Here is a 57,671-nt window from a genome sequence, read left to right on the forward strand (position 1 = left end):
GGGCTCAGAAGGCGCGGCCGGAGTCGCCGCGGCGCCCCCCGTCCTCGTCGCCCTCCATCTCGATGCGCTCCTTGCGGACCTGGCCGGAGACGGTCTCCTGGTCGGTGACCTGCTCCTTGCTCAGCCGGACGCGCTCGACCGGGACGGCGTGCTTGTCCACCACGGGCCGCTCCTCGTGCAGGGTGACCTCGTACTCACCCTCGCTGATGTCGGGCCCGGACAGGGCGGCGTCCCGGTTGGCGCCGGTGATCGGCTCGCGCTCGACGCGCACCTCCTCGCGCGTCACCGGCACGCTGACCTGCTGCTCCTCGGTGACCACGTACTTGCGCAGCCGCGCGCGGCCCACCTGGTGGGTCTCGGTGCCCACCTCCAGCTGCTCCTCGGAGCGGGTCATCGCGTCGTCGGTGCGGCCCAGCCGCTCACGCTCGGCCTGACCGCCGGTGTGCGCCCAACCGGCCGTCCCCTCCTCACCGGACCGGTTGGCCTCCTGCCAGGAGGTCTCCCAGTCGATGTTGTAGTAGCGGTACAGCTCGCGCTCCTCCTCGGCCGACAGATGGCCGCCGGCGTCGACGTCGACGTTGGGAGCGTCCTTGACCAGCTCCTTGTCGTAGGCGACCTCCACGTGGTCGGCGACCACGTCGGCGGCCTGGATGGGCACGAAGGTCTCCCGCATGCCGAACAGACCGGTCTTGACGCACAGCCACTCGGGCCGCCCGGTGGCCTCGTCGAGGTAGACGTGCTTGACCTCGCCGATCTTCTCGCCGTTGGTGTCGTAAACATCCTGGTCGATGACCGTACGGATCTGATCGTGGGTGATCATACGTTTCCTCCCGCATTGGTGCGTTTCTCAGGCTTCGTTCGGTTGATGGCAATAACCGGGGAGGAGCGATGAAAACCTGTGCGACCGAAACGGCTCCCGGCTGCGATGATCACTACGGGTGAGGCGCCGATCGCGCCGGGACGGTCCTCCGCCCCCAGTTCGCGCGGGAAAAACCGGCGCCCGTCCGGGGGCCGTTCCGGCTCGGGAGGGGAGGTGGGGGGTAACGCCCTGACCAGGGGATTCTTTTCCTCTTCTCACCATGAGGTGACAAGAGCCTAACCTCGCCCTGAAGGCGACAGAAGTCTTACCGCGTGTCCCGGGCACCGGAAATCTTCCAGCACGCGCCGGGGTGACAGCGGCCCCATTCGGGGCACGAAGCGCGCATGCGCGTCTCCGCCGAATCCGAGTTCAGATACGAGCCCGGACATGAGCTTCGCCGGACTCCGCGACCGCGAGGGAGGGGAGCCCGGCGAGGCGACGGGGAGCCGGTCAGAGGTCAGTCGCCGGTCTGGTCGTCGACCGGGGCCCCGGCGTTGGCCTTGACGGACTCGATGCCCTTCAGGGCGCCCGCCTTGGTCTTGTAGGACTCGCTGGTCGCGATGATCTCACCGTTGCCGGCCACCAGGTTGAACCGGAACCCGGCCGAGGTCTTCTTGACGACGTATCGGGCTGACATGGAACGCCTCCTTGGCAGTCGATCTACCGAACGGTTGCGTCTGCCAGTTCCCCGATCGGCGTCCTCCATGCCCGTACGGCCTCAGCCGAGACGGGGCTCGACGTGGCGCCAGAGGGTGGCCGTCGCCACGCGGTGGGCGCCCTCCGGCAGATACGACGGGCCGGTGCCGGCCCGGGTGTGGCGCGCCAGCTCTCCGGCGGCCTCCCGTACGGCGGGCCGTACGGTGTCCCAGGCGAGCAGGACGAGGTCGTAGGCCCGTGACGCCGTGGCGGCGGAGTCGGCGTACGCCGCGCCGAGCTGTGAGCCGCGGACCGTCGCGAGCATCTCGGTCATGCGCTCGCGCGGGTCCGGACAGGGGTCGCCGGCGGATCGGTCGGCGTGGTCCTCGTAGGCGGCCCGGGCCCGATCCAGGAGATCGAGGCCGGCCAGGAAGAGCACGGGACCGAGCACCGGGGCGTCGTCGGCCCCGGGCGTCTCGGCGGCCGACAGCGTGATGCGCAGCGCCTTGCCGTCGGCGGCGAACTCCCGCTCGCGCAGGCCGTCGCCCGGCGGGCCCGCCGGCGGATGGGCGTCGAGGTCGCCGTTGAGGAGGTGGGCGTACTCGTGGGCGACGACGAAGGTGACGACGGAGTCCTGCACCACCCGTGCCGCGGCGGCCAGGGGCGGCGGGATCAGGCGGGCGTACGTCCCGTCGCAGGTGCCCATGACGACCTGCGCCGCCACGAGGTCGGAGACCAGCTCCATCGTCGCGCGGCCGGGACGGCCCGTCTCCCGGTGCTCGTGCACCGCCGTGACCCCGAGCTGCGCCAGCATGCGGGCGAAGGCGAAGATCCCGTTGTCGAGCAGGACGACCGGCTCGCCCGAGGGGGCGCGCCGGGTCGTGGCGGAGACCCGCCCGGTGCCGAGCGTGCCGACGGCGGGCGGTTCGGGCAGGGTCCAGCCCTCCTCGTCACCGGCCAGGACCAGGGCCGTGAAGTCCCTGGAGGCGCGCCGTCGCGCCAGGCGCGCGATGGCCGCCTCGATCCTGCCGCAGGTGTCCGCCAGCCGCCAGGCCTCGGGTGGCAGCTCGTACTTCGACCACTGGCCGGGCCGGTCCAGCCGGGCGGCGCGCACGGCCTCGGCGACGCGGGCGTCGAGGTCGTGCCCGGCCTCGGGCGAGGCGAAGTCGGGCATGGAGGCGGCCCACGCGGTGAAGTCGTCGGGCCCCTTGTCCTTGCCGGAGGCGGGCATGCGGTCGTAGGTCCGGGCCCGGGCGAGGGCCGCCTTCAGAGCGCCCGCGTGGTCGGTCTCCACCGGGGACAGGCCGGCGCCGGAGCGCTCCTGCTCCTGCAAGGTCTCGAGCGTCTTGACGGCCGCGCCCGGGCGGGGGGCGAGAGGGAGCATGTCTTCATCTTCATCCGGTTGGGAGGGGGTTTCCAGGTGTTCGGTGTCGTGCGGATGGACATGTCGGCCGGGCGGTCGCCCGGGTCACTTGACGGCTCCGCGCAGGACGCCGGAGATGACCCAGCGCTGGGCGAAGAGATAGACGAGCAGGGCCGGGGCCAGGGCCATCAGGTAGGAGGCGAAGGCGGTGGTGTAGTCGGAGGTGAACTGGTTCTGGAAGACGTACTGCACCAGCGGGAGGGTGCGCGCCGACGGGCTGGACAGGACCACCAGGGGCAGCAGGAAGTCGTTCCAGGCCCACAGGAAGGTGAGGATGCCCACCGTGGCGTTCATGGGGGCGAGCAGCGGGAAGATCACCCTCCAGAACACCGTCCACGTGCCCGCCCCGTCCGTGCGGGCGGCCTCCTCCAGCGCCCGGGGGATCGACTTGATGTACCCGACGTACAGGAAGATGTTGAAGGCCAGGCCGTACACGACGTAGAGGAAGATCAGCCCGGCCTGGTTGTCCAGGCCCAGCATCGAGGTCTGCTTGATGACCGGCAGCATGATGATCGGGAACGGGATGAACAGCGCCGAGACGAAGAAGTAGTACAGGCCCCTGAACAGCCTGCGGTCCATGTTGCGGGCGATGGCGTAGGCCACCATCGAGTTCGTCAGCAACGTCAGCAGGACGGCTCCGACGGTGATCAGGGCGCTGTTCAGCGCCGCCTGGGGATAGTCGGTCAGCCGCCAGGCCTCGGAGAAGTTGCCCCACTGGGGGTCCTGGGGCAGGTCGAAGCCCGCTCCGGCGAGTTCGGCGGGTTTCTTCAGCGCGGTGACGACGGTGAAGTACAGCGGGACGAGCACCGTCAGCGAGCAGGCCGCGAGCAGGGCGGTGAGCCACCAGTTGACGCTCGGCCGGCGACGGGGCCGGGAGGGGGAGCGCGGGGGCGTCCCGGTCGGCTCGGCCGGGGCGGTGGCGGGGGCGGGAGTGTCGGATCGGATGGACATCAGGCGCTCATTTCACGACGCTGCAGCAGGCGCATCTGGAAGACGGAGACCGCGACGATGACGAGGAAGTACACGATGGCGTTGGCCGTCTGGTAGGCGTACTCGCCGCCCTCCAGGCCGCCGCTGTAGATCAGTACGGAGACCGACGTGGTCGCCGTGCCCGGGCCGCCGTTGGTGAGGGCGATGATGTGGTCGAAGACCTGCAGGAAGTTCTTCAGCGACAGCACCATGTTGATCGTGAAGAACGGCGCGATCAGCGGGAAGGTGATCGAGACGAACTGCCGCCACCGGCCCGCGCCGTCGATGGTGGCGGCCTCGACCACGTCGCCCGGGATGGTCTGCAGACCGGCGAGATAGATGATGATGTTGAAGGCCACCGCCTGCCAGGTGGCGACGATGACGATGCCGAGCCAGGCGAGGTCGGGGTTGACCAGGATGTTCGTGCTCAGCGCCTCGATGCCGAGCGCCTCGGCGACGACGGGCAGCGAGTTGGAGAACAGATAGTTGAAGATGTAGCCGACGATGAGGATGGCCAGCACGTTGGGGATGAAGAAGATCCCGCGCAGCGTCGTGCGGAAACGGATCTTCGCGTTCAGTCCCATGGCGATGGCCAGCGCGATGACGTTGGTCAGGATGGTGGCCACGATCGCGAACTGGAAGGTGAACAGGTAGGCGTCCAGGACCCTGTCGTCCTTGAAGAGGTTCGCGTAGTTCTGGAAGCCGATGAACTCGTGGCTGCCGTATCCCGGATAGTCGGTGAGGCTGTAGTAGAAGCCCTGCAGGACCGGGAGCGTGTGGAACAGCACGAACAGCACGAGCGCCGGGATGACCATCCAGTAGAACGTGCGGCCGACCGGTTTGCGGGTCCGCCTGCCGGGCGGGGCGGCTGTCGTCATGGAGATTCCCTTGTGTCAGGATCGGCGGGCGGCTGCCTCTGGATCGGCGGGCGGCTGCGTCAGGATCGGCGGGCGGCGACCTTGTCCCACTCGTTGTCGAGGGTCCGCAGCAGCCGCTCCCGGTCGCCGTCGATCAGGAACTGCTGCAGATACGCGTCGAGCTGGATGGTCAGCGGGATGTGGTGGTCGGTGTATCCGGTCAGCCGGCCCTGCGAGAAGTACGGCATGAGCCCGGCCAGCACGGGGTCCTGCGAGGTGGCGTCCTTGATCGGCGGTACGGCCCGCTGCTCGTCGGCGTAGGCCTTGATCACTTCTGGGCGCATGAGATAGTCGATGAAGGCCATCGCCTCCTTCGGGTGCTCGGGCTCGCGCGGCATGGTCAGGGCCACGTCGACGCCGGACACCAGGCGGGTGGCCGAGGCGTCGTCGGTGGCGGGCAGGGCGAAGGTGCCGATCTCGAAGCCCGGCTCGAACTGGTCGATGGCCGGGATGGCGAAGCTGCCCTGCAGATACATGGCCGCCTTGCCCTGGGCGAAGGCCTGGTTGCCGTCGTCGTAGTCGCGGGAGAACCGGTCCTGCTGCCCGTACCCGGACAGCTCGCTCAGCTTGCCGATGACCTGCGGGTAGGCCGAGGTGAAGGTCGTGCGCCCGGCCTCGCGGGCGGCGAAGAAGTCCTGCGGCGCGAGGTTCGCCGCCAGGGAGTTGAAGGCGGGCAGGGCCGTCCAGGAGTCCTTCAGGGTGAGATAGAACGGGGTGACCCCGGCCGCCTGGAACTTCTTCGCCGCGGCGAGCAGTTCCGTCCAGGTGGTGGGCGGCTCCACCCCGTGCTGCCGGAAGAGGTCCTTGTTGTAGATGACGCCGTTGGCGTTGGAGGCGAACGGCAGGCCGTTGATCTCTCCCTGCCGGTGCACGCCGAGATCGTCGAGGATGCGCTGGATGGGCGGGTTCACGTTCTTGGCGGCGGGGGCGGCGGAGAAGTCGTAGAAGACGCCGGCGGAGGCCAGCTCCCCGAAGACGCCGTTGCCGTTGAGGCTGATGACGTCGGGGATGTCCTCCTTGACCAGCCGGGCCCTGATGGCGCTCTCGGCGGTCGGCGAGTGGTTCTGGACCACGTCGATGCCGGGATGGGCGGCCTCGAAGTCCGCGATGATCTTGTCGAAGGTCTCGATCGCCTCGGGCTTGAACTGGAAGAACTCCAGGGTGACCCGGGATCCGGCGGATTCCTGCGAACCGCAGGCGCCCAGCAGGAGGACCCCGCCGAGAAGGAGGACCGCGTGTCTCGTGGTCGCCGCGCGGCGGGCGGGCAGGCGGTGTCCCGGCCTGGGCGGGACGCGGTCGTCGCTCGTCACGAACGGACACTCCCCTCACTCGACAGTGGAGCCCCCGCGCCGTCCCGCTGCCCCGTGGCGGCCGGCTTATGTGCCCGGGCCGTGACTATTGCCGGGACTCTCCGGGAGGGTCGCCCCGGGGGTGGGAAGGGTGATGGTGAAGGTGGAGCCGCGCTCCGGGGCGCTGGTCGCGGTGAGGGTCCCGCCGTGGGCGTCGACGATGTCCTTGGCGATGGTCAGGCCGAGGCCGATGCCCTGGACGGCGTGGTCGGCGGCCAGGCGCGTGCGGTAGAAGCGGTCGAAGACGTGGGGCAGCTCGTCCTCGGGGATCCCGATCCCGGTGTCGGTGACCGCGATCGACACGGCGTCGCCGGCGGAGGACACGCGGACGGTCACCGGGGCGCCGGGCGCGGAGAACTTGACCGCGTTGGACAGCAGGGCCCGCAGGGCGCGGGAGAACTGGACGGGGTCGGCCTCGATGGGGCCCACGTTCTCGTCGATGTCGACGTCGATGGTGTGGTCGCGGGTCCGGGAGACCATCGCCATGCCCTCCAGGGCCGTCTCCAGGACGTCGCCGACCATGACCAGGACGGGGTCGACGGTCAGGAGACCGGCGTCCGCGGTGTTGACGGCCAGGAGGTCCTCGACCAGGTGCTGCAGCCGTACGGCGTTGTGGTTCATGGCCTGCAGCATCCGGCCCTGCCGGTCGTTCACCGGCCCGGCGTCGCCGTCGATCAGCACTTCCAGATAGCCGATGAGGGTGGTCAGCGGGGTGCGGAGCTCGTGGGAGACGGTGGCGATGAAACCGGTCTTGGCCTCGTCGAGCTCCTTGAGCCGGGCCACGGTGGCCAGCTCCCGCTCGTAGGCGGTGCGCAGCGCCTCCTGGGCCCGGCGGTAGTCGGTGATGTCGTTCATGAAGGCGTTGAACACCCACTGGCCCTCGTCCTGGAAGGCCCAGATCGCCAGCTGGACCGGGAACTCGCTGCCGTCGGGCCGGTAGGCGGGGACCTCGATCCGCTGGCCGAGGATGCGCGCCCGGCCGGTGGTCAGGAAACGCTCCAGGCCCTTGCGGTGACTCTCCCGGTAGACGGGCGGGATGATCGTCTCGGACAGCGGCCGTCCCAGCGCCCGGTCCCGCGGCAGGGAGAACATCCGCTCGGCCGCGGCGTTCCATCCGATGATGCGTCCGGAGGCGTCCATCGCCACGAACGCCTCCACCGACGTCTCGACCATCTCCTCCAGCCGGCGGCGGCCGGCCTCCAGCGCCCGCCTGCTCCGCTCCCGGTCGACCACCCGGCCGAGCTGGTGACCGAGGTTGGCCACCACCCGCAGCAGCGGCGTGTCGGGAGGCGCGGGTTCGGGGCGGAAGAACTCCAGCACGGCCACCACGCCGTGGGCGGCCACGATCGGGAACGCGAGCGCCGCTCCCACCCCGAGGCCGGGTTCCTCCCGGGCGCGGACGAACAGCGGGTCGTGGACGACGTCGTGCGACCACACCGGCTCTCCGGTGGCGACGGCCTCCCCGACGATCCCCCGGCCGGGGGTGAAACGGGTGCGGGCCGTAACCTCCCGCAGCGTCGTGAACCGCTCGACGGCCCCCACCCACACCCCCGAGGAGACGAATCCACCCGAGTCGTCGGGCACGCACAGATGACCCAGCGGCCAGCCGGTCAGCTCGCACACCGCCGCCATCATCGCCCGCGCCGCGGGCTCAAGACTGTCGGCCGTGTTGACGACGCCCGTGACGCTGTCGAGCAACGCCACCAGCGCCTTCTCCTGTTCGGTGTACGGCACCGACCGCCTCCTCGTCCCGGAGATCACCGTCTCGGGATGCTGCCTGGGCACCATCATGCCCCGGCGGCTACGCAGAGCGACCGACATTCAACGGATGGAGACGGTGTGCCTTCTTCCCCGGCGGGTCAGCGGGGCGCCCGCAGGCCCGCGATCACCAGGGAGCAGACGGCCTCGAAGGCGGCCTCGATGTCCGGGGCGGACCATTCGGCGGCGTAGACGGGGTTGTGGAAGCGGCCGGTGGCGTCGAACACCGCCCGTGCGGCGACCGCCGGTTCGGCGGCGGCGAACGTCCCCTCCGCGATCCCGCCGGCGATGATCCGGGTGAGCTGCTCGGCCAGGTGCCCCACGTGTTCGGCGATCACGCCGTCGTCCTCGCCGACGAGGACGGAGTAGGTGGCGAACAGCTCGGGATCGTCCAGCGCCTTGCGGCGCTTGGCCGCGAACAGCGCGGTCAGCCAGTCCCGCAGCCTGGCGGGGGCGGGGGAGTCCCCTGCGGCGATCTCGGCCAGCCCCTCGTGCGTGCGCTCCAGCCAGCGCCGCGTGACCGCGGCGCGCAGCGCCGCCTTGGTCGGGAAGTGCCGGTAGACGCTGCCGTGACTGACGCCGAGGGCCCTGGCCACGTCGACCACGGTGGCCTTGGCCGGGCCGTAGCGGCGCAGCACCTCCTCGGTGGCGGCCAGGATGGCCTCGGCGGTCAGTGTCCCGGCAGACATGGTGTCCTCTCAGCCGCGCTCGCTGTCCATGTGGGCCATCAGCGCCGCGGGGTAGCGCTCACCGGCGACCGCGTCCGCCGGGACGGCCTGCTCGATCGCGGCCAGGTCGGCCGGGTCGAGCGTGACGTCCAGGGCGCCCAGCGCCTCGGCGAGCCGGTCGCGGCGGCGGGCGCCGACCAGGGGGACGACGTCCTCACCGCGGGAGAGCACCCAGGCGATGGCGGCCTGCGCCACCGTAACACCCTTCTGCTCGGCGACCTTCCGCAGGGCGTCGACCAGGTCGAGGTTGCGCTCCAGGTTCTCCCCGGAGAAGCGGGGACTCGCGCCGCGGAAGTCGCCGGCGCCGAGCTCGCGGTCACGGGTCCAGTGCCCGCTGAGCAGGCCGCGGGAGAGCACGCCGTAGGCGGTGACGCCGATGCCCAGCTCCCGGCAGGCCGGCAGGATCTCCTTCTCGATGCCGCGGGAGAACAGGGAGTACTCGATCTGGAGGTCGCAGACAGGCGCCGTGGCGGCCGCCCTGCGGATGGTCTCGGCGCCGACCTCCGACAGGCCGATGTGGCGCACCCGGCCGGCCTGCACCTCCTCGGCGATGGCGCCGACGGTCTCCTCGATCGGGACCTCGGGGTCGAGGCGGGACAGGCGGTAGACGTCGACGTGGTCGGTGCCGAGCCGCTGCAGCGAGTAGGCCAGGAAGTTCTTCACGGCGGCGGGCCGGCCGTCGTAGCCGGACCAGCCGCCCGCCGCGTCGCGCAGGGCGCCGAACTTGACGCTGATGACCGCGTCGTCGCGGGCGCCGGGACCGGCCTCGCGCAGGGCCTCGCCGATGAGCAGCTCGTTGTGGCCCATGCCGTAGAAGTCGCCGGTGTCCAGCAGGGTGACCCCGGCCTCCAGCGCGGCGTGGATCGTGGCGATGGACTCGGTGCGGTCGGCCTGCCCGTACAGGGCCGACATGCCCATGCATCCCAGGCCGAGGGCGGAGACGGTGGGTCCGGTGGTTCCGAGGGTACGGCTGCGCACGGTGTGCTCCTTCGTTGCCGGGTGTCCGTAGTCGGGTGGCGGAACGGGTTCCGCCGACATGGCGACTATGGCATATCGGATGACAGATTTCAATATTTGTCATTCAATGGTGCGTGTCGGCGCGGAAGGGGAGCCGGAGGACTCTCGACGACCGGGGACGGCGGAGGCTCGGGCGGTCCGGGATCCCCGACCGCCCGAGCGGGCTACCTCTCGGTGACCTTCGTCAGAGGTGTGGGCTTGACCAGGTTCGCCGGGGCGTTCCACTTCTGCAGCTCGGAGCCGCTGCAGACCTCCACCTTGACCTTGCTGGTGCCGTCGCTGTGGACGGTTTCGGTGGTGGCCGTCTCCAGGTCCGTCGGCGCCAGGCAGTACCCGTAGGCGTCGATGATCCGGTAGCTGGTGGTGTAGTCGCCGGTGTCGCCGTACAGGGTCCACTGCAGGTCTTTCGCCAGCGTGCCGGTGGCGGCGCAGGAGGTCACCGTGGTGTACTTCCCCGCCGCGGGCGATCCCGGACTGCGCAGGCAGTAGCCGCTCCCGTTGACGGTGCGGATGCGGCCGGTGGCCTTGGCCGCGACGGAGGTGCCGACGGTGGAGGTGGGCACCGCGGGGAAGCTCCACTTCTGGTTCCAGGGGACGTTGCCGTCGGGCGCCTGCTTGCAGAACCAGGCGATCATGTACTTCGACGTGACGTTGAGGTCGGTGACGTCCAGGCACCGGCTGAACTGCTTGAAGTTGACCAACTGCCCGGTGGCGGCGTTCGCCATCCCGGCGCCCACGCCGGGGTCGGACCGGAAGGCGCGCTGGGTGTTGCCGCCGCCGCAGCTGCCCAGGACGACGTAGCTGGAGGCCACGCCCGGGGACTGCATGTTGAAGCAGCGGCCGTTCAGCCCGACGCCGTTGCTGGTCCCCTCGAAGTTCGAGCTGCTGTTGATGCTCCACTGCTGGCGGGGGGTGCGGTTCAGGCACGGCTGGAAGACCACGTAGGCGCCGGACGCCTGCGGGGTGGCACCCGCGTCCAGGCACATGCCCATCGGCGCGGTCGAGGTCTCGGAGCCCACCAGCTTGAGGCTGAGGTCCTCGGTGTAGGCGAACTGCTGCTCGCTGGTGCCGGGCTGGCACTTCTGCATCCGCAGCCGCGTGCCCGCCGGGGGCGACTCGTTGTTCTGGCCGGCGTCCATGCACAGGCCGGTGCCCGAGGCCTGCGCGATGCGGATCGCCCCGCCGAAGATGTTGGCGTTGGTGGTCTTGAAGGAGTAGATCGCCTCGATCGTGCGCGTGCCCGCGGTGCCGACGGTGAAGGCGACGCCGGGCTTCTCGATCCCGGTGGAGACCAGGGCCGCGTAGGCCGGCACCTCCGTCGGGGAGCAGCCCATGTCGTTGCGGTCGACGTCCTGGTAAGTGATCTTCACTCGGTAGCGGGGGGAGCCCAGCGCGCTGTCCGACCCCAGGGTGCCGGTCAGCTCGCACGGGGGCAGCTGCTCCACCAGGCCGTTGCCCTCGCCGTCGACGGCGGCGCGGATCTGCCCGACCGCGGTGTCGACGCCGGCCTCGGCGGCGTGCAGGGTGCGGACGCGCTCCGAGCCGCTGCGGGTGGTGTCCATCTGGCCGAGGACCACCGGCACCAGCAGCGCGCTCAGCGACAGGCCGACCATGGTGAGCAGCAGGGCCATCGGCATGGAGCCCCGGTCGTCCCGCAGGCGCGGGAACCCGCGCGGCCGGTGCGGGGTCGGAGAGGCGGTCACTGCGGTCTCCCTTCGTCGCAGACGTTGTCGGACTTGGTCTCCCTGGAGGTGTTCAGGGCGGTGAACGTGATGTCGGTCTCCACGGGGGCGGCGTCCGACGAGGTGCTCACCCGGGTGGTCAGGTGCAGACGCAGCCGCTGGTAGTCGGGGGCGAAGTCGGCGCCGACGGCGGAGCTGCCCGTGCCGCCGTACGGGAAGGAACCCGCCTCCTGCAGCTCGAACGGCGGGGTCGGCGTGCCGGTCCCCAGACCGGTGGTCACGATCTGGGAGGCCAGCGTCTGTCCCGGCCGGCCCTCCGCGGGCGGTGAGCCGGGCGTCCAGCGGATCAGCTGCATGACGCCCGTGCCGAGGTCCAGGCGCAGCTGCCCGCACTCCGTCGCGTCGTTCTCCGCGCTCGTCCCGGCGAACTCCACGTACCAGCGGTTGCGGACCAGGCCGGGCTCGGCGACCCAGGACGCGTAGCGGATCTCCTTGTCCAGCCGCTGGAACATGATGTTCAGCTGGGACTGGGCGGTCGCCACCGACTCGGTGACGTTGACCGAGCGGTAGACCTGCAGGATGCCGGTCGTGAAGATCGCCATCAGGATGCCCATGATGCCGACGGTCACCATGACCTCGACCAGCGAGATCCCGGCGTCCCCGGACGAGCGGACACCCCGCAGGCGCGCGGCGAGCCGGGAGGAGAACCGCTGCCCGCGCATCACTTCACCGTCCAGGTGAACATCAGCGTCGCCGACTTCTGGGCGCTGTCGGTCACCTTCAGGGCGACGACGTAGGTGCCCGCGGTCGTGGGGGTCCCGGTGACCTGCGCGTTGCGCCCGGAGGCGGTGGTGAGGGTCAGCCCCGGCGGCAGCTCGGCGGCCGTCCAGACGTAGCCGCTGCCGCTGCCGCCCCCCGCCGTGGCGGTGAGCGAGACCGCCGTGCCGACGGTGCCGGTCTGGCTCGTGGCGGTCGGAGCCGTCACGGCCAGGGTGCCCGCAGGCACCGAGACGTTCCACTGGAACCTCCTGGTGACCTCGTCGCCCGCGCTGTCCCGGACGGTGACCTCCGGCAGGTAGCGGGTGCCCGCCGTCACGGTGCCGCGGATCTCGCCCGTCGAGGCGTTGATCTGCAGCCCGGCCGGGAGGTTCTCGGCGCTCCAGGTGTAGGGCGCCCTGCCGCCGGTCGCTGTCAGGTAGACCCCGCTGACGGTGTTGCCGACGGTGTTGGTCCGGGTGCCCGGGTCGGACAGCGCCAGCGTCAGGACCTTCCAGGTGAAGGTGACCGAGTCGCTCTTGCCGGCCTTGTCGGTGGCCTTCACGGTGACGGTCTTCGTCTCGTAGGTCGTCGGGGTGCCGGTGATGACACCCGTGGTGTCGTTGATCGACAGGCCCGCGGGCAGGCCGGTGGCCGTCCAGGTCAGCGGGGCGTGCCCGCCGGCCGAGGCGATCGGCAGCGAGACCGCCGTGCCGGCCCGGGTCGACTGGTCGCCGGGACCGGTCACCTCCAGCGGGTCCGCGACGGCCCAGGTGAAGGTGGCGGTGTCGGTGTCCTTGTCCCGGTCGGTGACGGTGACCGTCACGGTGTAGGTCCCGACCTGCGTCGGGGTGACGTTGTCGACCAGTCCGCCGGACGTCATCGACAGGCCCGGGGGCAGGCCGGTGGCCGACCAGGTCAGCGGCAGCCGCCCGCCGCTCGCCAGGAGCTGGAGGTTCGCCTCCACGGTGCGGTAGCCGTACTGGACGCCCGGGTTGGTCACCATGGGCGCGGGACGCTTGATCTTGAACAGGGCGTCGCCGGCCGCGCTCATCAGGGTGGAGGTGACGTACGCGCACTCACCGCCCTCACAGGCGGCGTCCTTCCACGTCACCGAGGCCACGACGCGGTAGAACGGCACGTCGGCGCTGGCGGGAGCGGGGTCGGGGGCGGCGGGGCTGGTGCAGGCGCGCTCGGGCGCGGTCGTGGGCCGGCCCTGCTGAATGCAGCGGCCGACGTACCAGTTCTGGGTGTACTCCACCCCGTTGACCTTGACGACGTTGGGCGCGGTCGGCAGCGGCGCCGTGTCACCGGCACCGGAGGAGGCGTCCAGCAGCAGGTCCCAGGCCGGCTCCGTCGTCAGAAGGTAGGGGCGCACGGCGGCGGGAGCGCTGTTCCACTGCGCCATCGTCTTGGTCTGGCTGCGCCCGGCGGGCAGGGCGGTTCCCTTGAGGGCGCGGGCCCGCTCGATGGCGTCGCCGGCCAGCTGGATCGCCACCTGCTTGTCGCGCTGCTGGCCGGAGAAGTGCAGCGAGTTGGTGAAGAACACGGCCAGCGCGGCCATGACGGTGCCGATCACCGCCATGGCGATCAGGACCTCGATCAGAGTGAACCCGGAGTCGTCACCGGCGCGCAGGCGGGTGAGCGGCCGGACGAGGGCACGACGGGTACGCGGGCCGGGGTACGGCCGCGCGGAGGCGCAACGGGCGGTTCGGCCGACCGGCATCGCTCCTCCTCGTTCTCGTCATGGGTTCTCGGCAGCTGCTTCACAGCGCACGGCGCACCGCGCGGATGTCATACAGATCGGCGGGTTCCCGCCGTCGTTTAGGGCTTACGGCCCGTCGTCCAGGGCTTACGGAGCGCCCGTACCGCGGGCCGGGGATCGGGTCCGCGCCGGGCGGGTCACTTCACCGCGGGCGGGGCGACGAAGATCTTCAAATTGACGTTGAGGCCCGTCTTCGAATCCGCTTCCTCGCCGCCCTCCTGGACGGTGACATCGTCGATCAGTGCGGCCCGGGGCTGCACCTGCTGGAGCTGGTCCAGGAACTCGTCCAGGGCGACGGTGCCGCCGGTGGCGGTCAGGGCGACGGGCAGGGAGTGCATCTTGACGCCCGCGGCCTCGACCACGGCGGGCGCGCCGACGGCGACCGTGCCGACGTCTACGCCTGTGGCCTCCCCCGCGGTCTGCAGCTGGCGCAGGAACTGCTCCGACTCCGCCGTCGTCGGCAGCGCCTGGCGGGCCGCCTCGAGCTCTGCCCGGTAACGCGGCAGGTCGGCGTTCTCCCGCTTGAGCTGGGAGAGCCTGCTCTGCAGGGTCGCCGCCCGCACGTGGGCGGTCTCGGTCTCCCCCTGCAGGCGGTCGGTCTCGGCGAGCTGCGGGCTGATGAGGAAGAACCAGCCCACGACGAGCAGGATCGCGGCGACGAGGATGCCGCCGAGCGCCCAGATCCGGTCCATACGTCCGGCGAACATCAGCTTCCCTTCTTCACGTCGGCGGAGAACCGGCCGCCGAGCGCGGAGCCGGTGATGTCGGCGCGCACGGTGAAGTCCACGTCGGTGTCCCCGGTGGAGTCCGTGTCGGAGATCATCTCGTGAGCGTCGGTGAGCAGCGGGTTGCCCAGCCCGGTCACCTTGCCGAGCGCGTCGACGTAGGCGGCCACGGTCTTCTTGTCCTCGCCCGTGCCAGTGATGGTCAGTTCGCCGACCAGCTCCTTGCCGGAGGTGTTCGGGAGGGCGTTCTCATCGACGGCGTCACCGGCGGCCGGGTCCTTGATCTGACCGGTGACCCCGGTGACCGACACGCCGTCGGGCGCCGCCTTGCGGGTGGCGGACAGCAGGTCGGCCCACTGCAGGTCGGTGGCCAGCAGCGCGGACAGCTGCCCGTTGATCGTTTCGACCTCCGACTGGGTGGTGACGAGCTCGGAGAACTCGTTCTGGTCGCGCGTCAGGCGCTGCACCTCGGCTTCGGCGGTGACGAGCTCCTCCTCCTTGGCCGCCGTCTGGTAGCCCGCGAAGACGTACCAGCCGGCCAATGCCAGGACGAACACGCCCAGTGCGGACAGGACGACGGCACGGACCCTGCGGCCCCGCCGGGCGGCCACGATCTCCGGGGGGAGCAGGTCGGCGGCGATGGGCAGCGTCCGGAACGGGTCCTGCGCAGGTACGGCGGGCCCGGGCTGCACGGTTGTGGCGGTCATCAGGCTGCCGCTCCCAGGGTGAGGCCGATGGAGATGGCGGCGGCCGTGCGGAACCGGTCGAGGTCGTCGCCGCTGCGGCTGCGGCCGGGCCGGGTGCGCACGGTCGGGTCGGTGAGCATCACGTCGATGCCGAGCTGGGTTCGCAGGGTCTCGGTGAGACCGGGCAGCAGGGCGCCGCCTCCGGACAGGACCATCCGGGTGACCCGGGTCGGCCGGTCGCCGGAGCCGAGGTAGGCGAAGGAGTTGCGGATCTCGGTGACGAGGGGGCGTACGGCGTCGCGGATCGCCTCGGCGCTGTCGGCGTCGGGGTTGTCCAGGACGCCGACGCGGCACTTGAGCTCCTCGGCGGCGGCCACGTCGATGCCGAGCCGGGAGGCGATGGCCTCGGTGATCTCGGCACCGCCCCGGGGGAGCGTGCGGAAGATCAGCGGCGCCCCGTCGTTGTGGACGATGACGGTCGTCGACCGCGCGCCGATGTCGACGATGGCCTCCACCTGCGCGTCCAGCCGGGAGGCCGCGCGCAGCAGGGCGAAGGAGGCGATGTCCACGCGGGCGACGTGCAGGCCGGCCTGCTCGACGGTGTGCACGGCGGACAGGATGACGTCCTTGGGGGCGGCGACGAGCAGCCCGCGCACGGTCTCCTTCTCGCCCGGCTCCTCCAGGGGGAAGAAGTCGAGCAGGGACCGCTCGACCGCCAGCGGCAGCGCGTCGCGCACCTGGAAGGGCAGCGACTGGCGCAGCTCGCGGGCGGGCAGGTTGGTCACCGACATCTCGCGGACCACGATCTGGGGGTTGGTCACACCGAGCACGACCTTGCGGCTGCGGAACTTCCGCGTCGACCACAGGCGCTTCAGCTCGGCGGTGACCACCTTGGCGTCGTTGATGACACCGCCCTGCACGGCGCCCGGCGGCAGGAAGGACATCCCGAAGTTCGTGATCACCGGACCCTCCTTGCCGCGCGTGGTCTCCACCGCGCGGATCGACATCGAACCGATGTCGAGTCCGATCGGGTTGACGCTGGCCATCAGGTACTCCTCGTCGTGGAAGTCGGGTCGGGCGGATCAGGCGGCCGGCAGCAGGAGGCTGCCGTACCAGGCGGTGATGGGTCCCGCGGCGAACAGGGCGAGCAGGGCGCCGGCGAGCATGGCCGGGCCGAAGGGGATGGCGGTCTTGCGACCGGCCCGGCCGGTGGCCAGCAGCACCACGCCGGCCAGCCCGCCGAGCAGGAAGGCGGCGAAGGTGCCGACGACGACGGCGCCCCAGCCCAGCCAGCCGAGATAGAGGCCGAGCAGACCGGCGAGCTTGACGTCGCCGAAGCCCATCCCCGCGGGGTGGATCAGGACGAGCGCGAGGTAGAAGAGGAACAGGACGGCCATCGCGATGAGACAGCGCAGGGCCGCGTTCCAGTCGGCGCCGGCGACCACCGCGGGGATCAGCAGCAGGGCGCCGATGACGTACGACGGCTTGACGATCGCGTCGGGCAGCCGGTGCACATCGAAGTCGATCATGGAGAGGGCCACCGCGACGGCTGCGAGGTAGAGGTAGGCGGGCAGTTCCGGCGTCAGCCCGAACCGGGCGGTCACGGCGGCGAAGAGCAGTGCGGTGGCCAGCTCGACCAGCGGGTAGCGGATGCTGATCGGCTCCCGGCAGGAGGCGCAGCGGCCGCGCAGCGCGAGCCAGCTGACCACCGGCACGTTCTGCCAGGGCCGGACCGGCGCCTGGCAGTGCGGGCAGTGCGAGCCGGGCCGCACCAGCGACTCGGCCCGCGGCACCCGGTGGATGACCACGTTGAGGAAGGAACCGACCACCAGGCCGAGCACGCCGGCCAGAGCCAGAACGATCGTGTCCATCGGGGTCTCTCCTTCCTCTCGGCGGGTCCTTTGGCGGATGGGGCGGGGCGGCGCTACGGGTGTCGCCCCGCCGGTTGCGATTAGGAAACGGCGCAGGTCGAGAAGTTGACGGTGGTGCCAGTGGCGGTCTCGACCGAGCCACCCTTGGTGCTGTCGTACTTGTAGATCGCACCGGAGCCGCCGCTGTTCTTGGCGCAGATGAGGTACGACTTGCCATCGCTGGACTTGACGTAGCTGAGGGTGGTGTTGCCGGAGATGGCAACCCGCTCCTCGTTCGGCTTCGCCGAGTCGAGCGGGAAGCTCGCCGTCTTGCTCGTCGCGCTGGCCGGGTACTGGTTGCCCTTCGTCGTGTAGAAGCTCTCCACGGCGGTGATGGCACCACGCACATCGGCCTGGGCCGACTTGTCGGCCGCGCCCTCGCGGTAGTTCATGTAGACCGGGATCGCGATGGCGACGAGGACGCCGATGATCACGACGACCACCAGCAGTTCGATCAGGGTGAAGCCGCGGTCGCCGTGCGCGCGCTTCTGCAGGCGCTGGAGCGCTGCCTTCATGGTGATACTCCTATGATTCGTTAGGGTGGAGACGGCCTCCGGGCGGTCGCCCGGGTGCCGGTCCGGCCTGACGGCCGGTTCTTCCGTGGCGCGCACGGAAAGCTTGTGGAGGGCCGTACTAGCCCTGGATGTTCTGGTAGATCGTGAACATCGGGAGATAGAGGCACAGGACCATGCCTCCGACCACGACGCCCATGACGATGACCATGAGCGGTTCGATCGCCGCGGTCAGCGAGTCCGCCGCGGTGTCGACCTCTCTGTCATAGAAATCGGCAACCTTGTCGAGCATCTGACTGATTTGGCCAGATTCCTCGCCGACCTCAATCATCTGGGCGACCATGCGGGGGAAGATCGGGTGCTTGCCGAGCTGCGTCGACATGGGAAGGCCGTCGCGCACGGCGAGCTGCAGGTCCTTCATGGCCTCGGTGATGACCGCGTTGCCGGTGGTGGCGCCCACGACGTCGAGGGCCTGCATCACCGGCACGCCGACGCCCAGCAGGGTGCCGAAGTTGCGGGCGAACCGGCTGATCGCGATCTTCGCGAACAGCTTGCCGAAGACCGGCAGGCGCAGTTTGAGCCTGTCGAACCCCAGTCGCAGCGACGGGTTGCGCCGCAGCTGCCGCCGGAACACGACGACGGCGGTGGCGACCACGGCGACGAACAGCGGGCCCGCCCACACCAGGTTGTGGCTGCCGGTGACGAGGATCTGCGTCGGCAGCGGAAGCTCCCCGCCGAACTGTTTGAACATCCCCTCGAAGACCGGGACGATGAAGGCCAGCACGCCCGCGACGAGCACTCCGGTGAAGATCAGGACGATGACCGGGTAGGTCATCGCTCCCTTGATCTTGCTGCGGAGGTTCGCGTCCTTCTCCATGGTGACGGCGATGCGCTCCAGGGCGCCGTCGAGGAAGCCGCCGGTCTCACCGGCCCGCACCATCGCGACCATGAGCGTCGGGAAGACCTTGGGATGCTTGCCCAGGGCCGCCGACAGCGACATGCCCCCCTCGATGTCGGCCCGCACCTCGCTGATCGCCTTCTTCAGCGACGGCTTGGCCGCCTGGTCCTCCAGGACCGAGAGCGAGCGCAGCAGGGTCATGCCGGAGGCCGTCATGGTCGCGAACTGCCGGGCGAAGACCGCCAGGTCCTTGAGCGTGGTGCGGCTGCCGAGGCCGGGGATGGTGATCTCGCGCCGCAGCAGCGAGCCGCCCTCGGTGATGGACACCGGGACGAGGCCCTGCTGGCGCAGCTGCTGGATCGCCGCCGCCTCGTTGGCGGCCTCCAGCATGCCCTTGGTGTGCCTGCCGTCGCGGTCGACGGTCTGGTACTCGAAAGTCTTGGTCGCCGGCATGGTCACGCCCGTCCTGCGAGGCGCCGCAGCTCATCGGCCGAGTGGCAGATGTCGAGCGCCTGCTCGAAGGTGATGATCCCTTCACGGACCCGCTCGGCCAGGTGCTGGTCGAAGGCCAGCATCCCGCTGGTGCCGCCGGACTGCATGAAGGAGGGGATCTGGTGGTTCTTGCCCTCACGGATGAGGTTGCGGATGGCCGGGGTGGCCACCATGATCTCCGCGACGACCGTACGGCCGAAGCCGTCCGCCCGGGGGAGCAGCGCCTGGGTGACGATGCCCTGCAACGCCGAGGACAGCTGTGAGCGGACCTGCTGCTGCTGGTGCGGCGGGAAGATGTCGATGACGCGGTCGACCGTCTGGGCGGCGCTCTGCGTGTGCAGGGTCGCCAGCACGAGGTGACCGGTCTCGGCCGCGGACAGCGCGGTGGCGGTGGTCTCCAGGTCGCGGAGCTCGCCGACGAGGATGATGTCCGGGTCCTGGCGCAGCGCGTGCTTGAGGGCCTCGGAGAAGGACGCGGTGTCCGCGCCCACCTCGCGCTGGTTGACGATGCAGCGCTTGTGCTGGTGCAGGAACTCGATCGGGTCCTCGATGGTGACGATGTGCCCCGAGCGGGTGCGGTTGGCCAGGTCGACCAGCGCGGCGAGCGTGGAGGTCTTGCCCGAGCCGGTCGGCCCGGTCACCAGCACCAGCCCGCGCGGCAGGTGGGCGAAGCGGCCCACCGACTCCGGCAGGCCCAGCTCCTCCAGCGGCTTGATCGTGTGCGGCACGGCGCGGAAGACCGCGCCGTAGGAGCCGCGCTGCCGGTAGAGGTTGGCGCGGAAACGGGAGACGCCCTCGATGCTGTAGCCGACGTCGAACTCCTGGTGCCGCTCGAAGTGGTCCCACTGGACCTCGCTCACCGTGGCGCGCAGCAGCCACTGCGTGTCGCCGGGGCCCAGGCGGTTGTAGCCCGGCAGGGAACGCATCTGCCCGTTCACCCTGATCGTGGGCGGCGCGCCCGCGGTCAGGTGGAGGTCGGAGCCGCCGTCCTGTACCAGGGCCACGAGCATCCCGTCGAGGGCCCTGCGGGCCTCGCCGAGGTCGTCCCTCGGATGGCCGAGGGCCTGCACTGCCTCCATCGGAGATCTCCTTGCCGTCACTTGTCACCGGCCGCGTGTCGGCACGGCCGGTTCTCACTCATGCCGGCCCCTTCGGCCGGCGAAGCCCACATATGAGGGGACGTCCCGCGCGATCCGGATCAGATCGCGACGCGCAGGACCTCCTGGATCGACGTCTGGCCGTCGGCGGCCTTGGCCAGGCCGTCCGTGCGGAGCGAGAGCATGCCCTGGGCCTCGGCGACCCGCTGCACCTCGGTGGCGGAGGCGCGCTGGATGGTCAGGCCCTCGATCTCCGGGGTCATCGGCATGACCTCGTGCAGCGCGATCCGGCCGCGGTAGCCGGTGTTGGAGCAGGAGCGGCAGCCGACGGGCCGCCAGAACCGCTCCGGAACCGGCAGGTCGTTGATGGGCCACCGGGCGCCGATCAGCTCGGCCTCCGTCGGGGCGTACTCCTCCTTGCACCAGTCGCACAGCCGCCGCGCGAGACGCTGGGCCAGCACGCAGTCGACCGACGAGCCGACGAGGAAGGGCTCGATGCCCATCTCGGTCAGTCGCACGACCGCGCTGGGCGCGTCGTTGGTGTGCAGGGTGGACAGCACGAGGTGACCGGTGAGGGCGGCCTCGACGGCGAGCTGCGCGGTGGCGCGGTCGCGGATCTCACCGATCAGCACGACGTCGGGGTCCGAACGCAGGATCGCCGGCAGTACGGCGGCGAAGGTCAGTCCGGCCTTGTGGTCCACCTGCACCTGGTTGATGCCGGGCAGGCGGTACTCGACCGGGTCCTCGACGGTGATGATGTTGACGGTGGGCTTGCTGACCGCCGTGAGCGTGCCGTACAGCGTGGTGGACTTTCCCGAACCGGTCGGCCCGGTGACCAGCACCATGCCGTGCGGCTTGGTGAACGAGGCGGAGAAGCGCCGGTAGTTCTCCTCGGTGAAGCCCAGGTTGCCGATGGCGAAGTTGACGCCGCCGGTGTCGAGGACGCGCAGCACGATCTTCTCGCCCCACACCGTGGGCAGGGTGGCGGTACGCAGGTCGACCTTGCGCCCGTTGACCATGACGGTGATGCGGCCGTTCTGCGGGATCCGGCGCTCGGTGATGTCGACGTTCGACATGATCTTCAGACGGGAGATGAGGGCCGACTGCACGTGCTTGGGCACGGTGTCGACCTCGTGCAGCACGCCGTCGATGCGATAGCGCACCCGCATGTCGTGCTCGGTCGGCTCCAGGTGCAGGTCCGAGGCGCGGTTCTGGATGCCCTGTTCCAGCAGCGAGTTGACGTACCGGACGATCGGCGCGTCCTCCTCGACGGAGTTCAGGTTCGACACCGTCTCGGCGGCGGCCTGCTCGGCGCGCAGCGTCTCGGCGATGCCGGCGAGGTCGTTCTCCTCGCGCTTGAGCCGGTCGATGATGCGGCGCAGCTCGCTGCGGGCCACCACGACGGGGCGGACCGTCAGGCCGGTCGCCGCGCGCACGTCGTCGAGCGCCAGGACGTCGCCCGGGTCGGTGATGCCGACGGTGATCTCGTTCTCGTCCAGGGAGAGGCCCAGGACGCGGTGCCGCAGCATGAGAGCGAACGGGATCTTCGCCACCGCGACCGGGTCGATCGGGTAGCCGACCAGGTCGACGGTCTTGATGCCGAAGGCGTCCGCGGAGGCCTGGGTGAGCTGCTCCTCGGTGACGACGTTGTCGTTGATGAGCACCGCGCGCAGGGATCGCCCGGTGCGCTCGGCCTCTCCGGCCGCCCGCTCGAGCGCCTGCGGGTCGACGCCCAGCTGCTTCAGCGCCTCAAGCAGCGGAGAGAAGGTCTGGTTCATGTCGCCCCTCGATCGGCCCATGTGGCCGGACGTGTTTCTTCCAGGGGTCCCATCGGCCGCCCGGGGCGATATCTGAGGCGCTCGGAGAGTGCACCCGTTATGCAACCGTGACGAACGCGCCGGCCGGGCCGTGGGACGACGCCCGCGGCCCGGCCGGCGCGCCGGTCAGGTCCTGTCCTGGTCGGAGTCGGCCGCGAAGACGATGGCGCCCACGTAGTCCCCGCCCCGCCGGGTGACCTTCATGAGCATGCTCGGCCGGTAGATGTCGTCGCCGTCGTTGAAGGTGTCCCGGCCGGTGCGCCGGGCGTACGGCCGGCTCTCGAACACCTTCGTGTTGAGGTCCTCGTCGAACATCATCTGCGTGATCAGCACCCGGGCGTCGCCGACGTGCACCATGGCGTGGATGTGCACGGTCCGGCCCGGGTACCACCCCGGCCAGATCGTGACGAACTGCACGATCCCATCGGCGCCGGTGACCTGGGCGCCGCGCAGATAGCGCTTGTCGTCGGCCGGTTCGAGGTCGCCCCCGGGGCCCCCGCCGCCCGGTCCGCCCTGTCCCGACGACATCGCCTCGGCGCCGGAGTAGAGGCCCCCGGCGTCGCAGTGCCAGATCTCGACCACCGCGCCGGACAGCGGCTCGCACGTCTCGCCGTCCTGGATCTTGACGGCGACCCGCAGCGGGGTGCCCTCCCGGTCCTCGCGGATGTCGCTGCGGACCTTGTCCGCGTCGAAGTAGTACGGCCCCTGCGTCGTGGTCTCGGTCAGGGTGCACGTGTTCGCCCCGGCGAACAGGTCCTCCAGCCCCGAGGTGCCCGTGCTCCGCGGGGTGATCGTGGCGGTCGACCCCGAGGTGGTGGTGACCGCCGTGGGCGTGCCGGCGTCGCCGCCGCACGCGGCCAGGAGCGCGCCCAGCCCGATCGAGCCGATCCCCGCCAGCGCGGTGCGGCGGCTGACCCGCTGTCCCCCGTGGTCGTCTGCCATGTGATCCGTCCCTTCGGCGCCTGCCCGTACGGTCGCATGACCGCACGGCGGAAAACTACGGAGGGAGCGTGAGAATCAGCTTGAAGTGCTCCGGGAACGGCCTCCGTGACGGTGGCGGGCACCCGGGCGAAGGCGTCCCGCCGGTGACGGCCCGCCGCCTCAGCCCTGGTCGTCGAACCAGTTGCCGTGGAAGCCGGCGGGCACCCGGCGCGGCAGTCGTACCGCCGCCACCCGCTCCAGGGAGCCGGCGTCCAGCACCTGCAGCTCCGAGCCGTCCCCGGCGCCGACGATCGACATCAGCCAGCCGTCGTCCTCGGCCCGCGCGTCCTCGGAGGGCACGAACACGGCCTCCCCGGTCGTGCCGCCGGTCTCCTTGACCTGGCTGGAGCCGGTGGCCGTGTCGTACTTGACGACCGCGTCGCCGGCCACCGCGTAGAGATAGCGGTTGGCCAGCCCGGTGCGGTCCCCGTTGAGGCTGGGGAACTCGATCCCGCGGTCGTCGATCTGCTCCTCCCGGGCGGTCGCGCCGAGGGTCCAGCGGTGCAGCGTCGCCTCGCCGATCACGGCGGCGGAGGCGGCCGGGTCGGAGTTCCCGCTGATCTCATCCCAGATCCGCCGGAACGAGCCGGGGGAGTAGCGGACCGCGTCCAGCACGACCCGCCCCTCGGCGTCCTCGTGGGCGTTGCCGACGTGGAAGACGTAACACGGGTCGATGTCGTACCAGCGCACCTTCCCGCCGTCGCCGCCGTCCCTGCGCATCACGCCGAGCCGCGCGCCGTAGGCGTCGTCCCACCGGTACGGCAGGCCGCGGCCCACCCCCTCCATGTCGAAGGTCACCGGCAGGTCCAGCCAGACCACGTGGTTCTCGGTGATCGCGAAGTCGTGCATCATCGTCGGCCCGGGGACGTCGACCTCCCGGCTCTCGACCAGCTCGCCGTCCGCCGACAGACGGTGGTAGGTGAGGTACGGCGGGGCGAAGCCGTACCCGAAGAAGAGCAGCTCCCCGGTCGCCGGGTCCTCCTTGGGATGGGCGGTCATGGCGGTGGTCAGCCTGCCGCCGAAGTCGCGGGGGCCCAGGGTCTCCAGCTCGGGGCTGATCTCGTACGGCAGGCCGCTCTCGACCAGGGCGAGGATGCGCCCGGAGTGCCGGATGACGTGGGTGTTGGCGGTGACCGCGGCCCGGTCGACGACGCCGGTGTCGCTGACGAGCCGGGCGTCCTCGGTGAAGACGGTGGTCATGGTCCACCGGTTGCGGTACCACTCGGCGCGGCCGTCGCGCAGCCGGACGCCGTGGATCATGCCGTGCCCGGCGAACCAGTGGCCCGGGTTCTGGCCGGGCAGCGGGTTGGGGCCGTTGCGGAAGTAGCGGCCGGCCAGCTCGGCGGGGATCTCGCCGGTCACCGCCAGATCGACGGCGCTGATCTCGTCGGGGACGGGGGCGAGGTGGCCTCGCAGGTAGGCGGGGGTGCTGGGGGATACGGCGGGAGTGGTCACGGCTTCCTCCTCGGCGGGAGCGACGGTGTGACGGACGGGACCGGGCCCGGTTGCTTCTGACGTTCCTGTAGTGACATGTCGAAAGTAGAACTTCCTGTTGTGACATGTCAATCCTGGAATATAGAATTATCGGCATGAGCCTCCGCCACGCACTGCTCGGCTTGTTGTCCCAGGGTTCCGCCAGCGGTTACGACCTGCTGAAAGTCTTCGAGATCTCCCTCGCCAACGTCTGGCCCGCCACCCAGAGTCAGCTCTACGGCGAGCTCGGCCGCCTCGCGGACGCCGGGCTGATCGAGGTCGTCGCCGAGGGGCCCAGGGGCCGCAAGGCCTACGGGCTGACCGAGGCGGGCATGGCCGAGCTGCGCCGCTGGCTGGTCGAGGTCCCGCCGGAGCAGCTGCACCGCAGCGACATGCTGCTGCGGGTGTTCTTCCTCGGCGTGGTCAGCACCGAGCAGGCCCGCGCCTACCTGGAGGAGCAGGGCGCCGTGGCGACCCGCACCCACGAGCACCTCGACACGATCCGCCCGATAGTCGCCGAGGACGATCGCGACCTGTCGGTCTACGGGCGCATCGCCCTGGAGTGGGGGCTGCGCTTCACCCGCATGCAGCAGGAGTGGGCCGAGTGGGCCGCCCGGGAGATCGAGGCGCACACCTCCCGCGCGCCGTCCGAGACCAGCGCGTGAGAAGGGCGCCGGGCGGGACCGGCGTGTGAGCGCGGCGCCGGGCGGGGCCCGCGTGTGAGGACGGGGTCAGGCGGGGCCGCGTGTGAGGACGGGGTCAGGCCAGGACGCGGCCGACCACGCGGGCGTACATCCGGCCGGGGCTGGGCACCGACGGCGGGGTGAGGAAGCCGGGCAGCATGGGCAGGTCGACGGCGAAGGCCTGGAGGCGGTCGTACAGGACGTCGGCGCCGGCCGGTCTCCTGTCGGGGTCCTTCTCCAGCAGCTCGGCCAGGAGCCGGTCCAGCTCCGCGGGGATCCCCGGGACCGGCGGCGGGCGCTCCTTGACCTGGCGCTCGAAGACGGCGTACTCGGTGGGGCCGGTGAACAGCTGCCGGCCCGTCAGCATCTCGTGGATCACGCAGCCTAGGGCGTACAGGTCGCTGCGCGGGCCGGCCAGGCCGCGCTGGATCTGCTCGGGGGCCATGTAGGACGGGGTGCCCAGGATCTGGCCGACCCGGGTGAAGCTGGTGGAGTCGGTCTCCCGGAGCATCGCGAGGCCGAAGTCCAGGACCTTGACGCTGCCGTCGGGGCAGAGCATCAGGTTGGTCGGCTTGAGGTCGCGGTGGTAGATGGACAGCGCGTGGGCGGCCGACAGCACCGCGCAGGCCTGGGCGGCGATCGCGGCGGCCCACGGGACGGGCAGCGGGCCGTGCTCGCTGACCAGGTCGGCCACGGTGACGCCCTCGATGAACTGCATCACCTGGAACAGCCGCTGCTCGAAGGCGCCGAAGTCGTACAGGACGGGGGCGCCGGGATGCTCCAGCCTGGCCAGGATCCTGGCCTCCCGCAGGAAGCGCCGCTCCAGTTCGGCGTCCGGCCCGGGAAGCAGGCGCAGGAACTTGACGGCGACCCTGCGGTCGAGGTGCTTGTCGTGACCGGCGTAGACCGCGCCCATCCCGCCCTGTCCCAGAGGGAGGTCGTCGAGAATGTAGCGGTCGCCGATGACCATCGACCCTCCCATGGACCTGCGGGCACTACACCCCTTGGCCGCACGGCCTCAGATGGCCGTCGACCAGTCCATCAAAGCCTAGCCGGATCAACGTCTCCCCCAGTGCCGCCGTCTCACGCAATCGATCTTCCAGAGCGGCCAGTTCGCGGAAGGCGACGCCGTAGCGCCGCTGCTCGGCCACCGGCAGCACCGGCACCCGGGCCCGGCGCACGTCGAGCCGGCTGGAGCTGGGATGCACGCGGGAGGAGTCGGCCGAGCGCAGGAAGCCCGCCAGGAAGTACGGGTCGAGCCGGGCCGGGTCCACCCGGTAGAGCGTGAGCTGCGGCCCGAGCGCCGTGCCCGGCAGCTCGACCACCCGGACCGCTCCCAGGGCGGTGGTCACCACGTCGCCGGCCTCGACCATGACCAGGCCGGGGTCGAGCACGGTCCCGCCGGAGGGGGCCGTGCCCGCGGCGACGTCGTCGGCGGTCAGCACCGGGACCGGGCCCTCGTCGGCGGTCATCCTGGCGGGGGCCTGCAGGATGGTCACCAGGCCCGCCTTGACCAGCTCGCCGATCGTCGTGGTCGGCAGCTCCTGCCGCTCGGAGAGCATCTCCAGCGCCGGGGGCGCCTCCGGCAGCGGGGCCGAGGCCTCCCTGAAGCGGTGGAGCGCGTCGCTGAAGTCGCGGACGAAGTCGACCCCGCCCTGCGGCGGGCGGTGCCGTCCCGGCGCGAGGTCCACCTCGTCGTCGAGCAGGTCGATGATCCGCACCGTACGGGCCCCGGGCGGCTCGGCCTCGGGGTCGGTCGTGTAGGCGCGCCAGGCGGGCTCCACGATCGACAGGTCCTCGGCGGCGTCCACGATCAGCAGCCGGGAGGGGGGCCGCTCGCCGTTGGGGCGGCGCAGCACCCACAGGTCCGGCCCGCCGGGGGCCAGGGCGATCACGGCCCGCAGCGCCCCCGCCCGCAGCAGGTTGCCGCGGATCCGCTTGCCGGGACGGCGGCTGGCCGCGGCGGAGGGCATCAGGACGGCTGCCAGGCCGCCGGGCCTGACGTGGGACAGGCAGTGCTGAACCCAGGCCAGTTCCGGCTCGCCGCGGGGCGGCAGGCCGTACTCCCAGCGGGGGTCGCCGGCCAGTTCCTCGTAGCCCCAGGCCCGCTCGTTGAACGGCGGGTCGCAGACCACCGCGTCGGCCAGCTCGCCGGCCAGCCCGTCCTCGCGGAGCGAGTCGCCGGCCACCACCCGCGCCCGCGTCCCGCGCAGCAGCAGCCGTACCGCGGTCAGCAGGGCGTTGGTCTCGTTGATCTCCTGGCCGAGCGGGACGCCCGCGTGCAGCAGGAGGGTGCCGACCCCGCAGGCCGGGTCGAGCACGGTGCCCTCGCCGGGATCGACCAGCTTCGCCATGAGGGCGGCGACGTCGTCCCTGGTGACGGAGAGCTGACGGGAGTGCGCCTCGACATAGCGCGCGCACAGGAACTCGAAGGCCGCCAGCGGCCCGTTCTCCGCGGCCAGCCGGGCGGTGAGCCGCAGCAGTGCGGGGTCCTCGTCCGGGGCGAGGCCGGGCGAGCCGGGCAGGTCGGCCGTGGCGGCCGCCACCGGCCCGCTCAGGGCCGTTACGGCAGTGGCGTCGTAGTCGCCGGCGCGCAGGCGGGCGCCGTGCCTGCGCCAGCCCGCCGGGTCGCGCTGCAGGAACAGCAGGAAGGCCCCGATCCGGCCGACCAGCTCGCCCAGGCGCAGGTCGTCGACCGTGGTGCGCATCCGCTGCCAGACCAGGTCGCCCAGGGAGACCTCGAAGGACTTGCCGTTGCCGCGCAACCACGCGGTGACCTCGGACAGGGAGAAAAGCGGGCTGGAGGCGGTTCCTCCGATCGGCTGGGGGAAGTCCTCGTGACGACGGCGCCAGTTGCTCACCGCGGCTCGGCCGACGTCGGCGAACCGGGCGATGTCGCCCGCGTTCACGGTGATCTCCTGACTCTCCTCCATACTCAGCCACAGTAGTTGACTGTGCTGAAACGGTCTACAGCATCTTTGCTTGTGAAGTGCTTCAACCAGTGCTTTACTGCCTTCATGGCACAAAACGAAGGACTGGCACTGCGCTACGCCGCCCGCTCCGACGTCGGCGTCCGCCGTGAGGCGAACGAGGACTCGGGCTACGCGAGCGCGCGTCTGCTCGCCATCGCCGACGGCATGGGAGGCCACGCCGGCGGCGAGGTCGCCAGCTCGATCGCCGTCAACGCCATAGCGGCCCTGGACGACAACCTGCCGTCCGAAGTCGACGATCTGAAGGCGGCGCTCAAGTCCGTCGCCAAGGACGTCAACCACATGATCCGCGAGATGAGCGAACAGGAGCCCGCGCTGCGCGGCATGGGCACCACGCTCACCGCGATGCTGTGGGACGGCGACATGTTCGCTCTGGCCCACGTCGGCGACTCCCGTGCCTACATGCTGCGCGACGGCGCGCTGTACCAGATCACCCATGACCACACCCTGGTCCAGTCGCTCGTCGACGACGGGCGCATCACCCCCGAGCAGGCGGCCGAGCATCCACGCCGGTCGATGGTCCTGCGGGTGCTGGAGGGCACCGGGGACGGCGAGCTCGACCTGACCCTGCGCGAGGCCCAGGTCGGCGACCGCTATCTCATCTGCTCCGACGGCCTGACCGCCGTGGTCGGCCCGGAGACCCTCTTCAACACCCTCAGTGAGATCGAGGACCCCGACGAGGCCGTGCGTTGGCTCATCGACCTGGCCAACCGGGGCGGCGGGCCGGACAACATCACCTGCGTCGTGGCCGACTTCGGCCCCCACCCCGTCTCCGGCGAGCGGCTCGTCGTGGGCGCCGCGACCGAGCGCAAGCTCACCACCTGAGGCCCCCGGGCGCCTGGAGCGCCCGAGGAGCCTCTCCCGGCTCACGGCTCCGCGGACAGGCGGTCGGCGGCCTGCTCGATGGCCGTGCTGACCCGGTCGGCGAGCAGGCCGACCGCGCCGACGGCCCGGGTCATCGGGTCGTCGTCGGCGCCGCCGAGGCTCTGGGACCGCACGTAGGCGGCCTTCACCTCCGCCCACCGCCCGGCCTGCCCGGGGGTGAGCCTGCCGCGCAGCTCGGCCAGCTTGAGCAGGTTGGCCTCGGCGCCGGAGGTGAGGGTCTGCGCCTCGCCGAGATAGTGGTCGTCGATGACGGCCTCCAGCTCCCCGTCGTTCATCACCGGGACGATCCTGGCCGCGAGCTTGTTCATGTTCCGGTAGGAACCCTGCAGCTGGAACGGCGGCTCGGTCCTGGAGACGTCTGCCTGGGCGGCCGAGGCGATGTAGGCCCTGTTGACCTCCAGCACCACCTTCTGCACGTGCAGCAGCTTGCGCAGGACCGCCAGGACCTGCTCCAGCTCGACCGGGGAGTAGGGGTGGGAGAGCCGGTCGGCGCGGACGGCGGGGTCGTTCTGCGCCAGCCGTACCAGCAGGCGGACGTCGCCGCGGTCGCGGGAGGCCAGCGGGGCGAGGACCGGGTTGGAGGTGAGCGCGTTGTCCACGTAGCTCAGCGCGAACAGCTCGTCCCGGCCCGACAGGACGTCACCGAGGTTCCAGACGTCGGCCCGGTTGGCCAGCATGTCCGGGATGCGGAACCGCCCGCCCGACTCGGTGTACGGGTTGCCCGCCATGCAGACCGCGAAGCGCTTGCCGCGCAGGTCGTAGGTACGGCTGCGGCCCTCCCAGACGCCCTCCATGCGGCGCTGGGCGTCGCACAGCGAGATGAACTTCTGCAGCAGCTCCGGCGAGGTGTGCTGGATGTCGTCGAGGTACAGCAGCACGTTGGAGCCCATCTCCAGCGCGAAGTTGATCTTCTCGACCTCCTGGCGCGCGGTCGCGTCCGGGGCGTCGGCCGGGTCCACCGAGGTGACGTGGCCGAGCGCGGGGCCGTTCACCTTGACGAAGACCAGGCCCAGGCGGTCGGCGACGTACTCCATCAGCGTCGTCTTGCCGTACCCGGGCGGCGAGATGAGCAGCAGCATGCCCATCTGGTCGGTCCGCTTGGCGTCACCGGCCGCGCCGAGCTGCTTGGCCAGGTTGTCGCCGATGAGCGGGAGGTAGACCTCGTCCAGGAGCTGGTTGCGGACGAAGGCGCTCATCACCTTCGGCCGGTACTCCTCCAGGCGCAGGCGCTCGCGCTCGGCGGCCACCAGGGCGTCGCGCCGCCGCAGATAGGCCCGGTAGGCCGGGACGCGGCGGGTCCTGAAGTCCCGGGTCCTGGCCAGGAACTCGTCCAGGCGCAGCGCCAGCGTGCGCCCGGCCAGGCGCGGGTGCGTGCCGAGCAGGTCCTCGACGGTGGCGGTGAGCGCCGCCGAGGAGTCGTGGCGGGGCAGCGCGCACAGCAGCACGGCCACCGCCTCCGGCAGCTCGGCGGAGCGCTCGAAGGCCCCCAGCCACGCGTCGGCCAGCCGGTAGCGGCCCGGCAGGTCGCCCTCCAGAGCCCGCAGGTCCCCCTCGAACTCCTTGCGCGAGGTGCCCAGCGCCCGCTCGAACCGGTCGAGCAGGCTCCTGGCCCCGGCACTCGTCACGAACCCGGGAGGGCCGCCGGCCAGCTCCTCGAACAGGTACTCCCCGGCGAGGGCGACGTCGTCCCCGCCGTCCGGATCGACGGGTACGGCGAGCGAGGACATGAAGGACCCGATGGCGCCGGACAGGGTGCGGCAGGTCTCCTCCACCGCCTCCACGTGCCCGAACAGGGCACGCGCCCGGGCCAGCGACGCCGCCTTCGTGCTCCAGGCGGCGCGGGCGGCCTCGTCGGTCCCGTGCGCCCAGAACAGCTGGGCGGCCGCGCGGGCCGAAGGGGGATAGCGCAGCAGGGCGGCCCCGGCGTGCAGGCGCAGCAGGGCGTCGAGGATCAGCGTGGCGTCGTGGTCGTGCACGCCGCGCTCGTAGCCCTCGTCGTAGCGGCTCTCCGCCACCCGCCGGACGATCGCCGCCAGCGCCCCCTCGGCCACCGCCGCCTCGTGGAGCGCGTGCAGCGAGACCACCTGCTCGCCCAGGACCGGGGTCCCGGCCTCGGCGGCCGACAGGATCAGCGCGGCCAGGTGCTCGGCGCGGTAGACCTCGGGCGACTCCGAGGCCAGCAGCTGGTTCCAGAAGGGCCGGGTCTCGGCGAAGTCGGGGTCCCGGACGGGGGAGCGGTAGTCGGTGCCGGTGACGGCGAAGGCCATCCCGTCTCCGTGCGGGACCAGCGTCAGGTCGGCGGACTGGGTGGTCACCGCGAACCGGTGCCGGCCCAGCCGGATCGTCTCGCCGCCGTCGGCGTACAGGTCGAGCCGGTCGCGCAGGGCCCGCCCGGCCTCCTGACGGGCCGACTTGACCCGCCCCTCCAGCTCCTCGGCGCGGACCTGGTCACCCAGGGCGCGCAGCTCCCCGGCCACGGCGTGCAGCTTGGCCACCATCGGGTCCGCGGCGAAGTAGGTGTTGACCTCGTCGAGCGAGCCGAACGTGGCCACCCTCCTGCGCACGCTCGACAGGATGCGGTCGGCCGAGCCGGCCAGCCGGTCGGCCCGGCGGGCCCGCTCGTCCATCAGGGCCTGCCGGCGCGAGGAGAACGCCTCGTAGACGTCCTCCCGCTTGGAGCCGAGCTGCGCGAGGAAGTCGTCGAACTCGGCGAAGCGCGACTCCAGCGTCTCCAGCTGGAGCATCAGCCGGCCGAGCTGCTCCTCGCACCGCTCGGGGGTGTCGGCCACCGCCAGCGCCCCGGTGATCGCCTGACCCAGCAGCGCGAACTCGGCGGCGAAGGCGGCCCGCCCCTCCGAGCTCAGCAGCTCGCGCCGCCGCGCCTCCAGGGCGGCACGGGCCCGGTTGACCCCGCCGAGCACCTCGCCGATCCGCTCCAGGATCGCGGTGCGCACGGTCGCGTCGGCGATGTCGAGCGTGCCGACCACCTCGATCACGACCTCCAGGCCCTGGGCCTGACCGGCCAGCCGCTCGCCGACCGGGCCCGCCTCGGCCGTGGTCGTGATCGCCGCCGCCCCGGCGGCCAGCCGTTCCACCTCCTCGTGGTAGGCGGCGAAGGCCCCCTCCCCGCTGAGGAAGGCGACCGCCCGCTGCGCGACGCCCGCGAGCTCGGCCTCCAGCTCGGCGTCCAGCCGACTGATCCGGTCCAGGTCCGCGTAACGCAGCTCGCGCAGGGTCACCAGGTGTCCCCGCGCCCGGCGGAGATCGGCGAGCAGGGTCACCCACTCCCGGGCGGAGCGCGGCGCCTCGGCCCGGGCCCGCCGTACGAGGGCGGCCACGTCCTGCGCGGCCTCCTCCACCGCGGCCTCGGCCTGGGCGGTGAGCGAGCGGACGTTCTCGAACTCGTCGAGCACCTGCTCGGCCGTGGCCCGCACGTCGGCCACCGGCCCGCGCAGCTCGTGGTCGCCGAGCCAGTGGTAGTGGTCGAACACGCGGGTGCAGGCCGCGATCAGCGCCTCGAAGACGCCCGCCGACGGCGCCGTCTCCTCGACCATGCGCGCCACCGACAGGCAGTCGGAGATCCCGCGCACCAGCTCGGCGTTGCCGATCCGCTCCAGCGGACCGGTCCCGACCGGCTGGGCGGCGGCGTAGAGGTCGGAGGTGAACGGCGTCTGCCACACCTGCATCGGATGGACCCGGGTGGGCTCCTCCGAGACGGCCCGGAAGACCACCATCGTCCCGTCGTCGAACAGCGAGTACCCGTGGCAGGGGATCGGCGTGGCCACCTGCTTGCGGATCACGTTGTACGGCAGCAGCAGCGACCGGCCCTCGGCGCGGGCGTGGAAGACGTAGAGCACGTCCTCACCGTTGGCCGAGCGGATGATCCGCTCGAACTCCAGGTCGGTGACGTCGGTGTCGAACGTCTTGCCCACGCCGGTGGACAGGTAGTAGCCGCCGGGGAAGATGATCCCCTGGTCCTCGGGGAGCCGCTGGCAGGCCTGGCCGATGCCGTCCAGCCGCACCACGTCCCTGGTGCGGGTGTTGAAGACCAGGTGCCGCCACTCGGTCTCGTTGTAGGGCCGGATGCGCAGCAGGATCAGCGGGCCGACCCTGGCGTGCAGGACGTCGGCGTCGGCGAGGCTCTGCAGCGGCTCGTCCACCGGCTCGCGGTAGACGCCCTCACCGGTCTCGGTGTTGTTCTCGATCTTGATGGTGAGGTCGCCGCCGACGGCCTCGACGAACACCTCGCCCTGGATCGAGATGTGCGGGTGGCGGCCGAGCACGTGGTCGTCGCGGGTGGTCGGGGTCCACTCGAAGTCGTGGGACGGCGGGAACACGTGGTCGCGCTCGCCCCGGTCGTCGATGTAGGACAGCGAGCCGTCCGTGCCGACCTGCCAGCGCAGCACCCGGATGTCGCTCGGACCGGTCCGGAAGACGGCCAGCATCTTGCCCTCGACCCGGCGCAGCTGCATCAGCCGGGTCTCGCGGTAGTAGCGGTAGAGCTCGGCGAAGTCCCGCTCGAAGCGCGGGTCCTTCGGCACCGGTCCGGGATCGAACCGGAACGCCTCGCCGTCCCGGGTGAAGCGGTGCGCGGAGAAGACGTCGTCGATCGTCGTCTCCGGCTTCAGGCCGATGAACACGTTGTAGCCGAACAGCATGAGCTCGCCGATGGAGACGATGTCGCGCGGCACGCAGTTGTTCTCGGTACGGATCCGCTCGGTGCCGACCAGGCGCAGCTCGGTCCCGCCGAAGACCTCCAGGCGGCGGGCGTTGAGCGCCTCGGCCCGCCGGGCCAGCTCCGCCGCCTGCTCGGCGAGCCGGGCGCGGAGCACCTCGTAGGTGCCCGCGTCCAGCGCCGTGGTCTCCGCGCTCCCCGGGACGCCTGGGGCTCCCGCGGTCGTGCTCTCGGTGACGGTCACGTCCGCGGTCACTCCTGGACCGTGTCGATGACGGGGCCGTTACCGGTGTGGCCGGTGACGGTCGTGGCGGCCACGGCCGCCACGGCGGGGGGCACCGTGGTCGTCACGGTGGCCGCCGGCGCGGTCGTCGCGGACGCCGCGGTGCCCAGCAGCTCGCGCAGCCGCTGTCCGTCGGCGCCGCCATCGCTCATCAGCTTGACCAGCAGCGCCGACAGCGACAGGTCCCGCACGTCCCCGGCGCCCAGCGAGCCCAGGGCCCGCGTCAGGTCGGCGGGCAGGCTCTGCGACCCGTCCAGGTACGGCCCGGCGAGCGTGCGGGCCACCTCGGAGCTGCCGACGAAACCGTCCACGCTCTTACCCAGCGTGACGGAGCCGACCAGCTTGTCGAGGAACATGCTGTCGCCGCCGACGATGTCGATGTTGGCCTTCTCCAGGCCGGCCGCGAGCACCATGGCCTGCGCCTCGGCGACCTTGACCTGGGAGGTGACGCCGGCGAGCCGGATCTCCTTCTCCGCGTCCAGCCGCAGGCGGTACTCCTCGTGGCCGCGGCTCGCGTCGTCCAGAGCCGCCATCGCCGCGGCCTTCTCGGTCAGACCCTCGGCCTCCGCCTTGAGCTTCTCGCCCACCGCGGCGGCCGCGGCCAGCGCCTTCTCCCGCTCGCCCTCGGCCTCGGCCTTGAGCTTCTCGCGCACCGCCGTGGCGACGGCGTGCGCCCGGGCCTGCTCGCCCTCGGCGGCGGCCAGCGCCTTCTCGCGCTCGACGGCGGCCTCGGCCCGGCCCACCTTCTCGATCGCGGCGGCGTTGCGCTCGGCCACCTGCACCTCGGCCAGGCCGGTCGCGGCGGCCTCGGCCTGGACGCCCTCGGCCAGCCGGATCTTGGCGCGGGCGTCGAGCTCGGCGGCCTGCTGGCGCGACTCGGCCAGCACCAGCGCCTCGCGCGCCTTGAACTTGGAGGCGGCCTCGGCGGCCTCGGCGGCCTTGATGTCCTTGACCAGGTTCTCCTGGGCCTCGGCCTCGGCCTGGATGATCACGGCCTGGCGGGTCCGCTCGGCCTCCTCGACCACCCGCAGGCGCTTGATGCTCTCCTCCTGCTCGGCGACGGTCTTCTCGACCGCGATCCGCTCGCGGACCACCTCGGCGATCGAGCGCTTCTCGCCCTCGACCTCCTTGTCCTTGGAGATGCGCGACAGCTCGGTCTCGCGCTCGCGGGCGATGACCTCCAGCATCCGGTCCTTCTCGATGCGCTCGGTCTCGATGGCGATGACCCGCTCGCGGTTCTTCTCCGCGACGGCGATCTCCCGGGCGCGGTTCTCGTGCTGGATGCCGATCTGCTCGTCGGTGCGGATGTTGGCCGTCTGCGCCTTGAGCCGCTCCTCGGCCTGCACCCGGGCGATCTCCGCCTCCTCGCGGGCCCGCATGGTCTCGACCTCACGCCGCTGCTTGATCTCCGCGTCGGCCTGGCGGCGCTCCAGTTCGAGGATCGCCTCGCGGGCGTCCACGTTCTGGCGGGTGATCTCCTTCTCCTCCTGGCGCTGGAACTCGTTGGTCCGCACGTGCTCGAGCGCGGTCAGCTCGGTGATCTTCCGGATGCCCTGGGCGTCGAGGATGTTGTTCTTGTCGAGCGAGAGCAGCGAGGTCTGCTCCAGGTAGTCGATCGCCGCGTCCTCCAGGCTGTAGCCGTTCAGGTCGGTGCCGATGACCTGGATGATCTGGTCGCGGAAGTGGTCGCGCTGGGTGTAGAGGTCGACGAAGTCGAGCTGCTTGCCGACGGTCTTGAGCGCCTCGGAGAACTTGGCGTTGAACAGCTCCTGCAGCGTGTCCTGGTCGCTGGCCCGGGCGGTGCCGATGGCCTGGGCGACCTTCACCACGTCCTCGACGGTCTTGTTGACCCGGACGAAGAAGGTGATCTTGATGTCCGCGCGGATGTTGTCCCGGCAGATCAGTCCCTCGCGGCCGGAGCGCTCGATCTCGATGGTCTTCACCGAGATGTCCATGACCTCTGCCTTGTGGAGCACGGGCAGCACGACCGCCCCGGTGAAGGTGACGTCCACCTTGTTGACCTTCGAGACGATGAGAGCCTTACCCTGCTCCACCTTGTGGAACAGCCGGCTGATCATGAATATCAGCCCGAGCGCGACGAGCAGGACCACGGCGAGCAGCACGCCGAGGCCGGTGGAGATGACGTCCATGGAGCCCCTCGTTATATAGGACGATCAGGATCGAGTTCCGCGTCGTAGGGCATCACCCAGAAGAACTCGCCGGCGTCGTCGTAGGCGAAGATCAGGGCGGTGCCGCCGGCGAGGAAGGTCTCGTCGCCGGTCTGCCGGACTTGGATGAGAGCGGACGAGCCGTCGGCGGCGGTGACCTCGGCCTGGCCGAAGTCCCGCGAGACCCGGCCGGTCCGGATGACGCACGTACGGCCCACGAAGTCGGCGCGGGAGGGGACGCGCTCCTTCGGGACGGTGCGCCGCAGTGGCAGCACTATGAGACGGGTGCCGAGCCAGGCGCAGGCGAGTGCCGCGGCCAGTACGGCGATCAGCGCGGGGGTACCGCTGACCAGGGTGGAACCCGCGAGGCTGACGAACCACGCGATGACGATCAGCAGGGAGACGGTCACGCCGACCGGCACCCCGCCGAGCCCGAGCCCGGACAGGACTCCGGCGAACCCGGTCACCTCGGTGGCGTCGACCGCCTCGTCGCCGTCGAGCCCGGCCACCCCGACGAGGACGAGCACCCAGTAGGCGACGACCACGACGAGGAGGAAGCTGAACAGGACGGTGGGAAAGGCCAGTGCGGCGTCGACGAACCGGGTCATCGGCGTGCGGGATCCCCCTGTGATGTGACGAAGAGCGCTTCCCCCGAAGCGTGTGCCTGACTATATAGAGATAAAGCGGGAGTAAAGCGGATAGTTCCCGAAATTAGAAAAAGTGTGGTTGCCGGGAAGAGTGAGCCGGGGGCGCCGGGGGCCGGCGGACGTGGGGACTCCCCGGGGGCGCGGAGGACTTCCGGGGCACGCGAAGGAATTCCGGGAACTCCCGGGGGACTTCCGGGGAGGGGGAAAGCGGGGAGCTCCCGGGGAACTTCCGGGGAGGGGAAAAGCGGGGAGCTCCCGGGGAACTTCCGGGGAGGGGAAAAGCGGGGGATCCGGGGGTGTCAGGTGGCGGTGATCATGTAGGCGAGGCCCACGAGGATGACGACGGGAATGAGCCACACGATCGCCTCGATGGCGAATTCCTTGTACATGACGGCGTCCTTCCGGAGCGGTGATCGACAAGGGGCACGGATCACCGACGATAGCGGCTGACCAGCGCTCCGGCCAGGACCACGCGGCCGTCGCTCAGGGAGGGTCGGCGGAGCCGACGATCATGGGGGTGTCCTGGGCGGGGCCGGGGGTGTCGACCACGTCGGCCACGACGCAGGTGATGTTGTCCGGGCCGCCGCCCTCGCAGGCGAGCTCGATGAGCCTGCGGGTCACGTCGCCGAGGTCGTCGACCGTGGCGAGCACGTGGCGGAGCTGGTCGGCCTCGACCACGCCGGACAGGCCGTCGGAGCACAGCAGGTAGCGGTCGCCCACCTCGGCGTCCCGCAGCGACAGGTCGATCTCGATGTTGTCGCTGCCGTCCAGGACCTGGAGCAGGATCGAGCGGTGCGGGTGCCGGGCGGCCTCCTCGGCGGTGATCCGGCCGTCGTCCATCAGGGTCTGCACCAGCGTGTGGTCGTAGGTGATCTGGTAGAGATCCCCGTTGCGGAGCAGGTAGGCACGTGAGTCGCCGATGTGGGCCAGGGCCACCCGGGGGCCGTCCCAGAGCATCAGCGTCAGGGTGGTGCCCATGCCGGTGAGGCTCGGGTCCTGCTCGATCAGCTCGCGCAGGCGCTGGTTGGCGCGGCGGACCGCGCCCTCGGCGGCGGCGACCAGGTCGGCGGGGCACTCGTGGTCCAGCGGTGCGATCGCGGCGACCGCCGCGGAGCTGGCGACCTCGCCGCCGACGTGCCCGCCCATCCCGTCGGCGATGGCGAGCAGCCGGGCGCCGGCGTACGCCGCGTCCTCGTTGCCCTGGCGGACCTTGCCGACGTCGGAACCCGCCGCGTAGCGGAGCGTGATCATCTGCACTCCACTGTAACCCACACCACTGGAACATCGAGTTGCACGAGCGAGTCGCTTTCGGACAGTCGATACGGACACGGTCGAACTGAGATCTTCCAACGATCCACTGTGCGCCGTGGTGGCGCAAGCGGCCGGAGAAAGTGTTGCCACATCAATTGACGGTCGTGGTGCCGCGTAAGCTGTTGCGGCACCCACGACACTACTCGGACACGCTCCGTGACACGCGAGGAGAACGAGAATGACCGCGATCGCGCAGGAGGCGGCGCGGCGCCGCACGTTCGCGGTGATCAGCCATCCCGACGCGGGTAAGTCCACGATGACCGAGGCGCTGGCGCTGCACGCCTCCGCGATCACCGAGGCCGGTGCCGTGCACGGCAAGGCCGGGCGGCGCGGCGTGACCTCCGACTGGATGGACATGGAGAAGGCCCGCGGCATCTCCATCACCTCCGCCGCCCTGCGCTTCGAGTACCGCGGGCACATGTTCAACCTCGTCGACACGCCCGGCCACGCCGACTTCTCCGAGGACACCTACCGGGTGCTGGCCGCCGTCGACTGCGCGGTCATGCTGCTGGACGCCGCCAAGGGCATGGAGCCGCAGACCCTGAAGCTGTTCGAGGTCTGCCGCCACCGCCGCATCCCGGTCATCACGTTCATCAACAAGTGGGACCGTCCCGGCCGCGAGGCGCTGGAGCTGCTGGACGAGATCGAGGAGCGGACCGGCCTGCGGCCCACCCCGATCACCTGGCCGATCGGCACCGGCGGCTTCTTCCACGGCGTCATCGACCGGATCGCCGACCAGGCCGTCCGCTACACCCGGACCCCGGGCGGCGCGACCAAGGCCATCGAGACCGAGCTGACCCCCGAGCAGGCCCTCGCCGAGATCGGCCAGGACTGGGAGCGGGCCGCCGAGGAGGTCGACCTCCTCACGGAGATCGGCGCCGACCACGACCAGAAGGCGTTCGAGGCCCACGAGTCGACCCCGGTGCTGTTCGGCGCCGCCCTGTCCAACTTCGGCGTCGGCCGCCTGCTGGACGCGATGGTGGACATCGCCCCGTCGCCCGCGCCCCGCCCCGACGTGGAGGGCGACCCGCGCCCGCTGGAGGAGCCGTTCTCCGGCCTGGTGTTCAAGGTCCAGGCCAACATGGACCCCTCGCACCGCGACCGCATCGCCTTCGTCCGGGTCTGCTCCGGCCGCTTCGAGCGCGGCATGGTGCTGACGCACGCCGCGACCGGACGCCCCTTCGCGACCAAGTACGCCCAGTCGGTCTTCGGCCAGGAGCGCGCCACGATCGACGAGGCGTTCCCCGGGGACGTGGTCGGCCTGGTCAACGCCACGGCCCTGCGTCCCGGCGACACCCTCTACGAAGGCCGTCCGGTCGAGTTCCCGAAGATCCCGAGCTTCGCGCCCGAGCACTTCTGGACCGCCCGGGTCCGCGACTCCAGCCGGTCCAAGCAGTTCCGCAAGGGCATCGAGCAGATGGAGGGCGAGGGCGTCGTCCAGGTGCTCCGCTCCGAGATCCGCGGCGACCAGTCGCCGGTGCTCGCGGCGGTCGGCCCGATGCAGTTCGACGTGGTCAAGCACCGGCTGGCGGGGGAGTTCAACACCGAGATCGTGATGGACCGCCTCGACTTCAGCATCGCCCGCCTCACCGACGCCGAGTCCGCGCCCATCCTGGCCCGCCAGCGCGGTGTCGAGGTCTTCACCCGGACGCTCGACGGCGCGCTGCTGGCGCTGTTCACCGACGAGTGGCGGATGCGCGGCGTCCTGCGCGACCACCCGAACCTGACGCTGAACGCCCTGCTGGCCGACACGCGCTCCTGACGTCCCCCGCCGCGCCGGCCGTACGGCTCGCCTTTTCTGAGGGCGTTCTGGAGGGTCGTACGGCTGCCGCCGGTGCCGGTGAGGTGGGGCTTCTCTGCGTGGGGCGTTTGGTGGGAGCGTTCCCATAGGGTGGGAGGGCATGGTGAGATATGTCCTTATGAGCACGATTAAGTGGGGCATCCTGGCAACCGGCGGCATCGCCGCGACCTTCACCGAGGACCTGAAGCTGCTGCCGGACGCCGAGGTGGTCGCCGTGGGGTCCCGGTCGGCCGAGACGGCCAAGGTCTTCGCCGACCGCTACGGCATTCCCCGCGCCCACGGCAGCTGGGCCGAGCTGGCCGCCGACCCGGACGTGGACATCGTCTACGTCGCCAACACCCAGAACGCCCACTACGAGGCGGTGACGACCTGCCTCAACGCGGGCAAGGCCGTACTCTGCGAGAAGGCCTTCACGCTCAACCGGGCCCAGGCCGCCGAACTGGTGGGCCTCGCCCGGGAGCGCGGGCTCTTCCTGATGGAGGCCATGTGGATGCGGTGCAACCCCGCCATCCGCAAGATCGTCTCCCTGGTCGGCGAGGGCGTGCTCGGCCCGGTGAACACCGTGCACGCCGACTTCGGGATCTCCGTCTCCGTCGGCCCCGACCACCGGCTGCGCGACCCGAAGCTGGGCGGCGGCGCCCTGCTCGACCTGGGCGTCTATCCGGTGTCGTTCGCCCACATGATCCTCGGCGCGCCGGAGAAGGTGCAGTCGTGGGCCCGGATCACGCCCGAGGGCGTGGACGAGAACACCGGAATCCTGCTCGGTTATCCCGGCGGCGCGGCCGCGATGCTCTCCTGCGGCATCACCACCCACAGCCCGGTCACCGCGTCGATCTCCGGCCCCCTCGGCCGCATCGAACTCCCGCACCTGTTCTTCCGCCCCGACACCTTCACCCTGTACCGCGCCGCCACCGAACCCGAGACGTTCCACGTCCCCTACGAGGGCAACGGCATGAACCACGAGGCGGCCGAGGCGATGCGCTGCCTGCGCGAGGGCCTGCTCGAAAGCCCGCTCGTCCCGTGGCAGTCCACCCTCGACGTGATGGGCATCATGGACGAGGTCCGCGCCCAGATCGGAGTCCGCTTCCCGGGCGAGTGAACGTCGTTGTACGGCGGGGTTTGCGCCGGGTACGGCGGGGATGCTGGGCAAGGCGCCGGTACGGATGTGGTTGACGCCGGGTACCACGCGGATGCTGAGCGAGGCCTGGCGCCGGGTACGGCTCCAGCGTTGTCACCGCCGAACCCGCTCCGCTCGCCCGCTTCCCGCTGCAGTCCTGCCCTCACCGGCCCCACTCACCTGGCGCCGGTACGGCTCGGGCCTTTCGGCGTCGGCCTTCGCCACCTTGTCCCGGCTACCCGCAGCCCTTCCGTCGGCACATGCGGGTCCTCCCTTGTGGCGCCGGTACGGCGGGGCGATGGGCGGCGCTGATCGGCGCCGTTGTACGGCGGGTGGGGCCGGGGCGGGGACGCGGCTGAGGGTGGGTGTTTCAACGCGTGGCCGGGGTGGGTGGGGCGCTGTGCGGGCGCCCAGCGTGCGTCCTGATGCTGAAGCGCAGGTGCGGGGCCGGTTCAGGGTGCTCGCCGTTGCCTTGCGGCCATGCCGTCCGGAAGGAGCGCAGGGCTGATCGCCGTGGTCGGCGCCGTGGGGGAGGTCGTACGGGATCAGGTCTGCGGCCGTGGGGCCGGGTCCGGGTTGTCATGCGCGGGCTGTTCCGCTGAGGTTTTGGCGAGTGCGACGATCCGTTCCAGTGCCGCGGCGTGTCGCTGGAAGGCGTCCCGCCCGGTGGGGGTGAGCCGCACGGAGGTACGGCGGGTCCGCTTGTCCTGTCCCTTGCGGACCTCGACGTATCCGGCGGCGGCCAGAGCCGAGACCTGCTTGGACAGGGCCGAGTCGCTGGTCCCGATCGAGTCCCTGAGGAAGGCGAAGTCGACCCAGTCGGCCGGCGCCAGGAGCGCGACGACCGACAACCGGGCGGGGACGTGCAGGAACTCGTCGAAGAGCGGATCCATCAGTCGCGCCCGTCGCCTTGGTGAATGATCCTTCTCATGGCCCGGCGGGCCAGGGGGGTGAGCGCGACATAGGTCAGGGCCGCCACGGCGCCGGCGACCACGCCCTGAGACAGCAGGCCGTGTGCCGGGATGCCGAACAGGGAGAAGGCCGCGATCCGGGTGATGGAGAAGACGACCAGGAGGCTGGCGGACAGCGCCAGGTAGACCCCCAGTTCCCGGCGGCTGGGCTTCCTCTGCACGGAGTTCGAGTAGGTGCACATGATCCAGACGCCCGTGTACAGGCCGAGCCCGATCACGAGTGCGACGGTGCGCCACGGGTTCTCGAGGTCGGTCGACGCGAACGTGGCGAAGAGGCCGAGCGCCGAGAGGAGCACGTGGGGCAGCGGGAAGAGCCGGCGGACGATCTCCTCACGGGTGACGTCCTGGTAGCTGCGGATGTTGTCGAGTGCGAGCTGGGCGTCGCGGGGGTTCATGGACCGTCCTTGCTGTCTGCTACTTTCCTGACAGGAAAGTAGCAGATACTTTCCTATGAGGAAAGTCGTAGTTCGCCGAGCGTCTGGATCCGATGCGGGATCACCCGTGGAGGATGAGGCGGACGCCCGTGCGTCCGGTGGGAATGGGAGCGGATCGGCCCGTCGGTTCCTCCGGTGGGCGGCCGTGGGAAACGCAGAGGAGTGACCATGACCGGCGCCGGAGACTCGACATCTCAGACCGCTCTGCCGTACTGCTCCCAGCCCGTGCGGCCGGAGATCCCGCTGAGCCCCGACCTCAGCTTCGAACGGCAGAGAGCGATCCTGCTGAACCGCACCAAGTGGGTGAACGGCACCGTCCTGCACTACTTCTTCTTCACCGACGGGGACCGGGGAGCCGATCGGCGGCAGAGCGACCGGGTCCGCCAGGCGTTCGGGACGTGGAAGGAGCTCGGGATCGGGCTGGAGTTCAGGGAGGTCGACTCCGCGTCCGAGGCCGAGATCAGGATCGGGTTCGCCCAGGATGACGGCTCGTGGTCCTACGTCGGGAGGGACGTGCTGGACATCGGGATCCGGGAACGGACCATGAACTTCGGCTGGGACCTGACCGACGAGTACGGCATGGCCACCGCGCTCCACGAGATCGGCCACACCCTCGGCTTCGCCCATGAGCACCAGAACCCGTTCGCCGGCATCGTCTGGGACGAGGAGGCGGTGTACCGCTATCTCGGGGGGCCGCCCAACAACTGGCCCCGGGAGACCACGTTCCACAACGTGCTGCGCAAGCTGTCGCCGCAGGAGGTCTCCGGATCCACCTGGGATCCGGATTCGATCATGGAGTACGGGTTCCCGGCGGACCTGATCCTCCAGCCGGAGGAGTACCGGGCGGGGATCAGGCCGTCGCTGCGACTGTCCGCGCTCGACAGCGAGTACGTCCTGCGGTGGTATCCGCCGCTGGAGGACGACAAGGCCCGGCAGCTGAGCCCGTTCCAGTCCGCCCCGTTGAGCCTGAGGTCCGGAGAGCAGGAGAACTTCGAGATCAGGCCGGAGGAGACCAGGAGATACCGGCTGGGCGCGTTCGGGGACAGCGACACGGTGCTGGTGGTCTTCGAGGACGTCGACGGCGAGCTGCGCTATCTCGCGGGCGACGACGACAGCGGCCAGGACCGCAACAGCACCCTGGAGTTCAACCTCCGCAAGGGCCACCGCTACGTGGCCAGGATCAGGCTCTACTCGGCGTGGAGCTCCGGGAACACCGCGATCATGCTCTGGTGACTCAGTCTTCGATGGTGATGCCCATGGCTCCGGCGAGGCTGTAGACCAGGCCCTGGGCGTCGCGGCCCTTGATGATGACACCCCTGAGGCTGGTCACCCCGTTGATGCGCAGCAGTATGCAGTCGGCGAACCGGGCGCCCTCCATCCGGGCGCCGGAGAACTGGGCGCCGGTCAGGTCGCAGTGCTCGAAGCGGACCCCGCGCAGGTCGGCGTTCTGGAAGTTGGCCTCCGGCATTGCGCAGTCGCGGAAGACGGCGTTCTCGAAGGTCGAGAACCGGAAGCCCGTCAGGTCGGCCCGGCAGCCGTCGAAGACCACGTCCCTGAACGAGCACTCGGACCAGCTCATGCCGGTCAGCCGGCTGGCGGAGACCCGGGCGCGGTGCATCGTCGAAGCCCTGGCCGTCATGTTCGACAGGTCGCAGCGTTCCAGCTCGACGTCGGACAGGCTCGCCCGGCGCATCGCCGTACCGGAGAACCTCGTGTCGAGCAGGCGGCAGCCCTCGATGTCGAGCCCGTCCACGTGGCGGTCCGAAAGGTCGGCGCTCCTGAACTCGGCGGACCGGTACGCGGTGTCGTCGTCGAGGTCGTGCCGGGGGACCTCCGCGGGGGTGAGGGCGGCGGGGATCTTCGGAACGACCGGGTCCTTCGGGGCTGCCGGGGCTTTCGGCCGGGCGGAGTCGGTTCCGGAAGGGCGGGAGGGCATGGCGGGGAGCCTAGTCGGCGGGCCGGGTCAGACGCGCTGCCAGTCGTGGCGGTCGAGGAAGGCGCGCTCGCCGGTGGCGTACTCGGTGAAGGCGTCCTGGACGGCCTCCAGGTCCGGGACGTGGGTGCGGAACATCTCATTCCGGACGCTGTCCTTGTACTCCAGCTCGTAGCCCTCCGTCTCCGGGGACGACTGGATGAAGTGCCGGCCGAAGACGACCAGCGCGGTGAAGGGATTCTGCGGGGACATCGTGGCGAGCGCGTCGTTGACGAGCTGGAGGTCGGGGTCGACCAGGATCATGCCGTCGCCCGTGTGCATCTGCATGCCCGGGTAGGCGCCGACGGGTTCGAGGTTGTGCACCAGGCGGCGCTGGGGGTCGTAGCAGACCAGCCCGCACGCGCGGGCCAGGCGGAAGGCCGTGCCCGCCACCTCGTCCGAGCGCTCCAGCTCGACGGTGACGAGGGCGTACTCGGGGGAGATCTGCTCGGCCTCGGCCAGCTGACCGGCGAACGCCGCCACCCCGGGATGCGCCCCGGCGGCCCCGGGCTCTCCCCGGCGCAGCGCCCGGAAGACGTTCTCGGCGTACTCCTTGGTGACGGGCTTGGGCTCGTGCCAGACGGCCAGTTCGAAACTCACCGGTCCATCGTCCTACACGGTGCGCCGCCACCGGAAAACGCCTTGGGAAACCGGCTCTGACCTGCGGCTTCACCGAGTTACAAGTGGGGGTTAAGCGCGGCCCGACAGACTTCCGCCATCAACCGTCCCGGTGGAAGGAAAGGGGCGGGCAACGACGGGGTGGGAGAAGTGAGCGGAAATTCGACGCGACGGATGGCCGTGGTGGCGGCGCTGGCCGTGGCGGGCACGCTGGGATCACTCGGCGCAGCCGTGGCCGAGACCGACCCGGCCCCCGCGGCGACGCGAATCGCCGCTCAGGCGAACCCCGCCGTGCAGCTGATCGAGACGACCTACTCCGGCCGGATCACGGTGCCCAGCGCCGCCCCCAAGAAGGCGTTCACGGCCCTGCACAAGCAGGCGCAGGAACAGGCCCGCAAGGGACGCATCCCCTCCGACCAGCTCAGCATCGCCAAGTGGGCCTTCCGCAAGGTCGCCGCCGACCCCGGAAAGTACATCGGCGCCGCCAAGCCGCAGCGCACCGACGACGTCACGTTCGCCGGTACCTGCACCGGCTGGTGGATCACCCCGGACGGTCACATGATCACCGCCGGGCACTGCGTCCAGAGCGCGCCGGCCGACGTGCGGGCCGGCTTCGCGACGTACGGCCTGGCCGACGTCACGGAGGAGGACGTCAAGGCCGAGCTGAAGGCCCTGATGGGCGCGGTCGAGCCGGACAAGGAGCTCACCGAGCTGGTCACCAAGGTCTACGAGACCTTCAACACCCGCAACCTCGAGGTCACGGATGTGAAGGTCGGCTACAACGTGGTCCTGCCCCTGCCGGGCGGCGGCATGAACGCGACCTCCACCCGCCTGCCGATCGAGCTCGTCGCGGCGGAGGGCACCGGCGGCCCCGGCAAGGACGTCGCGCTGCTCAAGCTCGCCGACGCCCGCAACCTGCCCACCGTGCCGCTCGGTTCCGACGGCGACGTGCGGGTCGGCAACACCCTCTACGCGGTCGGCTTCCCCGGCACGATCAACCGGGACACGGGCCTGACCGAGAAGTCCCGGCTGTACCCGGCGATCACCGAGGGGGTCTACAGCGCGCGGCGCGAGACCACCCAGAACGTCCCCTACATCCAGGCGCAGACGCCCATCTACGGCGGCAACTCCGGAGGCCCGGTCTTCAACGCCGAGGGCAAGGTCATCGCGCTGGTCTCGGCCACCTATCTCAACGAGAGCGGCACCGACCGGCAGGAGAACCAGAGCGTGTTCTTCCCCGTCGGCCAGATCAACGACTTCCTGACGGCCCAGGGGGTCACCCCCCAGGAGTCGCAGACCACCCGGATCTACAACACCGCGCTCAACGACTTCTTCGCCGACCGCCACAGCGCCGCGCTGGCGGGCTTCAAGGAGGCGCTGCGCCTGTATCCGCTGCACCCGTACGCCGCCGGATACATCGCCGAGGCCGAGGAGGCCATCGCCGCCGGCCGTGACACCGCTCCCGCGGCCACCCCGTCCCCGACCGCCGGAACCGCGTCCCCTTCGGCCTCGGCCTCGGCGGTCCCGGACGCGAGCGCGTCGGCCACCGGTGACCCGGCGGTCGCCGCGGGGACCGAGTCGTCGGCCCCCGCCGCCGAGCCCTCGATCGAGGCCGCGCCGGTCTCCACCGAGAAGAGCCTGCTGAAGAACCCGATGACGCTCGGCATCTTCGGCGCCGCCCTGCTCGCCCTCTTCCTGTCGAGTGGCCTGCTGATGGCCCGCAACCGCCGCTTCCGCCGCCGCCAGGCCGCCCTCGCCGCGCCCTTCCCGACCCCGGCCCAGTTCGGCCCCGCAGCCCAGGCCCCCGGAGCCCCAGGAGTCCCCGCGGTGCCCTACCCCGGCACCCCCTCGGCCCCGTACCTCAACTCCCCGTCCGGCACGCCCCAGCCGCCCTCGCCGTACGGCACGCCGGTCCCCCCGCCGAACAACTACGGCACCCCCGTCCCGCCCCCGGCCGGCTGGAACCCCCAGCCCCCCGGCCGCAACTGACCCCCGGCGGACCGGCACCACCACCGCCGACCCCGTCGCCACACACAAAAGGTCCGGACCGATCCCCGTGATCGGCCCGGACCTCACGTATTCGGGGAACCTCCCAGCTTCTCGCTGGTGAAGTCACCTATGTTCGCCGCGAGCTCGTCCCACTCGTCGACGTGAAAGACGACTACAGGTCCGTTCTCCCCGTCGGCGCTGTTACGCAGCGCGATCCACTCGCCTTCTCGGGCTACTTGAGGGCACTGGCCATTGTTGCAGAGGGTGTGCCAAAAGGATCCCTGAAAGGTGGGGCGTTGCATGATGCGCTTCCTCCTGCAGGGTCGACAGCCTCATCGAAGGCACGCCAACAGAAGATTAACGCACTGCGCAGTCATGGTGATATGGCGGTGACCGGTGTGATCAGTGTGACTGATGTGGTGGCCGAAGACTCAAAAAATTATCAATACCCCTGCTTGATGTCGTTGATGAAATCTTGCCACTCTTTACGCGTGAACTGAAGGACCGGACCGCCTGCTTCTTTGTTGTCACGCATCCCGACCAGCCCTCCGGGAAGAGATGCGACTTCGACGCAGTTGCCATTGTTGCATTTGCTTGAGATGCGCCACTTGATCTCCGGCTGATTATAGTATTCGGCAGACTTCATTGTCGTGCTCACTATCCTCTCTTTGGTTGTGCTCATATCCTTGCACAATGTTATTGTGTCAGCCGGAATATGACGCGCGGATTCTTGAAATGAGTGCGACCGACTCCCTGGGGTTGAGGGCTGTGGCGCGCAGGTGTTCTATCGCTTCCCGGTAGGGATCTGTGTCGGAAGCCTTCTCGTGGTAGGTGTTGCTGATGAGGCTCTCGATGTACACCGTGTCAGGAATTGCCTGGTCGGGGAACCTGAAGAGCACGAACGAGTTGTCCAGGCCCATGTAGGATCCCGCTTCGAATGGTATTACCTGGATTGTGACATTCGGCAGTTCGCTCACTTCGGCGATGCGTTCGAACTGTCGGCGCATTATTTGATTATCGCCTAGTTTTCGATGAAGCGCGGCTTCGTCGATCACTGCCCAATATTGGGGGGCATCGTTCCTCAGGAGGAGTTCCTGTCGCTTCAGCCGAGACTCCACCCTGCTCTCCAGGACGTCCTGCGTCATTCGGGGAAGCATTCCGCGCATGAGGGCGCGAGCGTAGTCTCCGGTTTGCATGAGCCCGGGAAGGAAACTCGTTTGGAACTCGACGATCGAGGCGGCCGTCGTCTCCAGGTCGATATAGGTGCGGACCTGGCTTTCAGCGCTGGCGATGCCGGACTCCTCGCGTAGTCCGAGTTGCTTGGCTTCACGGGCCATCTGCATCAGTTCGTCGATTTTCGCCTGCTCGGCGACCCCGTAGATCTGACACAGGTCGCGTACGTCTCTGAGGCTCACTCCCCGTTGGGCGGTCTCCAGCCGGCTGATCTTCGTGGTCGAGCAGAGCAGCCGGTTCGCCACGTCCTCGATGTTCATGCCCGTCTGGAGACGTAGCTCGCGCAGGCGGGCGGCGAGCTGACGGCGACGAAGGGTGGGACTGGACCCAGCCATGATCGTTCACCTTGCCTTCGAGTACGTCCTGGCATGCGCATAGACGGCATGTTCGAACGGCAGGTTCGATTGGCAGTTGCCAGCCGCTGCCGCACACCTTATCCCCAGGGGGGCAGGGAAGGTCCACCTTCTATGCAAACACGTAACCGTTGCTTGTCTACGTCATTCGACACACGAACCCAAAACGGACGGACGGTTACCTGTTGGATTGGGCGTCCCTTACTGGCAATCGCCAAGAGCAACTTCATTTGGCACTTGCCAATGGCGTTTTCCGGGCGCACTCTACATCTAAGGGCAGTCTAGCGTCGGACTGACGATAAGGGGGCTGTCGTCTAGGTGACGATAAGGAAGCGAAGGGGGCGCGAACGCGAGCTGGACCGATGTTCGCGGCATCGGTCCAGCTGAAGAGGGATCACCAGCTGCTGGTCACAGGCGAAAGGAGCAACCCCTCATGCGGCATGGTAACAACATCACAAGTCAAAGCAAGAGCTACTCCCACCTGCGGGAACTCGTCCAGGAGTACGTCGGGGGCCTCCTGGACCGGGCTTTCGCCGAGGATGACGCCCACGCGAGAAGGCAGGGGTGGCAGATCATCCGCAAGGGGACGCGGAGGATCTACCGGGATCCCCGGTTCGACGCCCTGCAGGAGTGCGTCCTGTGCTGGGGCGAGGGCGTGACCGCCGACGAGAAGCGGTGCTCGTCGTGCGGGGGCACCGGGCGGATAAACCTGCTGCTGAGGCAGGTCCGGTGAAGGGCCCGGAGACGGTACGCGCACATGCGAAGGCCGGTGTGCGATGAGCGATGACAAAGACGCTCGCAGGCAGATGTTCGTCGGGCAGAAGGCGGCGATCATTCCGATGGGGCGGCCGGGGCTGCTGACCCTGGCCTGGTGGTGGCGCTACGAGATCATGCTCGTCGTCGGGCTTCCCGTGGTGACCCTGTGGGCGGCCGCGCGGTTCGGCTGGCCCCGGGTGATCGCGGTGATGCTCGCGCTCGCGTTGCTGGTGATCAGCGTGCCGGTGGCGCGGCGCGAGGTGTGGGGGTGGATCCGGTGCGTGTACGTCGCGCACCGGATCCGATCGGGGTGCGTCGAGGCGCTGGTGGTCAACCGGCGCGGCCGGATCCCGTCCGTGCTGTGGACGGCGGCGACGCCGTACGGAGAGCGGGTCTGGCTGTGGTGCCGGGCGGGCACCACGGCGACCGAACTGGAGAGGGCCGGGGAGATCCTGGCGGTCTGCTGCCTGGCGCCGGCCGTGGAGGTGAGCGCGCATCCCCGCCATCCCGCGCTCGTGCTCGTCGACGTGATCCGCTACGGCAGGGACCCGACCGGTGACGGGGCCGGGGCAGGGAGCGGTGAGGGCTACTATCGGCGCAGTTCGTGAGCGAGGTGGCCGGGGATGGACTTTCGTGTGCTGGGGCCGGTCGAGGTGGTCGGCGACGACGGGGCGCCGCTGGACATCGGGCCCTACCAGCAGCGGGCGGTGCTGGCCCTGTGCATGATCGCCGCGCCGCGGCCCGTCCCGCCGAGCCGGATGATCGATGTGCTGTGGGACGAAGAGCCGCCGCCGGGAGCGGTCAACACGGTGCAGGCGTACGTCTCCAAGCTCCGTAAGGTCTTCGAGCCCGGCAGGCGCCGGGAGGTGCCCCCGGCGATCCTGGTCAGCAGGCCCGGCGGCTACGCGCTCGACATCCCGCCGCAGGCGCTCGACCTGGCCCGGGCGCGCGGGCACGCCGAGGAGGGCAGGCGCAGGGCCGCCGCCGGGGACCAGCGGGGCGCGGGGGAGGAGTTCCGGCTGGCGCTGGCGGAGTGGCGGGGGGAGCCGCTGGCCGATTTCGCCGGTACGGCGTGGGCCGACGAGGAGATCGCCCACCTGACCGAGTTCCGGCTGACGCTGGAGGAGGATCTCGCCGAGGCCGACCTCGCGCTCGGCCTGGGCGAGGCGCTCACCGGCGGGCTGGCCCGCCTCGTCGCCGCCCACCCGTTCAGGGAACGGCTGCGCGTGCTCAGCGCGCACGCGCTCTACCAGGCGGGACGGCAGGCCGACGCGCTGGCCGTACTCGCCGAGGGGCGCAGGCTCCTGGTCGAGGACCTCGGGCTCGACCCCGATCCCCGGTCGCGGGAGATGGAGCGGCGCATCCTCGCCCAGGATCCCGCCCTCGCCCCCCGGGTGAGGGCCGCGGAGTCCCGGCTGGTCGGCCGGGAGACCGAGGCGGGGGCGCTCGACCTGGCGATCGCCGAGGACGGTCACCGGGTGGTGCTGCTGGCCGGTGAGCCCGGCATCGGCAAGACGAGCCTGGCCGAGCAGGCGGCGCGGACCGCGGCGGACCGGGGGCACCGGGTGGTCTGGGGACGCTGCTGGGACGGCACCGGCGCGCCGCCCTTCTGGCCGTGGACGCAGGCGGTGCAGGAGCTGGCCGGTCCCGGCGGACCGGCCAGGCTGGCCGGGGGCGGCCGGTTCCAGCTCTACGAGGCCTTCGCCGCTCTGCTGAACGAGCACGGCCGGGTCCTGGTCGTCCTGGACGACCTGCAGTGGGCCGACGCCTCCTCGCTGCGGCTGCTGGAGTTCCTGGCCACGACCCGGCTCTGCCCGGAGCTGACCGTGGTGGCCACCTACCGCGACACCGGCGTACGGCCGGGCGGTCCGCTGGAGCACGCGCTCGGCGCGCTGGCCCGGCTCCCGCACGTGCGCAGGCTGTCGCTGCGCGGCCTGGGCGAGGGGGAGATCCGCGAGTATCTCGGCAGGGCAGGGGCCGACCCGGGACGGGCCGCCGAGATGGCCCGGCTGACCGCGGGCAACCCGTTCTTCCTCGGCGAGGTCCTGGAGCTGGGAGAGAGCCCCGGGGCGCTGTCGGACGTCGTGCGCGGCAGGCTGGCCGGCCTGCCGCCGGAGACCGAGCAGGTGCTGACCGCCGCGGCCCTGCTGGGCAGGGACGCGGCCACCGACATCCTGCTGCGGGTCGTCGAGCTGCCCGAGGAGCGGGTGCTCGACATCCTCGACGCCGCGGTGGGGGCCCGGCTGCTGGCCGAGGGCGACGGTCTGACCTGCCGGTTCGTCCACGACATCGTGCGCGACGTGCTGCGCGAGGCGCTGCCGCCGCTGCGCCGCAGGCGCCTGCACGCCCGCATCGCCGAGGTGCTGGAGGAGCGCAGCGGCACCCGCCTGACCGAGATCGCCCACCACTACCGCGAGGGCATCCTGAGTCCGCGAATGACGGGTAAGGCGATCGGCTACACCCGCCGGGCGGCGGCCCAGGCGACGGCGCAGTTCGCCCACGAGGACGCGGTGGAGCACCTGCAGCAGGCGATCGAACTGATCGACCGGCTGCCCAGGTCGGACGACGCGCTGCGCTGCGACCTCCTGCTGGACCTGGCCGAGGCGCAGGCGGCGGCGGGCATGAGCACCGCCGCCCGCGCCTCGCTGGAGGCCGCCGCGGTGATCGCCGAGGAACTCGGGGACGACAGCCGGCTGGCCCGGGCGGCGCTGGGCCTGTCCGACCAGATCTACCTGTCGATGTACGAGGAGGTCACCGACGTCGAACGGCTCGCCGAGCGCATCGACCGCGCCCTGGCCTCGGGACTGGCCGGGGACTCGCCCTGGCGGGCCCGGCTGCTGGCCGCCGCGGCGTTCATCGGGTCCACCGGGCGGCCCGTCGGGCGGAGCCGGGAGCTCGCCGCGCAGGCGGTACGGCTGGCCCGCCGCACCGGTGACGACGGGACGCTGTCCAGGGCCCTGATCGTGCAGGAGCTGCTGCTGCGGGCCGGCGACGACCACGACCTCCGGCGGGCGGTCATCGCCGAGATCGTGGACATCGGCGAGCGCACCGGGGACCTGGCGACCGAGTGGATCGGCCGCGAGACGGCCTACGTCGAGCTGGTCGCCCGGGGGGAGACCGAGGGGGCGGAGCGGGCGCTGGCCTGGCTGCGGGAGAACGCCGACCGGCTGCGGCTGCCCTCGATGATCAGCCTCGCCGCCTGGCAGGCCGCGGTCCACGCCTACCTGACGGGGCGCTCCGGCGACGCGCTCGCGGCGGCCGAGGAGTCCGGCGCGGTCTATCCGGAGGGGGCGCTCGGCCGCGGCGACGCGCACCTGCGCCGCGAGACGTTCCGCTTCCTGGCCCTGCGGGCCGGGGGCAGGCCCGCCGAGGCCCTCGATCTGGCCGAGGAGATCCTGCGGGCGCGTCCCGAGCAGCGGCCCTGGCGGATCCTGCGCTGCCTGGCCCTGATCGACGCCGGGCGGGCGGACCGGGCGCGGGCCGGCTTCGCCGAGCTGTCCCGCGACGGCTTCGCCGGGATCCTCCCGGACCTGGCCTACCGGTTCGTGGCCGACGCCCTCAGCGAGATCTGCGCGCGGCTCGGCGACGTCGCGGCCGGCCGGGTCCTGTACGGCCACCTGACGCCGGGCGCCGGGCGGCTGCTGGGCTGGTCGGTGGCGGACCTGTGCCTGACCCGGCTGGCACTGCTGGACGGCGACGGGGAACGGGCCGCGCTCCACCTGCGGGCGGCCGGGGAGTTCGTCCGCCGCGCGGGGCTGCGCGTCTACGAACCGGCCCTGGAGGAGCTGGAGAAGGAGTGCTCCGCCCCGGAGTGATCGCGTCGGGTTTTGCCGGATCCCCTCAGGCTAAGGGAAATCCATGGCAGTCAACCGGATCCTGACCAACGTCCTGTCCGACCGGCTCCCCGAGACCAGGGACTTCTTCGTCGACCTGCTGGGCCTGCGGGTCGACTTCGAGGAGGACTGGTACGCCCACCTGTCCGCACCGGGGAACCCCGCCCTGGAGGTCGCCGTCTGGCGCCGTGATCACGAGCTCATCCCCGAGGCCTACCGGGACGCACCCCGGGGCACGATCCTGACCGTCGTCGTGGACGACGTGGACGCCGTCCACGAGCGGGCGGTGAAACTGGGCCTGCCGGTCGTCGCCCCGCCCCGCGACCAGTTCTACGGGCAGCGCAGCTGCCTGATCCGCGACCCCAACGGCCTGCTGGTGGACGTCTCCACACCGGTTTCCTGACGGCCGCGTCGCTACTATCCGGAGATTTCCGGCATTCCGGATGAGGCTGGTGTGCCAGGGATGGGAAAGCAGGCATGGCTGGGGGAGCATTGGGCATATCTCCACACCGCTGAAGGGCGGTGAAATGATCGAAATCTGGCCGGGTGATCCTTACCCGCTGGGCGCGACCTACGACGGCGCGGGGACCAACTTCGCGATCTTCTCGGAGGCCGCAGAACGGGTCGAGCTGTGCCTGTTCGACGATGACAACCACGAGACTCGCGTCCTCCTGACCGAGTGCGAAGGCTATATATGGCACGGCTATCTGCCGCGCGTGGGTCCCGGGCAGCGGTACGGCTACCGCATACACGGCCCCTACGACCCGGCGAACGGCAAGCGCTGCAACCCGGCGAAGCTCCTGATCGACCCCTACGCCAAGGCGATCGAGGGGGAGGTGAAATGGGACGAGGCCGTGTACGGCTACCGCTTCGGCAGGCCGGACAGCCGCAACGACGCCGACTCGGCGCCGTTCGTGCCGCGTTCCATCGTGATCAACCCCTTCTTCGGATGGGGTCATGACCGTCCGCCCGCCACGCCGTACCACGACACGGTGATCTACGAGGCGCACGTCAAGGGCCTGACGATCAACCACCCGAAGATCCCCGAGCGGATCCGCGGCACCTACGCGGCCATCGGGCATCCGGAGATCGTCGACCACCTGACCGCGCTCGGCGTGACGGCGATCGAGCTCATGCCGGTGCACCAGTTCATCATCGACCAGCACCTGGTCGAGCGGGGGCTGACCAACTACTGGGGTTACAACACCATCGGCTTCTTCGCCCCGCACAACGCCTACTCCAGCAGCGGCCAGCGCGGCGGGCAGGTGCTGGAGTTCAAGGCCATGGTCAAGGCGCTGCACGAGGCGAACATCGAGGTCATCCTCGACGTGGTCTACAACCACACGGCCGAGGGCAACCACCTGGGCCCGACGCTGAGCATGCGCGGGATCGACAACGAGGACTACTACCGCCTCGTCGAGAACGACAAGCGCTACTACATGGACACCACCGGCACCGGCAACAGCCTGCTGATGCGCTCGCCGCACGTGCTCCAGATGATCATGGACTCGCTCCGTTACTGGGTGACGGAGATGCACGTGGACGGGTTCCGGTTCGACCTGGCCGCCACTCTGGCGCGGGAGCTGCACGAGGTCGACCGGCTGAGCGCGTTCTTCGACCTCGTCCAGCAGGACCCGGTGCTCTCGCAGGTCAAGCTGATCGCCGAGCCGTGGGACGTGGGCCCCGGCGGCTACCAGGTCGGCAACTTCCCGGCCCGGTGGACCGAGTGGAACGGCCTGTACCGCGACACGATCCGCGATCTGTGGCGGGGCGAGCCGGCCGCGCTGCCGGAGTTCGCCTCGCGGCTGACCGGCTCCAGCGACCTCTACCAGGACGACAGCCGCCGCCCGGCCGCCTCCATCAACTTCGTCACCTGCCACGACGGGTTCACCCTGACCGACCTGGTCTCCTACAACCACAAGCACAACGAGGCCAACGGAGAGGGCAACCGCGACGGCAGCGACGACAACCGCTCGTGGAACTGCGGGGCGGAGGGGCCGGCGACGCTCGCCATCGAGTCGCTGCGCGAGCAGCAGAAGCGCAACTTCCTGACCACGCTCTTCCTGTCCCAGGGCGTGCCCATGCTCTCCCACGGCGACGAGCTCGGCCGCACCCAGCAGGGCAACAACAACGCCTACTGCCAGGACAACGAGATCAGCTGGGTCGACTGGTCCGACATCAGGGAGAACTGGCTGCTGCTGGAGTTCACCCGCAAGCTCGCCAAGCTCCGCTCCGAGCACCCGGTCTTCCGGCGGCGCCGCTTCTTCTACGGCAGGCCGGTGCGCGGATCGGAGGACGCGCTCAGCGACATCGCCTGGCTCACCCCGCAGGGCAAGCGGATGACCGACTCCGACTGGAACGTGGGCTACGCCAAGTCGCTGGCGGTCTTCCTGAACGGCGAGGCCATCACCGAACCCGACCGCCGGGGACGGCCGATCACCGACGACTCGTTCCTGCTGATGATCAACGCGCACCATGACGTCATCAAGTTCACGATCCCGAAGGACTACGGCGAGATGTGGCTCACGGAGATCGACACGGCGATGCCGATCACGGTCGACACCCGGCTCTGCAGGGCCGGTGAGACGGTGCCGGTGGTGGGGCGTTCGATGCGGGTGATGCGCCGTGTCTGAGCCCGCGCGCGACATCCACCGTGATTCCCACAGCGATTCCGCGGCGGCCTCATCCGGCCGCCCGGGACCGGGCCCCGCGGCCCGTCCCGCCTCCACCTACCGCCTCCAGCTCACCCCGGACTTCGGGTTCGCCGAGGCGGCCCGGCTCGCGCCGTACCTGCGCGAACTCGGGGTCAGCCACGTCTACCTGTCGCCCGTCCTGCAGGCCGACCCGGAGTCCAGGCACGGCTACGACGTCACCGACCACTCGCGGATCCGCCAGGAGTTCGGCGGGATCGAGGGGCTGCGGGCGCTGGCCGCGACGCTGCGGGACAACGACCTGGGGATCGTGGTGGACGTCGTCCCCAACCACATGACGGTCCCGGTGCCCGAGTCGGGCAACCCCGCGCTGTGGTCGGTGCTCAAGGACGGCCGGGACTCGCCGTACGGCTCCTGGTTCGACATCGACTGGTCCGACGGCAAGGTCGGCATGCCGGTGCTCGGCGACGACACCGAGCCGGTCGTGGACGGTGACGTGCTGCGCTACTACGAGCACGTCTTCCCCTACCCGGACACGCACTACCGGCTGGTCGACTGGCGCAAGGGGCCCGGCTACCGGCGCTTCTTCGACGTGTCGTCGCTGATCGGGGTGCGGGTGGAGGACCCGGAGGTCTTCGACGCCACCCACGAGGTGATCCTCTCGCTGGTGCGGGACGGCCTCGTCCAGGGGCTGCGGGTGGACCACCCGGACGGCCTGGCCGACCCGCGCGGCTACCTGGCCCGGCTGCGCGCCGCCTCGGGCGGGCTGTGGACGGTGGCGGAGAAGATCCTGGTCGGCGAGGAACGGCTCCCGGACGACTGGGACTGCGACGGCACCACCGGCTACGACGTGCTCAACCGGATCACCGGGCTGTTCGTGGACCCGGCCTCGGCCGGGCCGCTGACGGACCTGTTCGTCCTGCACACCGGCGCGCCGCGCGAGTACGCGACCGTGGTCCGCGAGTCCAAGAAGTACGTCCTGGAGCTGTTCTTCGGCTCCGAGCTCGACCGGCTGGCCGCGACCACCGGGGCCGACCGCGAGGTCCTGGCGGAGCTGCTGACCGCCATGCCCGTCTACCGGGCCTACACGGTGCCGGGCGAGCCCGTGCCCGCGGCCTCGGCCGCGATCGTGGAGGAGGCCGGCAGGGTCGCGGCCGGGCACCTGCCCGAGGGCGCCCCGGTGGCGGAGGCGGTGGAGAAGGTGCTGTACGGCCCCGCCGAGGGCGTGGTCCGCTTCCAGCAGACCTGCGGCCCGGTGATGGCCAAGGGGGTGGAGGACACCGCGCTCTACCGGTGGTACCCGCTGTCGTGCCTGAACGAGGTGGGCGGGGAGCCCGACCGGTTCGGCGCCGAGCTGGAGGAGTTCCACGCCTTCGTCCGGGCGATGCCCAGGGGCACGATGACGACGCTGTCCACCCACGACACCAAGCGCTCGGAGGACGTGCGGGCCCGGCTGGCGGTGCTGTCGGAGCTGCCCGGCACCTGGGCGCAGGCGGTCGGCGAGTGGTCGTCCAAGGTCTCCTTCGACCCGCGCCTGGACTATCTGGCCTGGCAGAACCTGATGGCCGCCTGGCCGATCGACGCCGACCGGTTCTTCGACTACCTGTTCAAGGCGGCCCGCGAGGCCAAGACGGCGATCTCCTGGGCCACCCCCGACCCCGCCTACGAGGAGGGGCTGCGCGATTTCGTACGGCGGGCGATCGACGAGTGCGGGCCCTCGATCGCGGACTTCACCGCCAGGATCGAGCCCTACGCGCGCTCCAACTCCCTGGGCCAGAAGCTGGTGCAGCTCATGCTCCCCGGCGTGCCCGACCTCTACTGGGGCAACGAGATCACCGACTTCTCGCTGGT

46 protein-coding genes (1 of these 46 running past the window's edge) are annotated in these 57,671 nt (G+C 70.7%); 12 read left to right on the forward strand and 34 right to left on the reverse strand.

The window, feature by feature from the left end:
• Positions 1-4: 4 nt before the first annotated feature.
• The 22 genes from Psi01_RS02905 to Psi01_RS03010 all read right to left on the reverse strand — a co-directional run bounded on the left by Psi01_RS02905 (position 5) and on the right by Psi01_RS03010 (position 24,432).
• A complete protein-coding gene (locus tag Psi01_RS02905) occupies positions 5-820 on the reverse strand; it encodes a DUF2382 domain-containing protein (protein ID WP_204062347.1) in 816 nt (271 codons plus the stop codon).
• A gap of 496 nt (positions 821-1,316) precedes the next feature.
• Positions 1,317-1,496 carry a YegP family protein gene (locus Psi01_RS02910; RefSeq protein ID WP_204062348.1) on the reverse strand — a complete coding sequence of 60 codons (180 nt, stop codon included), beginning with the start codon at positions 1,494-1,496 and terminating at the stop codon, positions 1,317-1,319.
• 81 nt (positions 1,497-1,577) lie between these two features.
• Positions 1,578-2,879, reverse strand: a complete 1,302-nt coding sequence (locus Psi01_RS02915; RefSeq protein ID WP_204062349.1) for a hypothetical protein — start codon at positions 2,877-2,879, stop codon at positions 1,578-1,580.
• Between the two features lie 84 nt (positions 2,880-2,963).
• Positions 2,964-3,869, reverse strand: a complete 906-nt coding sequence (locus tag Psi01_RS02920) for a carbohydrate ABC transporter permease (protein ID WP_204062350.1) — start codon at positions 3,867-3,869, stop codon at positions 2,964-2,966.
• Positions 3,869-4,765, reverse strand: a complete 897-nt coding sequence (locus Psi01_RS02925) for a carbohydrate ABC transporter permease (RefSeq protein ID WP_204062351.1) — start codon at positions 4,763-4,765, stop codon at positions 3,869-3,871. Before Psi01_RS02925 ends, Psi01_RS02920 begins: the two co-directional genes overlap by 1 nt.
• Positions 4,766-4,824: 59 nt before the next feature.
• Positions 4,825-6,114 carry an ABC transporter substrate-binding protein gene (locus Psi01_RS02930; protein ID WP_204062352.1) on the reverse strand — a complete coding sequence of 430 codons (1,290 nt, stop codon included), beginning with the start codon at positions 6,112-6,114 and terminating at the stop codon, positions 4,825-4,827.
• Positions 6,115-6,180: 66 nt separating this feature from the next.
• The gene (locus tag Psi01_RS02935) at positions 6,181-7,887 is read right to left on the reverse strand and encodes an ATP-binding protein (protein ID WP_204062353.1); all 1,707 of its coding nucleotides are present in this window, start codon (positions 7,885-7,887) and stop codon (positions 6,181-6,183) included.
• Between the two features lie 125 nt (positions 7,888-8,012).
• Positions 8,013-8,600 carry a TetR/AcrR family transcriptional regulator gene (locus Psi01_RS02940; protein ID WP_204062354.1) on the reverse strand — a complete coding sequence of 196 codons (588 nt, stop codon included), beginning with the start codon at positions 8,598-8,600 and terminating at the stop codon, positions 8,013-8,015.
• A gap of 9 nt (positions 8,601-8,609) precedes the next feature.
• Positions 8,610-9,617 carry an aldo/keto reductase gene (locus Psi01_RS02945; RefSeq protein WP_239126988.1) on the reverse strand — a complete coding sequence of 336 codons (1,008 nt, stop codon included), beginning with the start codon at positions 9,615-9,617 and terminating at the stop codon, positions 8,610-8,612.
• Positions 9,618-9,820: 203 nt separating this feature from the next.
• Positions 9,821-11,359: an RICIN domain-containing protein gene (locus Psi01_RS02950; RefSeq protein ID WP_204062356.1), complete on the reverse strand. Its 1,539-nt coding sequence runs from the start codon at positions 11,357-11,359 to the stop codon at positions 9,821-9,823.
• Positions 11,356-12,060, reverse strand: coding sequence for a PulJ/GspJ family protein (locus tag Psi01_RS02955; protein WP_204062357.1), 705 nt, complete (start codon positions 12,058-12,060; stop codon positions 11,356-11,358). The genes Psi01_RS02950 and Psi01_RS02955 overlap by 4 nt, the downstream gene beginning before the upstream one ends.
• On the reverse strand, positions 12,060-13,820 hold the full coding sequence (locus Psi01_RS02960) for a putative Ig domain-containing protein (protein WP_204062358.1): 1,761 nt from the start codon (positions 13,818-13,820) through the stop codon (positions 12,060-12,062). The genes Psi01_RS02955 and Psi01_RS02960 overlap by 1 nt, the downstream gene beginning before the upstream one ends.
• 176 nt (positions 13,821-13,996) lie before the next feature.
• Positions 13,997-14,566, reverse strand: a complete 570-nt coding sequence (locus Psi01_RS02965; protein ID WP_204062359.1) for a type IV pilus inner membrane component PilO — start codon at positions 14,564-14,566, stop codon at positions 13,997-13,999.
• Positions 14,566-15,291 carry a PilN domain-containing protein gene (locus Psi01_RS02970; protein WP_204062360.1) on the reverse strand — a complete coding sequence of 242 codons (726 nt, stop codon included), beginning with the start codon at positions 15,289-15,291 and terminating at the stop codon, positions 14,566-14,568. The genes Psi01_RS02965 and Psi01_RS02970 overlap by 1 nt, the downstream gene beginning before the upstream one ends.
• The gene (pilM, locus tag Psi01_RS02975; RefSeq protein WP_204062361.1) at positions 15,291-16,316 is read right to left on the reverse strand and encodes a type IV pilus assembly protein PilM; all 1,026 of its coding nucleotides are present in this window, start codon (positions 16,314-16,316) and stop codon (positions 15,291-15,293) included. Before pilM ends, Psi01_RS02970 begins: the two co-directional genes overlap by 1 nt.
• A 36-nt stretch (positions 16,317-16,352) precedes the next feature.
• Positions 16,353-17,141 carry a prepilin peptidase gene (locus Psi01_RS02980; protein WP_204062362.1) on the reverse strand — a complete coding sequence of 263 codons (789 nt, stop codon included), beginning with the start codon at positions 17,139-17,141 and terminating at the stop codon, positions 16,353-16,355.
• Between the two features lie 80 nt (positions 17,142-17,221).
• Positions 17,222-17,695: a type II secretion system protein gene (locus Psi01_RS44375; RefSeq protein ID WP_204062363.1), complete on the reverse strand. Its 474-nt coding sequence runs from the start codon at positions 17,693-17,695 to the stop codon at positions 17,222-17,224.
• 118 nt (positions 17,696-17,813) lie between these two features.
• Positions 17,814-19,043, reverse strand: a complete 1,230-nt coding sequence (locus Psi01_RS02990) for a type II secretion system F family protein (protein WP_204062364.1) — start codon at positions 19,041-19,043, stop codon at positions 17,814-17,816.
• A 2-nt stretch (positions 19,044-19,045) separates the two neighbouring features.
• Positions 19,046-20,161, reverse strand: coding sequence for a type IV pilus twitching motility protein PilT (locus tag Psi01_RS02995; RefSeq protein WP_239126990.1), 1,116 nt, complete (start codon positions 20,159-20,161; stop codon positions 19,046-19,048).
• A 119-nt stretch (positions 20,162-20,280) separates the two neighbouring features.
• Positions 20,281-21,957: a GspE/PulE family protein gene (locus Psi01_RS03000; protein ID WP_204062365.1), complete on the reverse strand. Its 1,677-nt coding sequence runs from the start codon at positions 21,955-21,957 to the stop codon at positions 20,281-20,283.
• A 165-nt stretch (positions 21,958-22,122) separates the two neighbouring features.
• Entirely contained in the window at positions 22,123-22,938 is an 816-nt protein-coding gene (locus Psi01_RS03005; RefSeq protein ID WP_204062366.1) for an intradiol ring-cleavage dioxygenase, read from the reverse strand.
• Positions 22,939-23,097: 159 nt separating this feature from the next.
• Positions 23,098-24,432 (reverse strand): carotenoid oxygenase family protein, encoded by a 1,335-nt coding sequence (locus Psi01_RS03010; RefSeq protein WP_204062367.1) that lies wholly within the window; start codon positions 24,430-24,432, stop codon positions 23,098-23,100.
• A gap of 134 nt (positions 24,433-24,566) precedes the next feature.
• Here Psi01_RS03010 and Psi01_RS03015 point away from each other — a divergent pair, with 134 nt between their 5' ends.
• Positions 24,567-25,115, forward strand: a complete 549-nt coding sequence (locus Psi01_RS03015; protein ID WP_204062368.1) for a PadR family transcriptional regulator — start codon at positions 24,567-24,569, stop codon at positions 25,113-25,115.
• 94 nt (positions 25,116-25,209) lie between these two features.
• Here Psi01_RS03015 and Psi01_RS03020 read toward each other — a convergent pair whose 3' ends face one another.
• Complete coding sequence (locus Psi01_RS03020) at positions 25,210-26,103, reverse strand: serine/threonine-protein kinase (RefSeq protein ID WP_204062369.1); 894 nt, start codon at positions 26,101-26,103, stop codon at positions 25,210-25,212.
• A gap of 25 nt (positions 26,104-26,128) precedes the next feature.
• Positions 26,129-28,066 (reverse strand): N-6 DNA methylase, encoded by a 1,938-nt coding sequence (locus tag Psi01_RS03025; RefSeq protein ID WP_204062370.1) that lies wholly within the window; start codon positions 28,064-28,066, stop codon positions 26,129-26,131.
• An 84-nt stretch (positions 28,067-28,150) separates the two neighbouring features.
• On the opposite strand from Psi01_RS03025, the gene Psi01_RS03030 reads away from it, so the two are divergent.
• Positions 28,151-28,948, forward strand: coding sequence for a PP2C family protein-serine/threonine phosphatase (locus Psi01_RS03030; protein ID WP_204062371.1), 798 nt, complete (start codon positions 28,151-28,153; stop codon positions 28,946-28,948).
• 41 nt (positions 28,949-28,989) lie between these two features.
• Here Psi01_RS03030 and Psi01_RS03035 read toward each other — a convergent pair whose 3' ends face one another.
• The 4 genes from Psi01_RS03035 to Psi01_RS03050 form a co-directional block, all read right to left on the reverse strand.
• Positions 28,990-33,927: a DNA repair ATPase gene (locus Psi01_RS03035; protein ID WP_204062555.1), complete on the reverse strand. Its 4,938-nt coding sequence runs from the start codon at positions 33,925-33,927 to the stop codon at positions 28,990-28,992.
• Between the two features lie 8 nt (positions 33,928-33,935).
• Positions 33,936-36,116 carry a flotillin family protein gene (locus tag Psi01_RS03040; protein WP_239126992.1) on the reverse strand — a complete coding sequence of 727 codons (2,181 nt, stop codon included), beginning with the start codon at positions 36,114-36,116 and terminating at the stop codon, positions 33,936-33,938.
• An 11-nt stretch (positions 36,117-36,127) separates the two neighbouring features.
• Positions 36,128-36,742, reverse strand: coding sequence for a DUF1449 family protein (locus Psi01_RS03045; RefSeq protein ID WP_204062372.1), 615 nt, complete (start codon positions 36,740-36,742; stop codon positions 36,128-36,130).
• Between the two features lie 522 nt (positions 36,743-37,264).
• The gene (locus tag Psi01_RS03050; RefSeq protein WP_204062373.1) at positions 37,265-38,032 is read right to left on the reverse strand and encodes a PP2C family protein-serine/threonine phosphatase; all 768 of its coding nucleotides are present in this window, start codon (positions 38,030-38,032) and stop codon (positions 37,265-37,267) included.
• A 238-nt stretch (positions 38,033-38,270) separates the two neighbouring features.
• Here Psi01_RS03050 and Psi01_RS03055 point away from each other — a divergent pair, with 238 nt between their 5' ends.
• Both Psi01_RS03055 and Psi01_RS03060 read left to right on the forward strand, forming a co-directional pair.
• Positions 38,271-39,854: a peptide chain release factor 3 gene (locus tag Psi01_RS03055; RefSeq protein ID WP_204062374.1), complete on the forward strand. Its 1,584-nt coding sequence runs from the start codon at positions 38,271-38,273 to the stop codon at positions 39,852-39,854.
• A 157-nt stretch (positions 39,855-40,011) separates the two neighbouring features.
• Positions 40,012-40,992: a Gfo/Idh/MocA family protein gene (locus Psi01_RS03060; RefSeq protein WP_239126993.1), complete on the forward strand. Its 981-nt coding sequence runs from the start codon at positions 40,012-40,014 to the stop codon at positions 40,990-40,992.
• A 563-nt stretch (positions 40,993-41,555) separates the two neighbouring features.
• Here Psi01_RS03060 and Psi01_RS03065 read toward each other — a convergent pair.
• Positions 41,556-41,903 carry a winged helix-turn-helix domain-containing protein gene (locus Psi01_RS03065; protein WP_204062376.1) on the reverse strand — a complete coding sequence of 116 codons (348 nt, stop codon included), beginning with the start codon at positions 41,901-41,903 and terminating at the stop codon, positions 41,556-41,558.
• Entirely contained in the window at positions 41,903-42,376 is a 474-nt protein-coding gene (locus Psi01_RS03070; protein ID WP_204062377.1) for a hypothetical protein, read from the reverse strand. Before Psi01_RS03070 ends, Psi01_RS03065 begins: the two co-directional genes overlap by 1 nt.
• Before the next feature lie 207 nt (positions 42,377-42,583).
• On the opposite strand from Psi01_RS03070, the gene Psi01_RS03075 reads away from it, so the two are divergent.
• Complete coding sequence (locus Psi01_RS03075; protein WP_204062378.1) at positions 42,584-43,648, forward strand: M12 family metallopeptidase; 1,065 nt, start codon at positions 42,584-42,586, stop codon at positions 43,646-43,648.
• 1 nt (position 43,649) lies between these two features.
• On the opposite strand, the gene Psi01_RS03080 is transcribed toward Psi01_RS03075, so the two are convergent.
• Positions 43,650-44,351 carry a pentapeptide repeat-containing protein gene (locus Psi01_RS03080; RefSeq protein WP_204062379.1) on the reverse strand — a complete coding sequence of 234 codons (702 nt, stop codon included), beginning with the start codon at positions 44,349-44,351 and terminating at the stop codon, positions 43,650-43,652.
• A gap of 27 nt (positions 44,352-44,378) precedes the next feature.
• On the reverse strand, positions 44,379-44,987 hold the full coding sequence (locus Psi01_RS03085; protein WP_204062380.1) for a hypothetical protein: 609 nt from the start codon (positions 44,985-44,987) through the stop codon (positions 44,379-44,381).
• 168 nt (positions 44,988-45,155) lie between these two features.
• Between Psi01_RS03085 and Psi01_RS03090 the strand changes: the two genes are divergently transcribed.
• A complete protein-coding gene (locus tag Psi01_RS03090) occupies positions 45,156-46,994 on the forward strand; it encodes a S1 family peptidase (protein WP_204062381.1) in 1,839 nt (612 codons plus the stop codon).
• Between the two features lie 442 nt (positions 46,995-47,436).
• Here the strand turns inward: Psi01_RS03090 and Psi01_RS03100 are convergent, their stop codons facing one another.
• Positions 47,437-47,652 carry a DUF397 domain-containing protein gene (locus tag Psi01_RS03100; protein ID WP_239126995.1) on the reverse strand — a complete coding sequence of 72 codons (216 nt, stop codon included), beginning with the start codon at positions 47,650-47,652 and terminating at the stop codon, positions 47,437-47,439.
• 46 nt (positions 47,653-47,698) lie between these two features.
• Positions 47,699-48,562, reverse strand: a complete 864-nt coding sequence (locus Psi01_RS03105) for a helix-turn-helix domain-containing protein (protein ID WP_204062383.1) — start codon at positions 48,560-48,562, stop codon at positions 47,699-47,701.
• 451 nt (positions 48,563-49,013) lie between these two features.
• Between Psi01_RS03105 and Psi01_RS03110 the strand changes: the two genes are divergently transcribed.
• The 6 genes from Psi01_RS03110 to treY all read left to right on the forward strand — a co-directional run.
• Entirely contained in the window at positions 49,014-49,313 is a 300-nt protein-coding gene (locus tag Psi01_RS03110; RefSeq protein WP_204062384.1) for a hypothetical protein, read from the forward strand.
• 43 nt (positions 49,314-49,356) lie between these two features.
• On the forward strand, positions 49,357-49,944 hold the full coding sequence (locus tag Psi01_RS03115; RefSeq protein WP_204062385.1) for a hypothetical protein: 588 nt from the start codon (positions 49,357-49,359) through the stop codon (positions 49,942-49,944).
• Positions 49,945-49,959: 15 nt separating this feature from the next.
• Positions 49,960-53,151 (forward strand): ATP-binding protein, encoded by a 3,192-nt coding sequence (locus Psi01_RS03120; protein WP_204062386.1) that lies wholly within the window; start codon positions 49,960-49,962, stop codon positions 53,149-53,151.
• 43 nt (positions 53,152-53,194) lie between these two features.
• Positions 53,195-53,572: a VOC family protein gene (locus Psi01_RS03125; protein ID WP_204062387.1), complete on the forward strand. Its 378-nt coding sequence runs from the start codon at positions 53,195-53,197 to the stop codon at positions 53,570-53,572.
• A gap of 124 nt (positions 53,573-53,696) precedes the next feature.
• Complete coding sequence (glgX, locus tag Psi01_RS03130; protein WP_204062388.1) at positions 53,697-55,802, forward strand: glycogen debranching protein GlgX; 2,106 nt, start codon at positions 53,697-53,699, stop codon at positions 55,800-55,802.
• Positions 55,795-57,671, forward strand: the 5' portion of a protein-coding gene (gene treY / locus Psi01_RS03135) for a malto-oligosyltrehalose synthase (RefSeq protein WP_239127005.1). The gene runs 391 nt beyond the window's last position; only the first 1,877 of its 2,268 coding nucleotides appear in the window; the start codon lies at positions 55,795-55,797; its stop codon lies beyond the right edge, outside the window. Before glgX ends, treY begins: the two co-directional genes overlap by 8 nt.

The sequence above is a fragment of the Paraplanobispora siamensis genome (assembly GCF_016863175.1).
GTDB lineage: Bacteria > Actinomycetota > Actinomycetes > Streptosporangiales > Streptosporangiaceae > Planobispora > Planobispora siamensis.

Excerpts from the sequence above, each read along its gene's own strand:
- Psi01_RS02910 (WP_204062348.1), bottom strand. The coding sequence starts at position 1,496 with ATGTCAGCCCGATACGTCGTCAAGAAGACCTCGGCCGGGTTCCGGTTC.
- Psi01_RS02920 (WP_204062350.1), bottom strand. The coding sequence starts at position 3,869 with ATGTCCATCCGATCCGACACTCCCGCCCCCGCCACCGCCCCGGCCGAG.
- Psi01_RS02960 (WP_204062358.1), bottom strand. The coding sequence starts at position 13,820 with ATGCCGGTCGGCCGAACCGCCCGTTGCGCCTCCGCGCGGCCGTACCCC.
- Psi01_RS02940 (WP_204062354.1), bottom strand. The coding sequence starts at position 8,600 with ATGTCTGCCGGGACACTGACCGCCGAGGCCATCCTGGCCGCCACCGAG.
- glgX (WP_204062388.1), top strand. The coding sequence starts at position 53,697 with ATGATCGAAATCTGGCCGGGTGATCCTTACCCGCTGGGCGCGACCTAC.
- Psi01_RS03015 (WP_204062368.1), top strand. The coding sequence starts at position 24,567 with ATGAGCCTCCGCCACGCACTGCTCGGCTTGTTGTCCCAGGGTTCCGCC.
- Psi01_RS03000 (WP_204062365.1), bottom strand. The coding sequence starts at position 21,957 with ATGAACCAGACCTTCTCTCCGCTGCTTGAGGCGCTGAAGCAGCTGGGC.
- Psi01_RS44375 (WP_204062363.1), bottom strand. The coding sequence starts at position 17,695 with ATGAAGGCAGCGCTCCAGCGCCTGCAGAAGCGCGCGCACGGCGACCGC.
- Psi01_RS03020 (WP_204062369.1), bottom strand. The coding sequence starts at position 26,103 with ATGGTCATCGGCGACCGCTACATTCTCGACGACCTCCCTCTGGGACAG.
- Psi01_RS03060 (WP_239126993.1), top strand. The coding sequence starts at position 40,012 with ATGAGCACGATTAAGTGGGGCATCCTGGCAACCGGCGGCATCGCCGCG.
- Psi01_RS03080 (WP_204062379.1), bottom strand. The coding sequence starts at position 44,351 with ATGCCCTCCCGCCCTTCCGGAACCGACTCCGCCCGGCCGAAAGCCCCG.
- Psi01_RS02995 (WP_239126990.1), bottom strand. The coding sequence starts at position 20,161 with ATGGAGGCAGTGCAGGCCCTCGGCCATCCGAGGGACGACCTCGGCGAG.
- Psi01_RS02970 (WP_204062360.1), bottom strand. The coding sequence starts at position 15,291 with ATGACCGCCACAACCGTGCAGCCCGGGCCCGCCGTACCTGCGCAGGAC.
- Psi01_RS03115 (WP_204062385.1), top strand. The coding sequence starts at position 49,357 with ATGAGCGATGACAAAGACGCTCGCAGGCAGATGTTCGTCGGGCAGAAG.
- Psi01_RS03005 (WP_204062366.1), bottom strand. The coding sequence starts at position 22,938 with ATGGCAGACGACCACGGGGGACAGCGGGTCAGCCGCCGCACCGCGCTG.
- Psi01_RS03025 (WP_204062370.1), bottom strand. The coding sequence starts at position 28,066 with ATGGAGGAGAGTCAGGAGATCACCGTGAACGCGGGCGACATCGCCCGG.
- Psi01_RS02915 (WP_204062349.1), bottom strand. The coding sequence starts at position 2,879 with ATGCTCCCTCTCGCCCCCCGCCCGGGCGCGGCCGTCAAGACGCTCGAG.
- Psi01_RS03105 (WP_204062383.1), bottom strand. The coding sequence starts at position 48,562 with ATGGCTGGGTCCAGTCCCACCCTTCGTCGCCGTCAGCTCGCCGCCCGC.
- Psi01_RS03050 (WP_204062373.1), bottom strand. The coding sequence starts at position 38,032 with ATGATCACGCTCCGCTACGCGGCGGGTTCCGACGTCGGCAAGGTCCGC.
- Psi01_RS02980 (WP_204062362.1), bottom strand. The coding sequence starts at position 17,141 with ATGGACACGATCGTTCTGGCTCTGGCCGGCGTGCTCGGCCTGGTGGTC.
- Psi01_RS02965 (WP_204062359.1), bottom strand. The coding sequence starts at position 14,566 with ATGTTCGCCGGACGTATGGACCGGATCTGGGCGCTCGGCGGCATCCTC.
- Psi01_RS03030 (WP_204062371.1), top strand. The coding sequence starts at position 28,151 with ATGGCACAAAACGAAGGACTGGCACTGCGCTACGCCGCCCGCTCCGAC.
- Psi01_RS02955 (WP_204062357.1), bottom strand. The coding sequence starts at position 12,060 with ATGCGCGGGCAGCGGTTCTCCTCCCGGCTCGCCGCGCGCCTGCGGGGT.
- Psi01_RS03125 (WP_204062387.1), top strand. The coding sequence starts at position 53,195 with ATGGCAGTCAACCGGATCCTGACCAACGTCCTGTCCGACCGGCTCCCC.
- Psi01_RS03045 (WP_204062372.1), bottom strand. The coding sequence starts at position 36,742 with ATGACCCGGTTCGTCGACGCCGCACTGGCCTTTCCCACCGTCCTGTTC.
- Psi01_RS03070 (WP_204062377.1), bottom strand. The coding sequence starts at position 42,376 with ATGAACCCCCGCGACGCCCAGCTCGCACTCGACAACATCCGCAGCTAC.
- Psi01_RS02905 (WP_204062347.1), bottom strand. The coding sequence starts at position 820 with ATGATCACCCACGATCAGATCCGTACGGTCATCGACCAGGATGTTTAC.
- pilM (WP_204062361.1), bottom strand. The coding sequence starts at position 16,316 with ATGGCCAGCGTCAACCCGATCGGACTCGACATCGGTTCGATGTCGATC.
- Psi01_RS03075 (WP_204062378.1), top strand. The coding sequence starts at position 42,584 with ATGACCGGCGCCGGAGACTCGACATCTCAGACCGCTCTGCCGTACTGC.
- Psi01_RS03040 (WP_239126992.1), bottom strand. The coding sequence starts at position 36,116 with ATGGACGTCATCTCCACCGGCCTCGGCGTGCTGCTCGCCGTGGTCCTG.
- Psi01_RS03120 (WP_204062386.1), top strand. The coding sequence starts at position 49,960 with ATGGACTTTCGTGTGCTGGGGCCGGTCGAGGTGGTCGGCGACGACGGG.
- Psi01_RS02990 (WP_204062364.1), bottom strand. The coding sequence starts at position 19,043 with ATGCCGGCGACCAAGACTTTCGAGTACCAGACCGTCGACCGCGACGGC.
- Psi01_RS02925 (WP_204062351.1), bottom strand. The coding sequence starts at position 4,765 with ATGACGACAGCCGCCCCGCCCGGCAGGCGGACCCGCAAACCGGTCGGC.
- Psi01_RS03065 (WP_204062376.1), bottom strand. The coding sequence starts at position 41,903 with ATGGATCCGCTCTTCGACGAGTTCCTGCACGTCCCCGCCCGGTTGTCG.
- Psi01_RS03055 (WP_204062374.1), top strand. The coding sequence starts at position 38,271 with ATGACCGCGATCGCGCAGGAGGCGGCGCGGCGCCGCACGTTCGCGGTG.
- Psi01_RS03110 (WP_204062384.1), top strand. The coding sequence starts at position 49,014 with ATGCGGCATGGTAACAACATCACAAGTCAAAGCAAGAGCTACTCCCAC.